The following is a 57,671-nucleotide window of genomic DNA, read 5'->3' as shown; positions in this document are numbered from 1 at the left end:
CAAGCGGACAAAAGAAGCTGACAATCCAGCTGGACGGAAACAAATATCAGGTATACACCCTTGATTTTAGCGAGGGTACTTTTAAACAGGAAGAAAGCTATCCTTATACGGAAAACAATTCATCGAGTGAATCGGTAAGCGGGCCGATCACTCCTGCTGATTGATGCTATGAGTCAATTAAACGGAATGATTGTAAGGGGGATTGGCGGCTTTTATTATGTGGAAGCCGCCGGTTCTCTCTATGAATGCAAAGCAAGAGGACTGTTCCGAAAAAAGAAAGTGACTCCCTATGTCGGCGACCATGTCACGATCCGCTTGGAAAACGACGGGACAAGCACAATCGAAGAAATCCTGCCGCGTGCAAACTACCTGATCCGCCCGCCGATCGCCAATATTGATCAGCTTATCTTGGTTGTGTCGGTCTGTGACCCATCTCCCAACACGCTGATTATTGACAAGACGATTGCCGCAGCGGAGGCACGGGGCATTGAGCCGGTTATTGTGCTGTCGAAAACCGATTTGCAGGATGGTGGCTGGCTGATCGACATTTACCGGACGACAGGAATACTACTGCTTACGGTCTCATCCGTTACCGGTGAGGGCGTTGAGGCGGTTCGGGAATTGCTTAAAGGGAAAATTTCTGCCTTTACGGGCAATTCGGGAGTTGGAAAAACCTCCCTTCTGAATCAGATCGACAGCCGTTTTCATCTGGAAACCGGAGAAATCAGCCAAAAGCTGGGGCGCGGCCGGCATACGACAAGGCAGGTGGCTTTGCTGAAGCTGAGCGGTGAAACCTATGTTGCGGATACGCCTGGGTTTTCGTCCATCAGCCTGGAACGGTATGACCTCATTAAAAAAGAAAGGCTTCCCTATTGCTTTCGCGAGTTTATCCCTTATTTAAATCAGTGTAAATTTTCGACCTGCTCGCACACCTGTGAAAAAGGCTGCGCCGTATTGCAGGCCGTGCAAGAGGGCATAATCAGTAAATCCCGTCACGAGAGTTACGTAGCGATGTATCAGGAAGTGAAGGATCTGAAGGAATGGAACCTGAAATAAAGAAATGTATTATAATCGGCTCCTCGCCGGGCAGCCGTATTCCGGCTGATGTGGATTTTAACGATTCTTACGTCATCTGCGCCGACGGTGGACTAGATATTGCAAAGCAAAACAATATCGTTCCGGATTTGCTTATCGGCGATTTCGATTCGCTTCAATCGGATCTGCCGCAAGGAGTTGAGACCATCCGGCTGCAAACGGAAAAGGACGATACGGACATGATGGCGGCGATACGGGAAGCCCTGAGGAGGGGATACAATTCGTTTACCCTTCTCTGCTCCTTAGGCGGGCGCATGGATCATTCCTATGCGAACCTGTGCGCGTTACAGTTTCTTGTTTCACAGGGATACAGGGCGGAAATTGCGGACGATGGCTGCCGCGTTTTTCTTCTGAGCGACGGCAGGATGACTTTGAGCGATTTAAAGGGCTGTACGGTATCCGTATTTCCGTTTGGGTCCGCTTTTTGCACAGTCAGCTATGTAGGGATGAAATATCCGCTGCGTGACGCCTGCATCTCTTCCGTAAACCCGATTGGCATCAGTAATGTGATTCTTACGAACCGTGCACAGATTATTGTACATAGCGGAAACGCCCTTATTTTTTTACTTTCATAAATGAACCAATTTGCCCCTCACGGAATATACTGGGATATAAGAACAGGAAAAGAATTATGCAGTGATGGTTGGTGACGGCAGTGAGGTGCAATTGCAGAAAAAATAGATGCCCCCCAGGACAATTAGCGGTTGCATTCGGGCTCGGTTTGGCTGTCTCTGGTTTTTGCCCAACGGGATTAATCCTGTTTATAGTAGCGACCATACTGGTCATATTAGGGATCACACTTTTAAGGTGTGGAACATAATGGGAGGTCTTTATTATGAAAGTAGTCGTTGTCAGGAGCTCCAAATTCTGGGGATTTGTACTTAGGAAGGTATTCCATATTAAAAAGGAAGAATAAACAATGCATACCGGCTGCAGCAGCAGCCGGTATTTTTTTGCGCAGTTGGTATAAATCGTACAAGATTAGAATAACAATTAGGTAGAAACAGGAAAAGGAGAGAGCCCTATGGAATATATGCTTAGCCGTGAGGCATTGGCGGCCAATGAAATCATTTATGACGGCTGCCAGGAGCAGCCGGTAGATCTCGACATTAACCTGCCGGATTACTGCCCCGATATACAGCGCATATTAAAATGCCAGGTCTATCCCCGCATTGCTTCCCGCAATATTACGGGCGACCGGTTGGAACTCGACGGAAATTACACGCTCACAATCCTCTATCTGGATTCCGGCGGCATGGCCGTTCGCTGCTATGAAAGCAATCAATCTTTCTCTACTGTTATTAATTTGAAGCAAAATGCCGATAACGCACAGATATATGCGTTTACCCGTGTAGAATATATCAATTGCCGTGCAACCAGCCCACGCCGGCTCGATATTCATGGATCCTTTTCCGTATGTGCGCGGGTAACCGCCCAAACGGAAAACGAAGTGATTTCGAATATCGACGGCGAAGGGGTAGAACAACAAAAAAACAAAATAACCTTGAATAAGGTGGCGGGATTCAGGCAGCAGCAATTCAATGTCGATGAAGTTTTAGAGCTTGGACAGGGCAAACCAGCCGCCGACAGCATTGTACGCGCGGATGCCTTTGCAACGGTGCAGGATTACAGTGCCGTTGGAAATAAACTGATGATCAAGGGCGAGGTCTGTATTAAATTCGTGTACTCCTCCATAGACGACGAAATGGCGTTGGAAGTTATGGAATATGCAATCCCGTTCAGCGAATTGTTGGACTGTGACGGAATCAGCGAAAACTGTGCCTATAACGTCCAACTTACCGTAACGGGATTGGATACGCAGATCAAAAACGATTATTCCGGCGACCAAACCTATTTTGAAGTGAACGCGAAAGTGCTTGCGAGCGCCACAGCTTTTGAAAACAAAGAGGTAACGCTTGTAACCGACGCTTATTCCAAGCTGTGTGAAATGAACATCAGCAGCAAGCAGAAATCCCTTGATAATTTGATTGAATTCATCAACGACACCTATATCCATAAAACAACGGTTGCGCTGGACGATACACCTGTTTCGAAAGTCATTGATATCTGGAATGAAATGAATACGGTTTCCGCCGACTATGTCAACGGGGAAATTCAGTACAAAGGCAAATTAAATGTTTGCATATTGGCGCGAAACGCGGAAAACAAGCCAGTCTATTTTGAACGCATGCTTGATTTTGATTACATCCGTCCCTATCCGGGGGCGGACGGCACCAAATGCAGCGCGACCATGACAGTAGCCGGTATCAGCTACCGTATTACGGGCAGCGGAATCGACATAAAAGCCGAGCTGAAACTAAATACGGGAGTATACAGCCAATTGAATATCAAAGTGATAACGGACGTTACACCCGATGAAACCAAACCCAGGGTGCAAGACAAATCCGCGGTGCTCAGTATATACTACGCGGACGCGGGCGAAAACCTTTGGAACATTGCACGGGAATACGGTACCTCCGTTGATGCGATTAAGCTGGAAAATGAGCTTACTGGTGATTTCGTTGAGAACAGGGGGATGCTGTTGATCCCAATGTGAGTTTTACAAAAGGAAAACCGCTAATAAAAAATTCTCTGCCTGAGGGGGAGGTAAAATGGAAGAACGCAATATTTATAGTGATATTTCCCAGCGTACAAACGGCGATATTTATGTAGGAGTGGTTGGACCGGTACGCACCGGAAAATCCACTTTTATAAAAAAATTCATGGATGCCGTCGTCATTCCCAATATGGAATCCACTTACAGCCGTGACCGGGCGATCGATGAAATGCCTCAGTCTGCCGCGGGCCGCACAATTATGACAACGGAGCCGAAATTTATTCCGGAACAGGCTGTAACCGTAAAAATCGACGACAGCGCGACGTTTTCGGTTCGCATGATTGACTGCGTCGGCTACATCGTTCCAAGCGCGCTTGGCTATATTGAGGACGACATGCCACGGATGGTTATGACACCCTGGTATCAGGAGCCGATTCCCTTTAATATGGCTGCAGAGCTAGGCACGAAAAAAGTAATAACCGAGCATTCGACCATTGGTCTGGTGGTTACGACGGACGGTAGCATAAGCGATATTCCCCGCGAAGAATATGAAGAAGCGGAGGAAAGGGTAGTCAACGAGCTCAAGGAGATCAATAAGCCGTTTATCGTCCTGCTGAATTGTACGGAACCGCGATCCAATTACGCCGCGAACCTGTCTGCGCAGCTTCAGGAAAAATACGGCGTTCCCGTCCTTCCGATCAATTGTCTGGAATTAGAGGAAGAGGAAATTCGCAATATTCTTTCCAAGATTTTATTCGAGTTCCCGGTGAAATCTATTAAGGTGGAAATGCCGCGCTGGATTTCCAACCTTGAAAAAAATCATTGGCTCCGTTTCGCCGTTTACGGTGCACTACAGGAGTCCGCCTCGAAAATTTCCAGAATCCGCGAAATCAATTCGATTGTTGATGACATCAAAAAATGTGAATTTGTCAACGGCGCCAATACCGTATCCATTGATTTAGGAACCGGATGCGCCCGGATGGCCGTATCCTTGAATCAAAATCTTTTTTATAAAATTCTGGGTGAAAAAACAGGAATTGACATTGAAGATGAAGGCAGCCTGATGGAAAATATGCTGAATCTTTCGAAAATGAAGGCACAGTTCGACAAAATCAAGGACGCCTATCAGGATGTACAGGAAAACGGGTACGGCATTGTTATGCCGGATATGGAGGAGCTTTCGCTCGAGGAGCCGGAAATCATCAAGCAGGGCGGGAAATATGGCATCCGGTTAAAGGCGGCCGCGCCGTCCGTACATATGTTGAAGACAAGAATTACAGCGGAACTGACGCCAATTGTCGGATCCGAACAGCAGTCGCAGGAGCTGATTACCTATCTGCTGAAAGAATTCGAAGAGAATCCTTCCAAGATATGGGAATCCAATATTTTCGGAAAAAGCCTGCACGAGCTGGTGAACGAAGGGTTGCATAATAAATTGTACCGCATGCCTAACGACGCGCGCGATAAAGTACGCGAAACCATCGAGCGTATTATTAATGAAGGCTGCAACGGTTTGATATGCATTATTCTATAAAATAGATTAAATGATTCGGTTAAAATAACCGGATCATTTTTTTATTGATAAATCTGGTGTAACCCTTTATAATAAAGGTATATCTGAACTCTGAAAGTAAGGAAGTGTATTCATGTTTAAGATTGTCGAAAAGCGCATATTGAATGATTCCATGACTTTGATGGCAGTAGAGGCGCCATACATTGCAAAAAAGGCTAAAGCTGGCCAGTTCATTATATTGCGCGTAAATGAATTTGGGGAGAGGATCCCATTAACCGTGGCGGATTACGACCGGGAAAAGGGAACTGTCACGATCATTTACCAAAAGGTTGGAAAGACTACGCTGATGCTTGACCAGTTAAACGAAGGCGACGCGATTCTTGACTTTATCGGGCCTCTGGGAAAAGCAACTGAGTTGGAAGGCTATAAAAATGTAGCCGTAGTCGGCGGGGGTGCCGGCTGCGCAATCGCTTATCCGCAGGCAAAGGCCCTGCACGGCATGGGCGCGAAAGTGGACATGATCGCCGGTTTCCGCAGCAAGGATATTATCATCCTGGAAGAGGAAATGAAAGCAGTAAGCGACCGTCTGATTATTACCACGGATGACGGTTCCAACGGAAACAAGGGCTTTGTTACCGATGCTCTCCGTAAATGCATTGAGGAAGGCGCGAAATACGATCTGGTAATCGCCATCGGGCCGCTTGTCATGATGCGTGCGATTTGCAATCTTACAAAGGAATACAATATCAAAACCTTAATCAGCATGAACCCTATTATGATCGACGGCACCGGTATGTGCGGCGGTTGCCGGCTGACCGTCGGAGGCAAAACCAAATTTGCCTGTGTGGACGGACCGGATTTTGACGGTCACGAGGTCGATTTTGACGAAGCAATTAAAAGATCGAAAACATATTTCGATTTGGAAAAAGAAGCAACACGCGAATACAACTGTCGTTTAATGGAGGGTGCGAAAAATGCCTAATATGTCACCGGTAAAGACTCCGATGCCGGAGCAGGAACCGAATGTACGCAATAAAAACTTTGAAGAGGTTGCCCTTGGCTATACGGATGAAATGGCGGCTGAGGAAGCAAAAAGATGCTTAAATTGCAAAAATAAGCCCTGCGTAAGCGGATGCCCCGTGGGCGTTCGAATCCCCGAATTTATCCAGCGCGTTGCCGAAGGCGACATGGAAGGCGCTTATCAGATCATTAAGACAACAAATTCCCTTCCGGCGGTTTGCGGGCGCGTTTGCCCGCAGGAGTCCCAATGTGAGCAGAAATGCGTGCGCGGCATTAAGGGCGAACCGGTCGGCATCGGCCGTCTGGAACGCTATGTAGCCGACTGGCATATGAAGCATGGCGCTCCGGAGGAGTTTGATGTAAAGCCCAATGGCCACAAGGTTGCCGTAATCGGCGCCGGCCCTGCCGGATTGACTTGTGCCGGCGACTTGGCTGCCATGGGGTATTCTGTAACGGTGTACGAAGCGCTTCATACTGCCGGCGGCGTACTGATGTACGGAATTCCGCAGTTCCGTCTTCCGAAGGAAATTGTCCAGAAGGAAATCGATGCCCTGAAGGAAAAGGGCGTTAAAATTAAAACCGACATGGTAATGGGCAAGGTGCTTTCTGTGGACGAATTGTTCGAAATGGGCTTTGAGGCGGTTTTCATTGGAACCGGCGCGGGTCTGCCGAACTTTATGAACATTCCCGGCGAAGGCCTGATCGGTACTTATTCCGCCAATGAATTTTTAACCAGGGTAAACCTGATGAAGGCTTACCTGGATGAATACGATACCCCGATTATCCGCCCGAAGAATGTCGCGGTTGTCGGCGGCGGCAACGTTGCAATGGACGCCGCAAGAACAGCGAAGCGCTTGGGCGCGGAAAACGTGTACATTATTTACCGCCGCGCTGAGGAACAGATGCCCGCGCGAAAAGAAGAGATTCATCACGCGAAGGAAGAAGGAATTATCTTCAAACTTTTGTGCAATCCCATTGCCATCCATGGTGACGATGACGGCAGGGTAAAGGCGATTGAATGCGTTGAAATGGAGCTTGGCGAGCCGGATGCTTCCGGAAGACGCAGACCCATTGCCAAGGAAGGATCGAATTTTGAAATCCCGGTTGATAGTGTGGTCATGGCGATCGGCAATTCACCGAACCCGCTGATCCGTTCAACCACGGAGGGCCTGGAAGCAAACAGTCATGGATGCATTGTTGTAGACGACACAACAATGGCGACCACCCGCGAAGGCGTTTATGCCGCGGGCGACGCCGTCAGCGGCGCCGCAACGGTTATTTTGGCTATGGGCGGCGGAAAAGAGGCTGCGCGCTCCATTGACAAATATATCCAGTCAAAGCACTCTAAATAAATCATTTAAAACCGCCGCCAGCCGCGGCGGTTTTTTGTTTGTTCCGTCATCTTCCGCCTTCCTCCTTCATATGATTATGGAGGACAAAATCATAAAGGAGGAAGAATATTGGGTGAATATCATCAAAAAAGTTCCGCAAATAGACAGGAAAGGCTTACGAAAAAAGAAAGAATTATCAGCACTCGCCTTTTAACCATCATCCAGATCACCGTATGCTCCATCATTTTGCTGACGGTAGTATTCGTACGGCTGATCGGCGGAAATGCGTATATGGTTGTAAAAAGCTGGTATCAGCAAACTCTTAATAATTCGATCGTAGCCGAAGAGGATATTGAAAACGTGAAACATACCGTCGTGGAGTTTTTCCCGCCGGTTACCAGCTTGCTTCCGAAATCCGGCACAGAGTCCGCAAGTAGTGAACAGCCTAAGGGCGGCACAGCTTCCCAGCAGGCCTCGCAGGCAAATTCCGATTCCCCGAAAGCCGGATGATTTCCTTTACAATTCACAACTGCCGTATTTCCATCGGGTTCCTGTTTCTGGCCGTATTTACCGCATTTCTGCTGTGCGATGCCAGCAATACGGCAGTATTCTGGATATTCGCGGCGGCGGTTCACGAAGCAGGCCATATTCTCGTAATGCATGCATTCGGCGCCGCGCCCGTAGAAATGAAATTTACGCCCTTTGGAATTGATATTGTCAAACCACCGCTGCTTTCCAGCGGTTACGGGCGTGACGCGCTGATATCTCTTGCCGGCCCGTGGGCAAATCTTGCCTGTGTGATGCTCTTATATATCTTCAGGAAAAGCCATGTGGCTTTTCTTTTCGCCAATCTGGTTTTGGCAGCCTTCAATCTGCTGCCAATCGAACCGCTGGACGGGGGGCAGGCGCTTTATTCGCTTCTTTGCGCGAAATACTGCTCGGATCAGGCGTTGAAAATCGTTTCTGTTGTATCTTTCATTGTTGTAACGCCTCTTGCAATTGTCAGTTTTTTAGTCCTCTTCCATTCCTATGGCAACTATTCCTTGCTGGCCGTATCCATTTACTTAATCTTCCTCCTGGTATTCAAGAAGGGAAGGTATGAATGATTTGCAATATTTGTTTCCGAGCGGTATAATAATAAAACATATGCTGCACGGAGGTTGCGATGATTACAAAGAAGATCGAAAAAATGCTTGCGAATGTTCAGAAGCCCGGCCGTTACGTCGGCGGGGAATTGAATAGTATTGTAAAAAATCCGGATCAGGTGGATGTTCGTTTTGCTTTCTGCTTTCCGGATGTTTACGAAGTCGGTATGTCGCATTTAGGAATGAAAATTTTATACAGCCAATTAAACACCCTGCCGTACGTCTGGTGTGAGCGGGTTTTTGCGCCGTGGATGGATATGGAAGAGCAGATGCGGAAAAACAATGTTCCGCTTTACGCTTTGGAAAGCGGGGACAGCATTGCCGGCTTTGATTTCATCGCTTTTACGCTCCAATATGAACTTAGCTTTACGAATGTATTAAATATGCTTGATTTGGCGGGAATCCCGCTGAAAGCAAGCGACCGGCATGGACTTTCCCCGCTCGTGGTGGCCGGGGGTCCCTGCACATGCAATTCCGAACCCCTCGCCGACTTTTTTGATTTATTCTTTATTGGCGAAGGGGAAGAGATGGATTGTGAAGTTATAGAGCTTTACAGGAGATATAAAAAAGAAAACCGCTCCAAAGAAGAATTCCTGATTGCCGCCGCGCAGATTCCAGGCGTGTATGTTCCTTCCCTGTATGATGTAACCTATAACGACAACGGCACCATAAAAGCCATTCTTCCTAAATGCGGCGCTCCGGAAAAAATTAGAAAACGCGTTATGATCGATATGGACAAGTCTTATTTCCCGGACAAATTTGTCGTTCCCTATATTGGAATTGTCCACGACCGGGCGGTGGCGGAAGTTTTGCGCGGCTGTATCCGGGGGTGCCGGTTCTGTCAAGCAGGATTCCTTTACAGACCCTTCCGCGAAAAATCGGTCGCCGTCATTGATAAACAATGCCACGACCTTTGCGACAATACAGGATACGATGAAATTTCTCTGTCCTCGCTTAGTACAAGCGATTACTCGCGAATCAATGAATTGCTGAACCAGCTTTTAACGTGGACAAAGGAAGAAAAAACTGGCGTGTCCCTTCCTTCCTTACGTGTTGACAATTTTTCGACGGAGCTGATGTCAAAGATCAAGTCGGTGCGCCGGAGCGGCCTTACCTTTGCGCCGGAGGCAGGCACTCAGCGCCTTCGGGATGTTATTAATAAAAATGTAACAGAGGAAGAACTCCTTAAAACGGTAAAAACCGCCTTTAAGGGCGGATGGACCACGATCAAATTGTATTTTATGATCGGTCTGCCGACGGAAACCATGGACGATGTCGCGGGCATTGCGGAACTGGGACAGAAGGTTGTGGATGCCTTTTATGAAAACCCGGACAAGCCGAAGGGGAAAAGCGTGAAGGTAACCGTCAGCGCTTCTTCCTTTGTTCCAAAGCCGTTTACACCCTTCCAATGGGAACCACAGGACACGATCGAAACGCTGCACCGGAAACAGCGCCATCTGGTCTCTTCTGTAAGAACTCGCAAAGTGGAGCCGAACTATCACGACGCGGATGTCAGTTTTTTGGAAGCTGTTTTTGCGCGCGGAGACCGCCGCCTTTGCAACGTCCTGCTGGAAGCGCATAAAATCGGTTGCAAAATGGACGGCTGGCAGGATTGTTTTTCCCTTGCGAAATGGCTGGAAGCGTTCCGGAAATGCGGGATTGATCCGGCATTTTATGCAAACCGTAGAAGAAGCTTTGACGAGGTTCTGCCATGGGACCATATTGACTGCGGGGTAAAAAAATCTTTTCTGATTGAGGAGTGCAAGAGAGCGTATGCCAATCAGACGACGCCCAATTGCCGGGAACAATGTTCCTCCTGCGGCGCAGCTTGCTTTAAAGGAGGAATCTGTGTTGAAAAACGTCCGAATCTGGTTTAAGAAGATTGGAACCGCCCGTTTCATTTCACATCTGGATTTAAACCGCTGTATGCTGCGGGCAATCCATAAGGCGAAAATACCGCTGTGGTATACGCAGGGATTTAATCCTCACGCATTTATTACTTTTGCATTGCCGCTTTCCCTTGGGATTGCGGGGGAACGGGAGAGTATGGATATCCGACTGGAGGATACGGAACTGACCCGGGAGGAACTTATCAGCCGGCTAAACGCAGCCCTTCCGGACGATATTCCCGTATTTGATGCAACCGAACCGGTTATGAAGCCGGGCGAAATCGCCTATGCTTCCTTTATTATGGAACTGGAAACAGAGAATATTTGTGCGGAAGAAGCGGTTTCCCGAATAAAAGGGATGCTGGAACAGGAAAATATCATCGTGCCGAAGCATACAAAAAGCGGAATCGTGGACCTTGACATTAAGCCTTTTCTGAGAAAGACGGAGATCGCACCGAAAACGGGGCTTATTGAAATCCAGACCGTGCTTCCGGCCGGAAGCAACATGAATGTGAACCCCTTGCTGATTTGCGACGCGATCAAGACCTATTTAAAGCTGGACTTCTATGCGGATATAAAGAGAACCAACCTTTATAACGCTGATTTTCAAATCTTTGTATAACTGTAAAAAAGTTATTGCGCTTTTTGGCGTATTGTGGTATGATATATAGGCATTTGGATACCGCCAGTACTTCATTGGTGGGGTTCAATGCCCGGTTTTACCGCGACATTGAAGCGGGCAGTCCTCTGCTGTCTACAGCATGAATGTCTGAATTATAAGGAGGATTTATTCCATGGATGCATTGAAATTAATTGCACAGGATTCCGTAAAAAAGGAAATTCCTGAATTTGAAGTTGGCGATACCGTAAAGGTAAACGTAAACATCAGAGAAGGCGAGAGAGAAAGAATTCAGGTTTTTGAGGGTACCGTTACCGCTCGCAAGGGCAGCGGCGTTTCCGAAACCTTCACGGTAAGACGCGTTTCTTACGGCGTTGGTGTCGAAAGAGTATTCCCGGTTCATTCTCCAAATGTTAAGGGTGTAGAAATTGTCCGCAAGGGCCGTGTACGCAGAGCGAAGCTCTACTATCTGCGCGACAGAGTCGGCAAGGCGGCAAAAGTAAAAGAGCAGATCAGATAATCCGTTTGATCATGATTTTAAGGGACATGTATGTGTCCCTTTTTTGCTTTCCCCTTGATCTTACTTGAAAGAGGTGGCGTTTTTGAATCCGAATATAACCTCGGAATTACCTGCCGAACCGTCTAAAAACAACTTCACTTTAAGCTGCTACGAATGGGTGGAGGCGCTGATTCCGGCGCTGGTTATCATTATCGTTATCTTTACCTTTCTCTTCCGGGTCATCACCGTTAACGGTCCCTCCATGATGCCGAATCTGAAAAACGGTTATAAAGTTCTGGTTTCTTGCACCGACAGGAAGCTTACCCGCGGCGATATTGTGGTGGTGGACAGACGCGCTACCTCCCGTGACGAAACCCTTATCAAAAGGGTGATTGCCACCGAAGGGCAAACCGTCGATATTGATTTTAATACAGGAGTCGTGTCGGTAAACGGCGTTCCGCTGGACGAATCCGCTTACATAGAAAACGGTATCACGAAAAATCAATACGATATTTCCTTCCCGCAGACCGTTCCTCCGGGGCATGTTTTTGTGCTGGGGGATAACCGCAAGATTTCCGACGACAGCCGTTCCAGCGATGTTGGCATGATTGACCAGCGATATATTATCGGAAAAGTGGAGTTTATATTAATGAAAACAGAAAAGCCTTTTTGATAAAGGAGATGTTTCTCCGTTGAACCAACAATCCATACGGCTTTACATAAAACCGGTGACCCGAAAATCACAAAGCCGTTTTACGGTAAACTGCTATGAATGGATAGAAGCGTTTATTACTTCCCTGATTGCAGTAGTCATTCTATTTACCTTCTTTTTCAGGGTTGTAAATGTAAACGGGCCTTCTATGCTTCCAACCTTGCAATCCAACGACAGGGTGGTTCTTTCCAGCTGCTTTTACAAACCCCGCCAAGGGGATGTTGTTGTTATTTCCCATACGCAGAAGTTACGGGAACCCATTATCAAACGCGTGATTGCCCTTGAAAATCAAAAAGTAGATATTGATTTTGAAAAGGGGATCGTGTCGGTGGACGGCGTTCCTCTCGATGAATCCGCCTACATTCAGAACGGCATTACGGATCAGCCTACGGATTTTAAATTTCCGCTGACCGTCCCTGCGGGGCATATTTTTGTGCTGGGGGACAACCGTGCCGTATCCAACGATAGCCGCTTCAGCGACGTAGGTATGGTTGACGTAAGGAATATTCTGGGAAAAGCGGAAATGGTCGTATTTCCCTTCAACAGAGTTGGAAGGATAAAATAAAAGTAAGTTCAGTTTAAGGATGAAGAAATGAGCGAAGCACAAACAATACAATGGTTTCCCGGTCATATGACCAGGACAAAAAGACAAATTGAAAAAAGCTTGAAGCTGGTTGACGCGGTTGCGGAAATTGTGGACGCAAGAATACCCGTCAGCAGCCGCAACCCGGATTTAAACAAGCTGATACAAAATAAACCGCGTGTTATTTTATTGAATAAGAGCGATATGGCTGATCCGGTTCAAACGGCGCGTTGGATCGATTATTACAAACAAAACAATATACGCGCAATCGCCATTGACTGCCGCAGCGGCAAGGGTATAAACGGGTTTATCCCGCTTGTGAAAGATGTATTGCGCGACCGCATAGCCACATGGGAAGCGAAGGGCATGGTAGGCAGGCAGATCCGAGTGATGGTTGTCGGCATCCCGAATGTCGGGAAGTCCTCGCTGATTAACCGCCTTTCAAAAAACAGCAAGGCCAATGTTGAGGACAGGCCGGGTGTCACAAGGGCAAATCAGTGGTTCTCAATCGCCAAGGGGTTTGACCTTCTGGATACCCCCGGCGTACTCTGGCCAAAATTTGACGATAAAACCGTCGGGGAGCATCTTGCTTTTACGGGAGCCGTAAAGGACGAGGTAGTCGATACGGAATATTTGGCGGGACGTCTGCTGGAGGTGCTGCGGGACAGTTATCCGAACGACGTAAAGCGGCGGTATAAATTGGGAGAAATCGATATTTCCGGGCAAAAGGGATACGAATTGCTGGAATTGATAGGCAAAAAGCGCGGAATGCTGATTTCCGGCGGCGAAGTGGATACAGAACGGGCGTCCATTATGATTTTGGATGAATTCCGAAGCGCCAAGCTCGGCCGAATCTCATTGGAACAGGTTGGAAAATAAAATGGATTGGTTTGCTTATGAAAAAATGGCACGGGAAAAAGGCTATTCTACCGTTTGCGGCATCGATGAGGCAGGCCGCGGACCTTTAGCCGGTCCCGTATTTGCCGCCGCTGTGATTCTGCCCTATGGGACAAGCATTGAAGGCTTGAATGATTCCAAAAAACTCAGCGAAGCAAAAAGAGAAACCCTGTTTGAGATCATTAAAGAAAAAGCGGTAAGTTATTCCGTTGGGTTTGCTACGGAAGCGGAAATTGACGAAATCAATATTTTGCAGGCAACCTTTCTTGCAATGAAGCGTGCCTGCGACGGATTAGACGTTCGCCCGGATTTGGCTTTGGTGGACGGAAATCGAATGCCCTGTCTCAGTGTAAAGGCGCATACGATTGTAAAGGGGGATTCGCTTTCCGCGAGCATTGCCGCCGCCTCCATTCTGGCCAAGGTCAGCCGTGACCGCCTGATGGTGGAAATCAACCGGATTTATCCGCAGTATCAGTTCGCGAAACATAAAGGCTACGGGACGGCATTACATATTGCACGGTTAAAAGAATACGGGCCGTGTCCGGTGCACCGGAAAACATTTTTGAAAAAAATTTTAGGAGATACTGGTTCATGAACAATGCTTCCGGAAAAACCGGTGAAGACTTTGCGGCTCGCTATTTAGAGGATATGGGATTCCAAATTACAGCGAGGAATTACCATTCCCGTTTCGGAGAAATCGATATTATCGCGGAAAACAAAGAATTTATCGTGTTTGTGGAAGTGAAGACCCGGAATAAAAATTACGAAGTCAGCCCTCTGGAAGCGGTTTCTCTTGGGAAACAAAAAAAGATAGGGAAAACGGCGATTTTGTATCTGCAATCGAATCCGTCTGATTTGCAGCCCCGCTTTGATGTGATCGGAATGACGACGGATGCCGGCAACAGGATCCTTTCCATTGAACATATTGAAAACGCATTCATGATAAAGGAATTTTAAAGGTGATTTCCTTTAAAAATTTTTCAATTTTTTACGGAAATGCGTACGTTTTTTATGTTTCCCTTTGCAGTCATTTATGGTATGATAAAGTCATAAAGTTAATAAAGAAGGGGGAAAAACCTTTGCATTATAAATCCACACGAAACAGCAGCATCTGCGTTTCGGTATCACAGGCGATTGCGCAGGGAATCAGTACGGAAGGCGGTCTTTTTGTTCCGGAAGATTTTCCGCATTATTCCCATACAGATTTGCTGGAGCTTGCCAGATGCAGTTATACGGAACGTGCGGAGCGAATTTTATCCGCGTTTCTTTCTGATTTTACGGCGGAAGAAATTCATGAGTGCGTTACGGCCGCCTATACCAATGGGAAATTCGAAAAAGATATTCCTGCTCCGGTTACTTCGTTAAAGAACGGCATACAAATGTTGGAACTTTGGCACGGTCCCACCTGCGCCTTTAAAGATATGGCGCTGCAGCTGCTGCCACATCTTTTGACGAAATCCCTGCAGAAAATCCATTCTTCCAAAACCGCTCTGATTCTTGTCGCAACCTCCGGGGATACGGGAAAAGCGGCGCTGGAAGGCTTTAAAGATGTGGACGGCACCCTGATTCAGGTTTTTTATCCGCAAAACGGCGTAAGCCCCATGCAGAAGCGCCAGATGTGTACGCAGGAAGGAAATAACGTGGCCGTCTGTGCAATTGAGGGAAATTTTGACGATGCCCAGACCGGCGTGAAAAAAATCTTTACCGATCCGGAAATCAAGCGGCTTTTGGAACAGAATAAGCTGATGTTTTCCAGCGCGAACTCCATTAACTGGGGCAGGCTCCTGCCGCAGATCGTATATTATTTTTCCGCGTACTGCGATTTGCTCGCCAATGGAAAATTGCAATGTGCGGGAGAAAAGATCAACATAGTGGTTCCGACCGGCAACTTTGGAAATATCCTTGCCGCGTACTACGCTAAAAAAATGGGGTTACCGGTTCACAAGCTGATCTGCGCGTCCAACTCCAATAATGTGCTGACCGAATTTATCAACACGGGCGTTTACAACCGTAAACGGGAGTTCTATACTACCATTTCCCCTTCCATGGATATTCTGGTGTCGAGCAATCTGGAACGACTGCTTTACGATCTCACCGGAAAAGACTGCGACCGGGTAGCGGGCTGGATGAACGAGCTTGCGTCAAACGGCAGGTATCAGGTTGGGGAAGATGTTCTACACTCGCTTCACGAACTGTTTTTCGCAGGTTATTGCAACGATGAGGAAACCCAAAAAGTCATTAAGCAGCTTTACGAATCCGAACATTACCTTTGTGACACGCATACTGCCGTTGCAGTAAATGTTTATGAGCAATATGTAAAAGCCAGCAAGGATACGGAAACCCCTTCCGTAATTGTTTCTACCGCCAGTCCATATAAATTTGCAGACAGCGTATTAAGCGCCGTATCGGAGCAATACCGAGAGGATGCGTCCGAATTCGACAAAATTCAAGAGCTGTCCAACCTAACCGGTGTGGCTGTCCCGCCGCAGATTGCCGAGCTTCAGACGAAGGCGGTTCGCTTCCGCACAATTTGTTCAAGGGAAAACATGAAGGAAATCGTTTTAAAAACAGCAAAAATTGAGCCTCAGGCCTAAGAGAGGGAACCATGTCACTATTTGCTATCGCCGATTTGCATCTGTCATTGGGCTGCGACAAACCGATGGACGTTTTTTCGGGCTGGCAGAATTACACGGAGCGGCTTGAAAAAAACTGGCGCGCCGTCGTCGGTCGGGACGACACCGTCGTTATTGCCGGAGATATTTCGTGGGCAATGAATTTGGAGGAAGCGGTGAATGATTTCTCGTTTATCCATTCTTTGCCCGGCAAAAAATTAATATTAAAAGGGAACCATGACTATTGGTGGTCAACCAGAAAGAAAATAGTAGAATTTTTGGAACGAAACGGGCTGGATACCATCCAAATCATCCACAACAATGCGGTTGTAGTCGGTGATATTGCGGTTTGCGGCACCCGCGGATGGCTGTACAATGCGGAAACGGACGAAGATGTAAAGATTGTGAACCGCGAGGTAGGCCGTCTGAACGCTTCCATCGACGACGCAGAAAGACAAGGCGCCAAACCGGTGGTGTTTTTGCATTACCCTCCCGTTTATGACGGGGCGGTATGTAAAGAGATCCTTGATGTTTTGAAGGAGCGCGGCATTCAAAAATGCTATTTTGGGCATATCCATGGAAGTCAGGCGGCGCGCCGGGCGATTACCGGCGAGTATGAAGGGATTAAAATGGTTCTAATTTCCTGTGATTACCTGAATTTTATGCCAGTTTTAGTATAATGAACAAATTTTGAATATTTTATCTTATATATAGAATATTTATTATTCATGTGCTATAATATTTTAGATAATTTGCAATTTGCAGGAGGAAGTAAAAATGAGTTTAAAGTCGTCTAATAAGGTTGCGACGAATCGTTATCAACTTGAGGTAGGAGTAGACGCTACGATATTTGAAAAAGCGCTTGAACAGGCATATCGTAGAGAAAATAAAAAAATTTCCATTCCCGGTTTCCGCAAGGGCAAGGCACCCCGTGCGTTTGTAGAAAAATATTACGGCGAACAGGTTTTCTATGAAGACGCGATCAATGCTGTTTATCCTGATGCGCTTGAGCAGGCGATTAAGGAAGCACAGCTTGAGATGGTTGAAGATAAAATTGATTTTGATCTGGTTTCCGCTGGTAAGGACGGCGTTGTTTTCAAAGCAACCATCACAACCAAGCCGGAAGTAGAGATTGACAATTATAAGGGAATCGCCGTTACAAAGAAGCCGGTTGTTGTAACCGACGAGGATATTGACGCGGAGATTAAAAAGGTTCAGGAGCGCAACTCCAGAATGATTACCGTTGAGGACCGTGAGGCTCAGAACGGCGATATTGTTGTGATTGATTTTGACGGCTATGTAGACGGCGTTGCTTTCGATGGCGGCAAAGCGGACAATTACAGCCTTACGCTCGGCTCCGGCCAGTTCATTCCGGGTTTCGAGGAGCAGGTTGTAGGCCACAAAACCGGCGACGAATTTGATGTGAACGTAAAGTTTCCGGAGGATTACCATGCTGAAAATCTGGCGGGCAAGGATGCTGTTTTCAAAATCAAGCTGCATGAAATCAAGATGAAAGAGCTTCCTGAAGTAGACGACGACTTTGTAAAGGATGTCAGCGATTTTGACACCCTCGATAAATACAAGGAAGATATCAGGAAAAGGCTGACAGACGCGAAAGAAAGAAGCGCGAAAGACGATGTGGAAAATCAGCTCATCGACAAGCTGGTGGAAAACGTAAAAGCTGAAATTCCGCAGGCTATGTACGAAAACCGCATTAATGAAGATATTCGTGAATTCAGTTACCGCTTACAGTCACAGGGCCTGAACCTTGAAACATATTTGAAATATACAGGTATGGACAAGGACGCATTCCGCAAACAATTCCTGCCTCAGGCGGAACGCCAGGTAAAAGTACGCCTTGCACTCGAGCAAATTGCAAAATTAGAAAACATTCATCCAACAGATGAAGAAATCGAAGAAGAATTCGCAAAGCTTGCAAAGAGCTATGATATTGACGCTGAAAAAGTAAAAGCCTTTATTCCGAAGGAAGAGCTTGTTAAAGATATTGCGGTTCAAAAAGCAATTGATCTTGTACGCGACAGCGCCATAATTTCGGAAGGTACGGAAAAAGCTGAATAAGAAAAGCCAATCCTGCCAATGCTCATTTTATTGTAAGTTTATTGGAGGTACGCGACAATGAGTTTAGTCCCCTATGTCATTGAACAGACAAACCGCGGAGAACGTTCGTATGATATCTTTTCCCGTTTGCTGAATGACAGAATTGTAATGCTTACTGAAGAAGTGAATAACACCACCGCAAGCCTGGTGGTTGCACAGCTTTTATATCTGGAGGGGCAGGACCCGTCCAAAGATATCAGCTTATACATTAACAGCCCCGGCGGATCCGTTACGGCCGGTATGGCGATTTATGATACCATGCAATATATAAAATGCGACGTGTCCACCATTTGCATGGGCATGGCCGCCAGCATGGGAGCGTTTTTACTCGCTGCCGGCGCAAAAGGGAAACGGTTTGCCCTCCCGAACAGCGATATTATGATTCATCAGCCAAGCGGCGGAGCGCAGGGTCAGGCAACCGACATCATGATTCACGCGGATCATATTATTGCCACGAAAAAGAAGCTGAACCAGATTCTTGCTGAGAAAACGGGCCAGCCTCTTGAGGTAATCCAAAGGGATACCGAGCGGGACAATTTTATGACAGCGGAAGCCGCCGTTGAATACGGCTTGGTTGACAAGGTTATTTACAATCGATAATTGAGGTTGGTGATAAATAAATGTCCAGTAACGACGATAACAAGGACAGAGGAGTAAGCTGCTCATTCTGCGGTAAACCACAGAGTGAAGCGCGCCGCTTGATTGCGGGTCCCGGTGTCTATATTTGTGATGAGTGCATTGAACTTTGCATGTCAATTCTTGACGATGAAAAAAACTTATCCAACCGAAAATCGACCTATGGGGAATCCACAGCCGAGTTGCCGAAACCTTCTGAAATAAAAAAGCAGCTTGATGAATATGTCATTGGACAGGAAAATGCGAAGATCGCGCTTTCTGTTGCCGTATACAACCATTATAAGCGTATTTATTATGGAAAAGATGATGTCGAACTGACAAAAAGCAATGTTCTGTTGCTTGGTCCGACCGGTGTCGGCAAAACGCTTTTAGCACAGACGCTGGCGAAAATATTGGATGTACCGTTTGCAATTGCGGACGCTACGACTCTGACGGAAGCCGGTTATGTGGGCGAAGACGTGGAAAATATCCTTCTCCGTTTGATACAGGCGGCTGATTTCGATATTGAAAAAGCCGAACGAGGGATTATCTACATCGACGAGATTGATAAAATTGCCAGAAAGTCCGAAAATCCGTCGATTACACGTGATGTAAGCGGCGAGGGCGTTCAGCAGGCTCTTTTGAAAATTCTGGAAGGTACTATTTCCAATGTTCCTCCACAGGGCGGAAGAAAGCATCCGCAGCAGGAATTTTTACAAATCGATACCTCCAATATCCTGTTTATCTGCGGCGGTGCTTTCGACGGGTTAAATAAAATCGTTGAAAAGCGCACGGCATCTTCTGCCATGGGATTCGGCGCACAGGTGCGGAGCAAAGCCGAGTTGGATTCTACCGCATGGATGCAAAGCGTTGTTCCGCATGATCTTGTGAAATATGGTCTGATTCCCGAACTGGTTGGCCGTTTGCCAGTCATTGCGGCTCTTAATGGACTGGATGAGGACGCGTTGGTTCGTATTCTAACGGAACCGAAAAACTGTTTAATAAATCAATACAAAAAACTGTTCCAACTGGATAAAGTCGAGCTTGATTTCAAGCCGGAAGCATTGAAGGCCATAGCTAAAAAGACAATTGAACGCCGTACAGGCGCGCGAGGCCTTCGGTCTATCATGGAAGATTTATTAACAGACCTTATGTATAAAGTTCCGTCTGACTACACTGTAGAAAAAGTTACTATAACTGCGGATACGGTGGAGAAGGGTGCGGAACCGGAAATAGTGTACAATCCCGACCGCAAGCCTGTAAAAATAAAGATAACAACTCCAAGAAAGCGCGGCCGAAAAGATACCGCGTCGTAATATAAGTATCTTGGCTGTTGCACGTGGTAGACTTGTTATCACTTGCAGCAGCCATTTCTGCTGAAGGAGCAACACATGCTATGAATAATAACCTTGAACTCGAGAAAATTGAAAAAATTACAATTCCGGTGCTCGCGTTAAGAGGACTGGTTATATTCCCGGGGATGCTGCTGCAATTTGATGTCGGCAGAAAAAAATCCATATTGGCGTTGTCGAAAGCAATGGAGGAAGACCAGCAGATTTTTCTGGTTGCTCAAAAAAGCCTGAACGACAACGAGCCGACTGGAGAGGAAATTTACAAAATTGGTATTGTCGCAAAAATCAAGCAGGTCATTCGTCATACCGATGAAGGAATCCGGCTTTTTGCAGAAGGAATGTACCGGGCAAAAATACAATCTGTTGTGAACGAAAATCCCTTTATTCTTGTGGAAGTTTCTCCAACGGAAAACATAACCTATAAGGAAACCCACAAGACAGAGGCGTTAATCCGCTACACACAGTCCCTGTTTGAGGAATATATTCAAAATTATGTCCGTATCCCACCGGATATTATTATCGGTGTTGTTCAGAAGAAGGACTGCGGCGAACTTGCGGATTACATTACCGCGAATATCAGCTTGGATTATGAAAGAAAACAGCAGATTTTAGAGGAACTTCATCCGGTTAAACGGCTGGAAAAGCTGAATGAAATTTTAAAGAACGAAATTCAGATCCTCTCCATTGAAAGCCAGATCAGCGAGAAAGCCAAAGAACAGATTGATGAAAACCAGCGCGAATATTTCCTGCGGGAGCAAATGCGTGCCATCTCCAACGAGCTTGGCGAGGATGATAACCCGCAGGGAGAAGCAGATGAACTCCGGGAACGGATCGCCAAAATGAAGCTTCCCAAACTTCAAAATGATAAACTCATGAAGGAATGCGACCGCCTTGCAAAAATGCCGTATGGTTCCCACGAGGCGAGCGTTATCATAAGTTATGTGGAAACCTGCCTGGAGCTTCCATGGAATACCAGCAGCCGCGAACGTATCGACTTAAAGTGGGCACAAAGAACGCTTGACCGTGATCATTATGGTCTGACCAAGGTCAAAGAACGAATTATCGAAATTTTAGCGGTGAAAAAACTTTCGCCCGATATTAAGGGTCAGATTATCTGTTTAGTCGGCCCTCCGGGTGTCGGTAAAACATCCATTGCCCGTTCCATTGCAAAAGCAATCGGCCGCAATTATGTGCGCGTATCCCTCGGCGGCGTCCGGGACGAATCCGACATCATGGGCCACCGTAAAACATATGTGGGCTCTATGCCGGGCCGGATTATTGCTGCGCTGAAGCAGGCCGGTACCAATAACCCGCTGATCCTTCTGGATGAGATTGATAAGCTGGGCAACGATTTCCGCGGGGACCCTGCGTCCGCTTTGCTGGAGGTTCTGGATTCGGAGCAAAATTCTTCCTTCTTCGATCATTACATCGATATGCCCTTTGATTTGAGTAAGGTTATGTTTATTACAACCGCAAATGATTACACCGCCATACCGGAGCCTTTGCTCGACCGTATGGATGTGATCACATTAGGCAGTTATACCCACGAAGAAAAATATCATATCGCCTCAAAGCATTTGATCCCGAAACAATTGAAAAAGCACGGAATGAATGCAAAAATGCTGCGAATTACTCCGAAGGCGATTCACGAACTGATTGACGGTTATACAAGGGAAGCGGGTGTCCGGAATCTGGAGCGCCAGATTGCTGCTATCTGCAGGAAATGCGCCAAAAAAATTGTTGAAGACAGCAGTTCGAAAATAACGATAACTCCTGACAAATTAGAAGAATTGTTGGGACCGAAAAAATTTAAAAAGGATGTATTAACAAAATCCGATATGGTCGGCCTTGTCAATGGCCTTGCATGGACCAGCGTCGGCGGCGAATTACTGCCGATCGAGGTTGCCATAATGGATGGCACGGGCAAAATTGAGCTCACGGGTTCGCTTGGCGATGTAATGAAGGAGTCCGCGAGAACGGCTATCAGCTGTATCCGGACGCGGGCGGCTTCCCTCGGAATCAGCAACGACTTCTATAGTAAATATGATATTCATATCCATGCACCGGAGGGTGCGATTCCCAAAGACGGTCCGTCCGCCGGAACGGCAATGGCGACAGCAATTACGTCGGCATTGACGAATATTCCGGTACGGCATGATGTTGCAATGACCGGGGAAATCACTTTGCTTGGTAGAGTCCTTCCTATCGGCGGCCTTAAGGAAAAAACCATGGCGGCTTACCGTTCGGGGATCAAAACGGTTATTATCCCGGCAGATAATATATCCGATCTGGCGGAAATTGACTCGGCAGTAAAGGATTCGGTTGATTTCCTGCCGGTGGAAAAAATTGATCAGGTTTTGGAAGCCGCTCTGTGTAAACTTCCCGAGCCAAAGCAGAACGTAGAGACGGATACCGAGATTCCTATGCAAAAAATAAAAAATCAATCGGGCGTTTTGTCGTCCGGCATTCCTCAGTAACGGGGTGACAATGTGAATTTTGGAAAAGCGGAATTTGAATCGGCGGCTGGATTATTAAACCAGCTGCCATCTTCCACCCTACCGGAAATTGTATTTTCCGGCCGTTCAAATGTTGGAAAATCTTCCTTGATTAATAAAGTTCTCAATCGTAAATCTCTTGCCAGAACCAGCGCAAAGCCGGGGAAAACCGGAACGATTAATTTTTATAGGACTCCAGAATGCCGACTGGTTGATCTGCCCGGATACGGATATGCCCGCGTTTCGCAATCTGAAAAAATTCGTTGGGCCGAGTTGGTTGAGGGCTATTTTCACGCGCAGCGAAAAATTGCGCTTGTGCTGCAAATTATTGATATGCGCCATAAGCCGACAGACGACGATATACATATGATCGATTTTTTGCGGGATTCCGGTTTTCCTTTTCTGATTGTCGCAACCAAAAGCGATAAGCTGAATAAAACAGAACGGGAAACGCAGCTCCAATTGCTCGATGAAATTTTTAATCAACAACTGGAATTTATTCCGTTTTCAGCGGTTAACGGCGAAGGGGTTGAAGAAATTCGAGCCAGAATTACCGCTGCCTGCAGCGAATATGAACTATAAGAAGAAAAAGCATCTTTTTTCTAGTAAAATTAAAATACTTAACAATTTTTACAGAATAAGCATAAAAAATTTATGAAAATTTAATTTCTTTATTTTACTATTAAAAGATGATGGTTACTTTACTTTTACGCTTTCGTGTGCTAAAATCATGTCTTACTAAAAGATTAAGAGGTGAAACTGTTTGAATTCTAAAATTAAGGATGATAGTGTTGACTTTCTATTTAAAGCAATTCTTACTTTAAAAACAGTAGACGAATGTTATAATTTTTTCGAAGATTTATGTACGGTTCCGGAAATTAAAGCAATGTCCCAGCGCCTTCTGGTTGCCCATATGCTGAGCACAAAAAAAGTATATAGCGATATTGTCGCGCAAACCGGTGCTTCAACCGCCACGATCAGCCGTGTAAACCGTTCCCTGAATTATGGATGCGACGGGTATGCGCTTGTCTTTAATCGGCTGGAAAACGGTACGGAGTCAGAATGAGTTATTCTGCCTTTGCCCGTTATTATGACAACCTTACGCAAAATGTTGGCTATTCGGAAAGGGCGGACTATATTTGTGCTTTGCTGAAAAGGTTTAAACATGATGCCGGGCTAACGCTTGATTTAGCCTGCGGCACGGGCAGTCTTACCATTGAGCTTGCCAAACGCAAGATAGACGTGTATGGGATTGACGCCTCTGCCTCCATGCTTTCTGTTGCGCAGCAAAAGGCGGCGGAAAATGGTTTACAACTTCTGTTCCTTTGCCAGAAAATGCAAAATATCGACCTGTACGGCACCGTAGATACGGTAATCTGTATGCTTGACAGTATTAATCATTTAACATCGGAACGCGACGTACAGAAAACTTTTTCGCGCGTATCGCTCTTTTTAAACCCGGGCGGGTATTTTCTGTTTGATATCAATACATTGTATAAACATCAATACGTACTGGGAAATCATACCTTTGTTTACGATACGGACGAGGTTTACTGCGTCTGGCAAAACAGCTTTGACGAAAAAACAGGCCGCGTAGGTATCATGCTGGACTTTTTCGAACGGGACGGCTGCACATACCGAAGGGCTTCCGAACATTTTTACGAACGAGCCTACGATATACAAAAGATTCTTTCCATGCTGACACAGGCAGGATTGGAAACCGTTGGTTTATTTGACGACCTCAGTTTTGAAAAGCCGGGTGATCAGGCGGAACGGATAGTCGTTGTGGCAAAAAAAGTTTAAAAGGATTTGTTTATATGGATCGAATTATCAGATGTCTCACTTCCGACGGAGGAATTATGGCGGCGGCAATTGATTCGACTTACCTTGTTGCTACCGCCCAGCAAATTCACAAAACCAGCGCGGTTGCTACAGCCGCACTGGGAAGGCTGCTTACCGGGACTTCCATTATGGGTTCCATGTTAAAAAAGGAAAACGCTACGGTAACGCTCAAAATAAATGGAAAAGGCCCGCTCGGAAGTGTTGTCGCTGTTGCTGACAGCAAAGGAAACTGCCGTGGATACGTTGACCATCCCGAAGTGGAGTTGCCGCTGAAAGCAAATGGAAAGCTGGATGTCGGCGGAGCTGTAGGGAATAACGGTATTTTGGGTGTTATCCGTGATTACGGGGAGGGCAGGCCTTATATCGGACAGGTAGAGATTCAATCAGGGGAAATTGCAGAAGATATTACAAATTACTATGCGGTCAGCGAACAAATCCCTACTGTCTGCGCATTGGGCGTTTTGATTGATAAAAAAGACATTCGCCGGATTTTAGCCGGCGGAATGCTGATTCAGGTGCTGCCCGGAGCAAATCCGGAAGATATCGACAGACTGGAAAAGAACGTTCAGGATCTGGAACCCGTTACTTCCATGCTGGCAAAGGGAATGGGCATTGAAGAAATGTGCAGAACGGCTTTACATGGTTTTGAAATGGAGATTCTTGACGAGTTCCCGGTCAGTTACGTCTGTAACTGTAGTTTGGAACGGGTGGAACGTGCGATTTCCACATTGCCTGCTGAGGAAATTCTTTCTCTCGCAGGGGAGGATGGGACTGCAGAAGTAAAGTGCCAATATTGCGGTCATGCGTATCCGTTAACGGAGCAGGATTTAAACCGCATTGCCGCTCAGAAAACAAAAAAATGAAAAAATTGCAGGCAAAGTGTTGACAATTGCTACAAGATATAGTATTATATAACACGTCGCTGATAACTGCGACACAGAATGGGAGCATAGCTCAGCTGGTTAGAGCACCTGCCTTACAAGCAGGGGGTCATAGGTTCGAGTCCTATTGCTCCCACCATAGGATGGCTCGGTAGTTCAGCTGGTTAGAACGCTAGCCTGTCACGCTAGAGGTCGTCGGTTCGATCCCGATCCGAGTCGCCATTTGCCTCTGTAGCTCAGTTGGTAGAGCAGGGGACTGAAAATCCCCGTGTCGGTGGTTCGATTCCGCCCGGAGGCACCAAACACGCGAACGTAGCTCATCTGGTAGAGCGCCACCTTGCCAAGGTGGAGGTAGCGAGTTCGAGCCTCGTCGTTCGCTCCAAAAATTGGCGTCATAGCCAAGTGGTAAGGCATGGGTCTGCAAAACCCTGATTCCCCAGTTCGAATCTGGGTGACGCCTCCAGAATTATTAAATAATCACCAATGATTGCAATAAAGTGTCATTGGTGATTATTTTTGCATATTCTCGTATGAACGCAGTACTGCTAAAAATCGCCTATTCGCGATGATGATTCGCCTTTCGGGTACAGTCGGAGGGGATACTATTTTACTTTATTTTTGTGAAGTAGAACCTTGAAAGATTTTAAATATAATGTTATACTGCTAACAATAAGGTGGTGATATGAATTGAATGACCACGAATTACTTATAAAAATTTACGAAGATATGCAGGGCGTGAAAACGCAAGTTCATTCTGTCGATATACGGCTTACCGGTATGGAAGGACGACTCTCCAGCATGGAGGGGCAGCTTTCCAATGTGCAAGAACGGCTTTCCAATGTGGAAGGACGGCTTACCGGCGTAGAAGGGCGACTTTCCGGTATGGAGGAGCGGCTTACCGGTGTGGAAGGACAACTTTCCGGTATGGAAGAACGGCTTACCGGCGTGGAAGGGAGACTTTCTGGTGTGGAGGAGCGGCTCTCCAATGTGGAAGAACAGCTTGCAGAGGTTCAAGAAGATACAAAAATTACCCGCACCGCAGTAAATACGATTCTCGACTGGGCGGAAGATCCCAGTATTCAGACAACACCACTCTTTAAAAAAGCAAAATAAATTTTCAGTCCGCCTTTTCTGGATTTGTGTCAGAAAAGGCGGACTTTTTAGGCCCGGCAACTTATTTCATACATATCCAAAATCATCCCTTGCATATAGATGTCGCATGGGGTGATTGTCTTGAAATCGTCCAAAAATTATTTTGTCCCGATCGCTATTTTAATTTTAAGCTGCCTCGTATTTTTATTATTATCCTACATCTCTTATGATAAAATAGATAAAATGGCGTCTGCGCTAGCTGAAAAGCGAAATCCGACTATTGTCATTGACGCGGGACATGGAGGGGAAGATGGAGGGGCCGTCGGCAAATCAAAAACGTTGGAAAAGGACATCAACCTGAAGATCGCACTGCAATTGGAACAGCTTTTCAAAGCCTCCGGTTTCCATGTTGTTATGACAAGAACAACCGACGAATCGATCTGTGACGAAAATTTAGATACGGTGAGGGAGCGGAAGGTAAGCGACATTCATAACCGACTGAAAATCATTGAAGCGCAACGAAACTGTATTTTTTTAAGCATCCACCAGAATCATTTTACCAGCAGCCGCTATAGTGGCGCGCAGATTTTTTATTCGCAAAAAAATGAGGGAAGCAAAGAGCTTGCGGAAAGTATAAAAAGCCGCATTGTCGAACTGTTGCAACCGGAAAATAAGCGCGAAACAAAACCGGCCACAAGCTCAATCTATCTGTTATGGAATTCAAAGGTAACTGCCGTAATGGTTGAATGTGGGTTTCTTTCCAATGAATCGGAGGCGGAAAAACTCAACAATCCGGTTTACCAAAAGCAAATGGCCTTTGCCATCTACAGCGGCTTCCTTGATTACTATCATTCAAAGCTGTAACAGCTTGTAATTGGTATTCGCATCGTCTATAATTTTAGATATAGAATCAGAAAAACGAGGATTAAAATATGGCGAAATCAAAAAGTATCTATATTTGTTCAGAATGCGGTTTTGAGTCGGCAAAATGGTATGGCAAATGCCCCGGCTGTGGCCAGTGGAACAGCATGAATGAGGAATTCCGGGAACCCGCCGCTTCAAAAAACGCCGGAACATCTGTGGTACACAGCCTAAACAAGCCCATTTCCATTAATGAAATCAGTACCACAGATGAAGAGCGTTACCACACCGGGTTGAGCGAGTTGGACAGAGTACTCGGCGGTGGAATTGTAAAGGGTTCGCTGATTCTCATCAGCGGTGAGCCGGGAATCGGAAAATCGACGATCCTTTTACAGATCTGCGAATACCTTGGTCGCTCGTTAAAAATACTGTATGTATCCGGCGAAGAGTCAAGCAGACAAATTAAGCTTCGTGCCGCCCGTTTGGGCGTAAAAAGCGAAAACCTTTATATTTTAACCGAGACGGATGTACAATGTGTTATCGAACAAATGCGGACGCACAAACCGGATTTAGTGATGATTGACTCCATTCAGACAATGAACTATATCGATTTGAACTCGTCTCCCGGCAGCGTTACACAGGTGCGCGAATGCACAAACGCTTACATGCGCGCCGCAAAGTCTTTGGAAATCCCTACTATCCTTGTCGGCCATGTCAATAAGGACGGCGCGATCGCCGGGCCTAAGGTGCTTGAGCACATTGTGGATGCTGTTCTTTATTTTGAAGGTGACCGTCAGATGTCCTACCGGATTCTGCGTGCTGTCAAAAACCGTTACGGTTCAACGAATGAAATCGGCGTTTTCGATATGGACGACCAAGGGCTGCATCAGGTGGACAACCCTTCGCTCGCCCTTCTTTCGGGGAGACCTAAACATGTATCCGGAACCTGCGTTACCAGTATTCTGGAAGGATCCCGACCGATTCTTGCGGAAATACAGGGGCTGGCCACAACTACGGGGTTTGGCAATCCAAGGAGAATGTCTACCGGCTTTGACTACAATCGGATGTCATTGCTTCTCGCTGTTTTAGAAAAACGCGCAGGTTTCTATTTTTCGAATTTGGACGCGTATATCAACGTGGTTGGCGGATTAAGGCTGGATGAACCTGCGGCTGATCTTGCGGTAGCCATGGCGCTGGTTTCCAGCTTAAAGGATGTTCCGATCAGCGACAACGCGATTGTATTCGGTGAAATTGGCCTTGCAGGAGAAATCCGCTCCGTAACCCACGCGGAAGCGCGGATCAACGAAGCGGAACGGCTCGGTTTTACCAAATGCATTTTGCCTTACCACAGCCTGAAACAACTGCATTCCCAGCCAAAAAGCATCCGGCTGATCGGGGTTAAAAACGTGAGGGAGGCGTTTGAGGCTTCATCGGATTTGTAACCGAGTTTCGCGGAGTGACCTTAATGCAGTGCACACAGCCGTCCCCGGTATAATTTGTGATCGCAGATGGCATTTCAAGGCTGCAATAGCCGTCATGCTGATAAAGGCAATCTTCATCACATTGTATGATGCTCATATATGTTCACCTCAGCAATATTTTGGGGAACATGAGCGAAAATTATTCACAGGATTCCGAGAATTGATACTAATATTTTCTTCCCCGATTTCACAAAATAAGTTGGAACGGGGGGAAATCAATGAAAAGAAATGTAATGTTAATTGCCTTTACAACATTAACCCTTGCCGCTATCTTCACTTGGGGCGAAATTTCCCGTAATTCCGCCATTCCAGTAAGTGTTGTAAAGGTATATCCACTTACAGTTGATGATTCCGTAATCTGTAGCGGCAGGGTAGAAAGGGTTTCCGAACACCATGTCTTTTCACCATCCGCAGCATATGTCAGCCGGATTTTTGTAAAAACCGGGGACGTCGTTTCCGCTGGACAACCGTTAATGGAAGTCCAGACTTTGGACAGCGATCTCTGCGGAGTTGAAGACGAATTGCAGTCTGAAACAGACTTTTCCGGTGGGTTTCAGCAAAATATCAAAACAAAGACCGTTACATCGCCCTATGCTGGAGAAATCCTATCGCTAAACGCTTTAGAACAAAGCTATATTCAGACCGGCCAGCCGGTTGCGATTATTTCAGACAACCCCGCTCAGCTCCAGATCCGGCTTTCCGTAAATGAATCCCAGATATCCGATATAAAGACAGGGCAGAAGGCAATTATTACCGGCGTCGGTTTTAAAAATACCGCTTATACCGGCGTTGTCAAAGAAATTTCTTCCGATGCAAAGCAGGTCCTTTCAAAAAGCGGCGAAGAAACCGTTGTAGAAGTAATTGTAAGCGTAGACAAAGCGGGCGGTGAAATTAAACCCGGCTACACCGCAAAGGCAAAGATTATTACTTCTGAAAACGAAGGGGTTCTTATTGCCCCATACGAAGCTGTCAGAGCGGATAAAGACGGGAATGAGTATGTTTTCAAGTTAAACGGGAAAAAGGCCGTAAAAACGCCTGTAAAAACAAACAGAGAGTTTGACAAAGGCTTTGAAATAACAAGCGGCATCTCAAAAAATGATGAAATTATAAATAACCCGGATTCCGTTTCCAACGGCTCTTATGTAGTACCAGTCAAAAGAGGGACGGTGAATTCGGGTGATTGATTATGTTAAATCCGCGTTCCGGAACCTTCAAAGGAAACGCGTCCGGACTTCCTTAACCATATTCGGGATCGCAATTGGTGTTTCCTCCGTAATTATTGTCGGAAATATCAGTCGATGCGGCACAACGGCGCTCAGCACGGAATTGGAAAGCCTAGGCTTGAGCGGCCTGACAATATCGGCATCCCAGGACGCCGGTTCCGTTTCCCTAAATGAAACCGATTTGAATATTATTAAACGCTGTGACCAGGTTGAGCAGGCGACACCCATCCTGGTAGAAAGTACAGAGGTAACGGCAAGAAAAATCCGTACGAAAGCGATTTTGTGGGGAATCGACACAAAAGCAAATCAGATTATTTCCATTCATCTGCTTTACGGACGGATGTTTAATAACGAAGATATCCGGGATGGCGCAAATGTGTGCCTTGTGGACGAAGCTTTTTCAAAAAGTACGTATTTCAGAAGCAATATTATCGGGAAAACAGTCACCATTCTGTGCGGGGGAGCGGAAGAGAATTATAAGGTAATCGGTATTATAAAGACTGGCAGCGGTCTGCTGCAAAATATTATCGGAAATTACATTCCAACTTTTGTGTACGTACCTTATACCACCGTTCAAAAGGCTTCGGGCAAGGATTATTTTGACCAAATTGCGGTAAAGATTAAATCCGGCGGAAACGTTGACCGCATAGGGCAAGCGATTGTTGATAAACTGGATCGAAACAAGTGTTCAACGGGTGCGTTTGTTTCCAATAATCTGGCAAAACAAAAGGACAGCCTGACGAATATGCTGGATATCATCACTTTAATTCTTACAGCGGTCGGTTCGATTTCGTTATTTGTGGCCAGCCTGAGCATTATGACGGTCATGCTGGTATCTGTCAACGAGAGGACGCGGGAAATCGGCATAAAAAAAGCAATTGGCGCAAAACGCAGCTCTATTATGCTGGAATTTATGTTCGAGGCAGTCCTGATTTCCTTCATCGGCTGTATCTTCGGTTTAGCCGCAGGTTATCTTATATCCTATGCCGGTGCAAATTATTTCGGCATGGCGCTGAATATACGGGGGGATGCGGTTTTGCCGGTGTTAGCGTTTTCCATTCTTTCCGGAACGATTTTCGGGATTTATCCGGCTTATAAGGCGTCGAATATGAAGCCGGTTGACGCGCTCAGACAGGAATAGAGGAAAAAAGATATGCGTTTTATCCATTCTCCGAATTTACCTGAAGCGGACGTGGCGCTGGCGGCCATGTCCGGTACATATCCGAAAATAATCGATGCGCTTCGCAAACGGAATATTACTGTTTTACCGGTAAGGCCATGTAAAAATTTGAGTTTACCGGTTTGCACCCATGCAGATATGCTCTGCCATCCTTTAGGAGATACCGCCATCGTTGTCGCGAAGGGAGAGGAATATCTAAAAACAGCATTGGAGCATTACGGATTTTATCCCGTATATTCCCATTCGAATCTTGAAAAAAACTACCCCAAAGACGTAGCTTTAAATGCCGCCCGCATCGGCGCAAAATTAATCGCAAATTCAAAGACATTGGATGCTGTGATCGTGGATTATTGCGGCAAAAAGCAAATTGCAATCCTTTCTGCAAAACAAGGATACGCAAAATGTTCTTCGGTTATTGTTAGTGAAAATGCAATCATTACAGAAGATGCCTCCATAGCGGCTTCGGCGGCCCACGCAAACATGGAGGTCCTGAAAATCAGACCCGGTTTTGTTGCGCTACCGGGGTATGAATACGGCTTCCTTGGCGGCGCATGCGGTATGATTGGGAAAAACAGGCTTGCGTTTGCCGGCACTATTGAAGCGCATCCCGATTATTTGAAGATCAAAGCATTTTGTAACCATAAGAATGTGCAGTTAATCTCTCTTACAAAAGATCCTTTAACCGATGTCGGCGGGATTCTTCCGTTAAAAACATTCGGATAGCGCATAAAGTTTACCACATTTTCTGCCAAAGAATCGTTAGAATAGAATGTCTTTGCAGGGGTAAAATTAATTTTATAGTGATCTTTTTGAAAGGATGGGAATAGAATTCTTTCATAATCAATAATTTGAATAGATGGATGATAGTATGATTGAGAATGGAAGAGTGTTAACGGGATGTGATACCTGTGACTATAGTAGATACGATGCCGAATTGAATTGCAGAATCTGCGGGGCCGGATTAGAACAGACCACGGACGGATGCCCCAAATATAAAATGAGTTATCCATGCTTTTGCCAAAACCACGCACAGTATGATAAATATACAGGGCTTGCTAAAAATTTAAAGTTCGGACTGTAAAAAGGAAGAAATGGAGTAGGAGTTCTTGACATTCCTAAAAAAAAACAATACAATTATACAAAATGAATATTTTGTATAATTAGGGTGGGTGCAAAAATGGAGTTGACTGAATTATGAAGCCCGAACTTTTAGCGGAAGCTCCGCCGATCATCAAGGAATTTTTAGGATATATGGGAACGATCAGAGGAAAATCTCCGAAAACGGTCGAAGAATATTATTTTGATCTGCGTACTTTTTTCCGCTATATCAAGCAAAAGCGGAATCTGGTACCGCCCAATACCAAATTCGAAGAAATCCGTATTTCTGACGTAGACCTTGCTTTAATTAAGACCATTACGCTGACCAATGTTTACGAATACATGAACTTTCTGGCAACAGAGCGAAATAACCTAGCTTCAACCAGATCGAGGAAAGTATCCAGTCTCCGGACTTTTTTTAAATATCTAACAAATAAGACCGGAAAACTGGATACCAACCCGGTCCAAGAACTGGAAACGCCGAAAGCGAAAAAATCCCTCCCAAAATACCTTACGCTGGAACAATGCCTGGAACTGCTTTCTAAAGTGGACGGGTCAACAAAAGAACGGGATTACTGTATTCTAGTGCTTTTTTTAAATTGCGGAATGCGTCTTTCGGAGCTTGTCAGCCTGAATTTAAACGATGTAAACCATAATAAAAAAACAATACGCATCGTCGGAAAGGGAAATAAAGAACGGATTGTCTATCTGAACGAAGCCTGTATTGACGCCATTAACCGTTATATTACAGTACGCCCGAAAGATGCGCTGATTGACAAGAACGCACTATTTATCAGTAAGCAAAGGAAACGGATCAGCCCGAAAACCGTCCAGTATCTTGTAAAAAAATATCTTTCTGAAATTGAACTGGAGGATTATTCCGTACATAAGCTCAGACACACGGCCGCCACATTGATGTACCAGCACGGGCACGTCGATATTCGCGTTTTAAAGGACATTTTGGGCCACGAAAATTTAGGCACTACCGAAATCTATACGCATCTTTCCAACGAACAGATGGCGAATGCGTCGGAGGCAAATCCCCTTTCGCATGTTAAACAGCGAGAGCCGCTGAAAATCCAGATAAAGAACAAAAAAGGACCGGTATAACCGATCCTTTTTTAATGTTCTACCCCAGTTTTGCCCTGGGATGGCAACTGTTATAAACTTTTTTAAAATGGTCGTTTAACAAATGCACATATACCTGTGTCGATGAAATATCCGCATGTCCAAGCATTAGCTGAATATCCTTCAGTTCGGCGCCGTTTTCCAGCAAATGCAGCGCAAAAGAATGGCGGAGCGTATGCGGTGTAATTTCCTTTACAATCCCCGCGCTTTCCGCGTAGCCCTTTACAATTTTCCAGAAGCCCTGGCGTGTAAGCCTGCGCCCGTTCAAATTGGTGAACAGGGCATGTCCCCCATCCGGCGTGATAATCAGGCTTCTGACATTCTGTATATATTCCGCAACGGCATTTACTGCCGCAGGATATACCGGAATCAATCTTTCGTTTTTCCCGCTGCAGCATTTCAGTAATCCGTTATGTAAGTTCATATCCTCTAAATTCAAATCAACCAGCTCGGAAACCCGGATTCCGGTTGCGTACAGCAGTTCCAGCATGGCCTTGTCGCGGCAGCCCTTTGGTTCGTATCGATCCGGCTGCGCCAAAAGCAGCTCGATTTCCTTGCCGCTCAATATTTGCGGCAGTTTTTTGACCGGTTTTGCCACGTGTATCGCTTTCGCGGGATTACTCGTCATCTTATTGTTGATCATCAAAAACTGAAAAAAGCTACGGATGGAAGCAACATTACGCGTGATTGTGGCGTTTGATTTCTTTGTTTCAATCAGCCTTTTCACATAGGCGTTCATCCATTCCGTATCTACTTTGCATGGGTCGCTCAGCCCGTTTTCCTCCAGAAAAGATAAAAAATGTTCCACATCGCGAATATAAGAATCCAGTGTGTTTGCAGACACCGCTTTTTTATTGATTAGATAATCGCTGTAATCTGCACAGTAGTCGTTCATCTTGTTCTATCCCCTCTATTTAAAAGAAAACATACCCGCAAAACATCCCGAAAACAGGACGTCAAAAACAGCTGCCGAAAATGCCACCGTCAAAATCGCGCCGAAACGCAAGACATAGGGCTTCATTTTTGGCGGGCCGATTGCCTTTTTTCCGGCCCCGGCGCTGCATGAAGCGATCACGCGGGAAAATCGGGCTCCTTCCTTCGCCGCAAGCAAAATCGCAATGCAGCAGACAAACGCTCCCGGTAAAATAACTGATAAATTGAAAAGCACTCCTTTTCCTCCGTAAGCCGCATATAAATAGCCCGATGTCAAGCCCAGCCCGAATCCGCGGAAGAAAAGGACCGCAGGAATAAAAAGCATGCCCCACATGGAAAGGCCGCAAAGAAAACAAACAAATATAAAAAGGAATGAGGAAGCAAAAGACGCTGAAAAAACAGTAGACATTGGTTGTCCGGCCCTTGATTGAAAATTACTGTAAAATAGAAAATCCAGTTTTTTCAGTGTAATCATATCCGCGTTTCTGGCAAAAACTGCGCCGAATGCCATACCGCAGATTAAAAATACAGAAAAGAATACCAATTCCCGGTTCTCGCGTAAAGAATCCATAAAAATTCTGCCGTTTGCAGCAGCATTTTGTTTCAGTCTATCTGCGTTTACAGCCATACTCATGCACCCCCTTAAAAAGTGTATGAGTACAAACTGTCTTATATGATTATTTCCCCAGCTCTTCGGCTCTTTTTGTACAGGCTTTCATTGCCTCGTCCACGATTCCTTCAAAATGATGCGCATAAAACACATCCAGCGCTTTTAAAGTGGTGCCCCCCGGCGACGATACCATCTTTATCAGCGATTCCGGCGTTAGACCCGGCTGGCGCAGCATTTCCGCACTCCCTTCAAATGTCTGGCAGATCAGCTCCAACGCTGTTGCGGCATCAATCCCCTGCTTCACCGCGCTGTCCATCATCGCTTTGGCAAACAGGTAAACATAGGCAGGACTGCTGCTGTTTACGGAAATGACTGCGTTCATTTGCTTTTCATCCAATACGGTTACGGTACCGCACGCGGCAAAAAGAGACTGCACCAACTGAAAGTCCTCATCGGCAACATTGGCTGTTTTGCACATGGCCGTAGCGCCTTTTCCGACCAGGAGCGGCGTGTTCGGCATCGTCCGGATGACCGGACAGTTGCAGCCAAGCTCTCTTGTAATGTAACTCGTGGAAATACCCGCAGCGATCGAAACAAATAAAATCCGGTCATTTACAAAAGGTTTCAGATCCGCTAAGACTTCAGAAAAATTCTGAGGTTTTACCGCCAGAAAAAGAATGCTGCAGTTTTTCACCAGCTCGTCAAGGGAAGGCACACTCTGAATTCCTGCTTTTTTCTTTAAAGCCTCGCTCTTTTCCGTGTTGATATCATAAACGTAAATCTTTTGCGCAGGGAACGTTTTTGTACCGACGATTCCGTTTATGATTGCCCCGGCCATATTGCCGGCGCCAATAAATCCCAATCCTTTTTCTTCCAATTCAAACACCGCCTTGTAAATAATACTATAAACCATTTCCAGCCGCTTCGCAATATAAAAATATTCATTTCATTCAGCTTTATACAAATGAATATTTTTTATGTAAATTATATTATGTAAACCAAGTGAATAAAAATACAAGCCTATGCATTGTGATAGGAACATGTATTTTATGGTTTGATCAGGCTTCCGCTAATGCCGCCTGAATCATAATCGAGCACTCCAGCCGCTTTTTCTCAAGCTCGCAAGAGATTTTGTGCGCCTTATGAATATCCCCTTCGTATTGCTGGTTATTTGCATTGCATCCGCCGCTGCAATAGAATTTCGCCCAGCAGTTTTTACATTCCGGTTTAGAATAGATATTGGCAAGCGCAAACGTATGCTTTATGGCTTCGTCGAATGTACCGTCCAACACATTGCCCATTTTAAAGCTGTCATCCCCAACGAACTGATGGCAGGGGAAAATGTCCCCTTCGGGCGTAACGGCTATGTATTCGTTGCCGCAGCTGCAGCCGCGCAGGCGTTTAACGGCGCATGGGCCCTGGTTCAGGTCAATCATGAAATGGAAGAAATGAAAGTCCTTCCCTGCTTTTTTCCGCTCTATAATTACTTTGGATAAGCGCTCATATTCTTCGAAAACGCGCGGCAGATCCTCTTCTTTTATGGAATAGTCAAGCTTTTCGTCGGAAACAACCGGCTCAATGGAAATCTGTTCAAAGCCAAGCTCCGCCATATGGAGCACATCTTCAGTAAAATCAAGATTGTGCTTTGTAAATGTGCCGCGTGCGTAATAGTCCTTGTCCCCGCGCGAAGCAACCAGCTTTTGGAATTTGGGTACAATTGTATCGTAGCTTCCCGAACCGTCTGCACGTACGCGCAGCAAGTCGTTCACACTCTTCCTGCCGTCAATCGACAGCACGCAGTTCGACATCTCTTTATTAATATAATCAATTTTATCATCTGTTAAAAGAATTCCGTTGGTTGTAATCGTAAAGCGGAAGTTTTTATTATGTTCCTTCTCAATTCCACGGGCATAGGCTACGATCTGCTTAACGACTTCGAAATTCATCAGCGGTTCGCCGCCGAAAAAATCCACCTCCAGATTATGCCTGCCCTCTGATTTTTCAATCAGGAAATCGATTGCTTTTTTACCGACCTCAAAGGGCATCAGCATTCGTCCCCGGCCAAAGTCGCCCTTAGCCGCAAAGCAGTACTCGCACCGAAGATTACAGTCATGCGCAACATTCAGACACATGGACTTCAGCGGGGCGTCTTTCATCATCCCCGCAAATTTTTCGTACTCATCCGGAGAAAAAAGCTGCCCCAGGCGGTACAGCTCCTTCAGCTCGTCATACGCTTCTTCGACAGTTTTCCGATCATATTTTCTGCACAGAGCGTCCAGCATATCCTGCGGCGCTTGATCCGGAACATCGTCCTGTAAATAATCTAGCATGGCAAAAGGTACCTCGTCAAAAAGGTGCACCGCGCCGCTGTTGGTATCCAGCACAATGTTGAATCCATTTAGGGAATACTTGTGAATCATGATATACTCCGTTTAACACAAAATTTAAGGGACAGATTTCTGTCCCTTAGTGGTGATCTCGTTATTTGTTATCTATCGGCATTCTCGCACTTTTGATTTGCAACTGTGCAGGAAGTTTTGCAAGCCGACTGGCAGGACGCCTGGCACTCACCGCAGCCGCCCTTTGCTGCACTCTCTTTCAAATTGGCTTTATTCAAAGTCTTAATCTGCTTCATTCTTAAAAACCTCCGTTTCCTCTGTAAACTTTTTCAAAAACCTTAGCTATTATATCACACGATAATTCATAAGAAAAGGGTTTATTTTACTTTCGATTTTTTGTTAACCCCAAGTAAGCCGCCAATTGCGCCGGAAAGAATCATTACGATCATCCGCATGCCCGCCGTAAAGGAAACCGGTTCGTTCGACGCGACCAGTCCGGCGATCAGATACAGAATAAAAAGCAGCAGCCCGGACAGGGCGCCGTAAGCCAAACCCCGTTTACGGGAAACCTTCGCGGTCAAAAATCCGGCCGCAAAAGCCGCCAATACGGAAAGTGCGATCATCATGGGAGAAATCACATTATGGGAAAAGTTCCCCGCCGATACAAACCCTAACGCGGCAAGACCCAACAGGATCGCGCTGAGCAAAGCTCCGGTTACGGAACCGATCACAATGGCCTTTATCGCTTCCAGAATCGGATTTCCTGCTGTATGCTTTTTACCCTTCATATCCTGCGCCCCCTCCATAATCTAGTAATAGATATTCAGGGCGCGGCGAAGATATACTAATTATTCCGCTTCTTCACGCGCATTATCAATGCTGCCGATTGCCCAGCGGCGGATACGCATTTTCGCGCGGTCGGAACCGGTTTCGATGATAAGACTGTCATCTTCTTTAATTCCTACGACGCGGCCGACAATGCCGCCGATGGTTGTAATCTCGTCCCCGACCTGCACACTTTTGCGCATTTTATCTTCATTCTTCTTTTTCTTGGACTGCGGCCGTATTAAGAAGAAGTAAAAACCGGCAAAAATTGCAATATACAGGATAACAATAATCCAGTTGCTTGATTCTGATGCGTTCATTGAACACTACACCTCCATGTTAATGTTTTGATTATACCAATATTTCAGACATGTTGCAAGGTTTTTTAGATTCTGGTGTCCAATTTGCGTATATTGTTGTTATAGAATTCCTGAAAATTCCCCTCGTCCAAGGATTTTCGGATTCGTTCCAGAAGCGTATTGTAAAAATAGATGTTGTGCGTCACACAAAGCCGCATAGCAAGCATTTCGCCGCTCTTGAACAGATGGTGGATATACGCGCGGGAAAAATCACGGCAAGTCGGACAGTCACAGGATTCATCCAGCGGCGCTTCGTCCAGCGTATACTTCGCGTTAAACAGGTTGCGGCAACCTTCCCATGTGAAAACATGACCGTGGCGCGCGTTGCGGGACGGCATTACGCAGTCGAAAATATCAACCCCCCGCTTAACTGCTTCCAAGATATTCTCGGGGGTGCCGACGCCCATTAAGTAGCGGGGCTTGTCCTTCGGCATTTCCGGTTCCACCGCTTCAATGATGCAGTACATTTCTTCGGTGCTCTCCCCTACCGCAAGCCCGCCGATGGCGTAGCCGTCAAGGTCAAGCTCCCGAATCTGACGCATATTTTCAATACGCAGGTCCTCATACGTGCTCCCCTGGTTAATTCCCCACAGCATTTGCTTTCGGTTGATGGTATCGGGCAGCGAATTCAGCCTGTCCATCTCCGCCTTGCAGCGGTAGAGCCACCGGACCGTCCTTTGGCAGGATTTCCGCGCATAGTCGTATTCCGCGGGATTTTCTACGCATTCATCAAAGGCCATCGCAATTGTGGAAGCAAGATTTGACTGAATCCGCATGCTTTCTTCCGGGCCCATAAAAATCCTGTGGCCGTCGATATGCGAGGCGAACGTAACGCCTTCTTCCTGAATATTCCGCAGTTTGGCAAGCGAAAAGACCTGAAACCCTCCGCTGTCGGTAAGGATGGGGCCGTCCCATCGGGTAAAACGGTGCAGGCCGCCGAGTTTTTTTACCGTTTCATCGCCGGGCCTCAGGTGCAGATGGTAGGTATTGCAAAGCTGTACCTGACATTTCAATTCTTTTAAATCCAATGCGGAAAGGCCGCCTTTGATCGCGCCGCAGGTTGCCACATTCATAAACGCTGGTGTCTGTACGGTGCCGTGCGGGGTAACCAATTCTCCCCTGCGGGCTGTTCCTTCATTCCGGATTAATTTATACATTCCATATCCGCCTTTCAATAGATAAACATTGCGTCGCCAAAGCTGAAAAACCGGTATTTTTCTTGCACGGCAACTTTATATGCGTTCATGATATGGTCGTACCCCGCAAAAGCGGAGACAAGCATGATCAGTGTACTTTCCGGAAGATGGAAATTGGTGATCAGGCCGTCAAGTACTTTATATTGGTATCCGGGGTAAATAAAAATATCTGTCCAGCCAGAGCTTTCCTTAATGCAGCCTTCCTTTGTCCCAACCGTTTCCAAAGTGCGGCAACTCGTGGTTCCAACCGCAATCACCCGGCCGCCGTTCTTTTTTGTTGCATTAATGCAGTCTGCCGTTTCCTTGGGCAGGTAGTAATGCTCGGAATGCATTTTATGATCAACAACCCTTTCAGCGGTTACGGGACGAAAGGTGCCAAGGCCGACATGCAGGGTTACAAAGGCAACCTTTACGCCTTTCTGCTTCACCCTTTCCAGCAATTCAGGCGTAAAATGCAGCCCGGCGGTCGGCGCGGCAGCAGAACCGATTTCTTTGGAATAAACCGTCTGGTAGCGTTCGTTGTTTTCCAAAGGCTTTGTAATATAGTGAGGAAGCGGCATTTGCCCGATTTTATCAAGGATTTCATAGAAATTCCCGTCATAAATAAAACGGGCAAGACGGTTCCCGTCTTCAATGATTTCCAGCACTTCTGCTTTTAAAAGGTCGTCGCCGAAAGAAAAGCGAGTTCCCGGTTTGGCCCGTTTTCCGGGACCGCAGAGGACTTCCCATACGTCCCCTTCCCGGTGTGTTAAAAGCAAAAATTCCACTTTTGCGCCTGTGTCCTCTTTTACTCCGTAAAGCCTCGCGGGTAAAACACGGGAATCATTTAAAACAAGGCAGTCGCCGGGATTCAAACAGTCGATAATATCGTAAAAATGTTTATGGGATATTTCACCCGTCTTCCTATTTAAGGTTAAAAGGCGGGAGGAATCGCGCGGTTCCAAAGGCGTCTGGGCGATCAGTTCCTTCGGAAGATCATAATAAAAATCTTTTGTCTGTAAATTTTGCAAATCCAATTCCATTTTTTAATCTCCTACTTATTATATTACAAATGTTTATTATAAATAAATTGACAAGTAATAGCAAGTCATGCTATTATTAATTAAATTATTGTTATAAGATAGAGGCGCGAATTTAAAGAGTAGCGGGACGGAAGCTGCCAGAGCTGTTGATTTTCCGTGAAAGGTAAACTCGCCGAAGGGGATTTCAGGGCAGAAATTCACCTGGTTGCTATTGTGAATAACATTGCAACTGTCATCATGTTTTTGTGATGGAGCGCTATCGACAAGACCGGATTGTATGTTATGAATTTAGGCCGGTAAAAGTCGAATAGTTACATTATATTTTACTTGATGACCGGTTTTCAACCGGTTTTTTTAATATCATTCTATTTTTTCTAAGTTTTATCATATAATTACAGGAGGAACACCAATGAAACAGTATAGGGTAGGTATAATAGGTGCGACCGGCATGGTTGGTCAAAGATTTGCGACTTTACTTGAGAAGCATCCGTGGTTTACGGTTACCGCTCTCGCGGCCAGCTCGCGTTCTGCCGGTAAAACATATAAAGAAGCAGTCGGCGATCATTGGTTGATGGCAACCCCCATGCCGAAGTCCATGGAAAACATGGTGATTTTGAACGCGGAGGAAGACGTGGAAAAGGTTGCGTCCTTAGTTGACTTTGTCTTCTGTGCCGTCAATATGAAAAAAGAGGAAATCAAAGCGCTGGAGGAAGCTTACGCAAAAGCAGAGTGCCCGGTTATGTCGAACAACAGCGCACACCGCATGACGCCCGACGTACCGATGATTATCCCCGAAATTAACGCCGACCACATAGCTGTTATTGACGCTCAGCGCAAAAGGCTGGGAACAAAACGCGGCTTCATCGCCGTAAAATCAAACTGCTCGTTGCAAAGCTATGTTCCTGCAATCCACCCATTAATGGATCGAAATGTTACCAAAGTACTTGCCTGTACCTATCAAGCGATTTCCGGTGCAGGAAAAACCTTCCAGACATGGCCGGAAAGCGTGGATAACGTGATTCCCTTTATCGGCGGTGAAGAAGGAAAATCTGAAAATGAGCCGCTCAAAATCTGGGGCCACGTGGAAAACGGCGTAATTGTAAACGCCTCTTCCCCCTGCATTACCTCACAGTGCCTGCGCGTGCCGGTTTCCGACGGACACACGGCTGCGGTGTTTGTTTCCTTCGACAAAAAGCTGGAAATGGAAGAAATTATTTCAAGATGGGAAAATTACAAGGGTGTTCCGCAAGAGCTTCAGCTTCCAAGCGCGCCAAAGCAGTTCCTACATTATTTCCGCGAGGAAGACCGTCCGCAATCCAAGCTTGACCGCAACCTGGAAAATGGCATGGCTGTTTCCATCGGGCGGCTGCGTCCGGACACGCAATACGACATCAAGTTCGTATGCCTCTCCCATAATACGCTGCGTGGAGCGGCGGGTGGCGCTGTTTTAATGGCAGAGCTTCTTTGCGCAAAGGGCTATCTTGATTAAACAATCCTTGCAAATATTAACAATCCTTGCGAATTTGGAGGTTATTTCATGAAAAAACTGATATTTGAGGGATCCGGTGTCGCGCTGGTCACGCCAATGAAGGACGACGGTTCCGTAGATTACGAAGTATTGGATGAATTGATTGAATTTCACATTGCAAACGGAACGGACGCAATCATTGCTTGCGGTACAACAGGAGAATGTGCGGTTCTAAGCCATGACGAGCATTGCGATGTTGTAAAGTTCATTATCGATAAGGTAAATAAAAGGATTCCGGTTATCGCAAGCTCCGGCAGCAATGATACCCGTTATGCGCTTGAGCTTTCCCGCTCTATGCAGGAGCTTGGCGCGGATGGGCTTCTGATGGTTACTCCTTATTACAACAAAACGTCTCAGGCCGGGCTTGTAAAGCATTACACTTATATTGCAGACCGGGTTGATCTTCCGATCATTGTTTACAACGTTCCGTCGCGCACCGGTTGCAATATCAAACCGGAAACCTATCTGGAGCTTTCCAAGCATCCTAATATCAACGCGACCAAAGAGGCCAACGGGGACATTTCCTCCGTCGCGCGCACAATTGCCCTTTGCGAGGACAATTTGCATGTTTACTCCGGAAACGACGACCAGACATTGCCGATGCTGGCTTTAGGTGGTAAGGGGGTCATTTCCGTGCTGGCAAATATCCTTCCCGGCGTTATGCACAAACTGTGCGCCGACTATTTCGCGGGCAATATTGCTTCCAGCCGCGACGCTTTTCTGAAGAATATCGAACTGATGCAGGCCATGTTTATGGATGTGAACCCGATTCCGGTAAAGGCGGCTATGAAGATACTCGGATTTAAGAGCGGCGACTGCCGTTTGCCGTTAACAGTTATGAGCGATGAGGCGCTTTTGAAACTGACCGCGATCATGAAAAAATATAATTTGGTAAAATAAAACACCTGTTCGGAGGAACGTTAAAATGACAAGGATAATTGTCGGCGGATGCAATGGGAAAATGGGCCGCGAAGTCGCTTCCTGCGCGGCCCAGCGAGATGATTGCGAAATCGTCGGCGGAATAGATATAAATACAGAAGTAAAACATGATTTTCCGGTATTCGCAAAACCAGCGGATATTAACGTGGATGTGGACGTAATTATTGATTTTTCAAATCCGGCGCTCCTGTCCTCTCTTCTCCAATTTGCACAGATTCACAAAACGCCGCTCGTCCTGTGTACAACCGGCTATAACAACGCACAGGTGGAAGCGCTGAAACGTGTGTCCGCAGAGGTTCCTGTATTCTATTCAGGCAATATGTCGCTCGGAGTGAATTTGCTCATTGAACTTTCCAAAATGGCAGCGAAAGCTTTGGGCGGCCGGTTTGATATTGAAATCGTTGAAAAACACCATAACCAGAAAATCGACGCCCCGAGCGGTACCGCGTTAATGATTGCCGATGGGATTTCCTCCGTTTTAAAAGAAAACACGCATTATATGTACGACCGGCATTCACAGCGCAAAAAGAGGGATCCCTCGGAAATCGGGATTCATTCCATCCGCGGAGGAACGATTGTCGGTGAACACGAAGTGATTTTTGCCGGGGATCAGGAGATTATCACACTATCGCATTCGGCCCAATCCAAGGGCATTTTTGCGGCGGGCGCGGTCAACGCAGCCGTTTATTTGGTCGGTAAGCCCGCAGGACTTTATAATATGTCTGATTTACTGAAAAAGGAGGGTTCCTCATGAATTTAGAGCCGGTTATTACCACCGTCAATGACATTACACTAGTCACCCTGCAGAATTGCCCGTCGGAATTTTCCTTTATAGCGGATTTGTTCCAAAAAATTTCGGACTGCGGCGTAAATGTGGATATGATTTCGCTTGCCCCGACACAAGGAGCGTTCACATCCATTTCCTTTACGATTTCCGATAATGACTTGGATAAAATCCTGTCTTTTACATCCAATTTGCGCGATACTTCCAATATTAAAACGATTGTAAGCAGCGGTAACTGTAAAATATCCGTTTATGATCAGAAAATGAAGGAAACCCCCGGCGTGGCCGCGAAGGTGTTCGATGCCGCCGCAAAAATCGATACGGATATTCGCTTGATTACAACGTCTGAGGTGGATATTTCCCTGCTGATTACCGCAGCAGATTTTGACCAGACTCTTCATGAAATCGAAAAGGTCATGCATATTACTAAATAAAAACAGCCTGCAAAATGCAGGCTGTTTTTATTAGGAAAAGTAAACACCCAACGGGAACAAGTAGACGGCAAACAGAACGGCAAACAGGAGCAGTATAAACGCAAAAGCCCCCGAAAGCTCCAGAAACTGTATCCGGCGGTAGCTGCCGTTTTTCAGAAAACGGTACCAAACAATGCATAAGAGGGTTCCCGCTGCGGACAGGAGCAAACCGGTCTTAAAACCAGTCGGAAGATAGGAAAGAACAATCTGGTTCTCCCCTTTTTGCAGCTTCACAGCCATCCAAGAACCCAACACACGCTGAATTTCCGTATTTTTATGATTTACCTCCGCAGTAAAACCGGCATCGTCGGTAATCGGCAGAAAAAGCCAGGAATGATCGTCGTTTGCGGTTGCAGTTCCGACAATTTGATTCCCGTATTGCTTCAGTTGTGCCGCCGTGGTTCTGCCGACCGCCTGTTTTAACACATCGTCCTTTAATCCGGAAAGGCCAAAGGACTTCGCGTCAACTTCTTTTAATACTTCGATTACCACTTCCACCATTTCATCTTGGAAGGTTCCGAGCGCCAAAAGGCCATTGTTCGGCTGACTGGGGTAATTTTCCTCAACCAGCTTCCCGTTTACAAAAACATTGAAGCTAGAATTGATATGCTCAATCAAATTATTGGAAAGCTTGTCGAAGCAGTCAAAATATAAGGTTTGTTTCTCTTTGACCGGAATGCGGTAAATCAGCATGCCGGCCTTACTGTTGTCCTGAAATGTCAGGCTGTATCGATTCTTATTGTATTGATATTCGATGTTCGTTTTGACCGACGGTTGGTAATTTACAAAAAGCTTTTCATTGGTATGAAAAACGGATTGGAAAATTGTTTGCTGAAGGTTCAGCCGGGAAGTGTCCGGCAATTTTTTCAGGGTTTCTATTGAATTGGAATCCATTACAAATCCAACCGGGAGCGTCATCTCATTTTTTACGATTACGTACTTATCATTTTCATACACGATGTCACTCATCCCCTGTAAATCGATAGGTTGAAAAATCGTGTATTTATTTCCTAAAATCGCATCCGTCAGCTTTGTTCCCCCGTTTGAATTTACTTCCATCCAATAAGAGGAGTAGCCCAGCTTTTTCATCGTATACAGGAAGCTTTCGTTTGTCAGCGATGTATAATGGCTTAGTGTATTATACCCTATCCCGCCGACAAGATTAACGTCAAAGTACTTTTTCTCTGTTTTTACGCGGTAAAGTGTGTCATCCTGAATTTTGCCGTCCAGATCAATAACCGGCAGAGCGTTTCTTTCGCTGTGTGCGGCGGAGGCGATATAAACGCTGGAATGAAAAACCGCTTCAAGCAGCACAAGCATGCAAAGCAACACGGAAAAGGCCGTCTTGCTGATCTGCCGGTAACGGTAAAGAAGGAGCAGGACGAGGTATGCGAGCGCCGCCGTAAGGAAAAATGCGAGCAGCAAGCGCAGGCTTTCACTATTCCCCCATAGGGTTCTAGTATAAACCGTGACCGTGTGATAATCCTTGTAAAGGATCAGACATTCCGCGATAAATACGGCCGCGACCGCCAGCATGGCGCCAAACAAGGGAAGCATGCGGCTATGGGAAAAACGGATATCCTCATTGATACCGGATATAACGGCAGCAAGCAGGATCAGACCGAAAAAAACGGTTATATATCCGTAACGCACAGGAAAGGCCTGATAGTTGCCCGTATGCCACATTTTATTGATCGGTTCAATAAAGACAGGAGTCATCATAAGCAGGAAAATATAAAAGGAGAAAGCCGCAGTTTCCGTCTGCTTCTTTACAAACAGAAGATACATTACTACCGCTGAAAACACGGCGCTTGTGCAAAGGATTACCACCAGAGTTGTGTCGAACCGGGTAAAGAAGGTTCCCACGCGGAGGCTGGTAAACAAATTCTCTGTCCTTGCAGATTGAACATACTGCATCAAAGCCGGAAGCCAGACGACAGCCGTAAGCAGCGCAACCAGCAGCGTGGAAATTTCAAACAGCAGCAGGATTTTTCTGCTGCGCTCCCGCGGTGCAAAAAAATAGATATATAGGCCAAAGGCGAGCACGAGAAAAATCGTGACCATATAACTCAAATAAAAATTAACCGTCAGCATGGCGGTATAGGAGAAAATGTAAAGCCCTACCCTTTCCTTCTGGATCAGCCTGTCCAGCCCGATTAAAAGAATCGGGAACAGATACATCATATCGAGCCATACGTGATTCTGGTAATAGAACATTGTATACCCGCAGAATGCATACATGACCGATAAGGCCGTGCTCTGCATCGGCGTGAGGTTTTTAAAACGGTACCTGAAAAAGATTTCCGCAGTAAGCGCGCATGTCATCATTTTCAAGAGGACAAGAATATTGACAAATTGGTAAATGCTTGCCTTGTCGACCAAAGCCACCAAAAATGTGAAAGGGCTGGAAATAAAAAAGAGAAAAACGCACCAGAAGTTCATGCCCCCGCAATTTTGCATGTTCAGGAACATATTTGCTTTGCCGGCTAAAATATCCTTAAAATCCAATAAAAACGGAATTACCTGCTGGTTCATATCGCACCAAGAAAGGGAATTCATTCCAAAGGGATACATCTGGCAAACACAAAATACGGACAGCATTAGAAGCATTACCGCTGCGGGCGCGGCCAGATAGTCGCATTTTCTCTTCATTCTGTGTTTTCCTCCGTACAATCAATACTCTTATTATAAGGAAAAAATTACATAAAATCAATCAAAAGGCCCGCACCTGGTTCCAGGCGCGGACCTGCTTCTTTTTTACTTGGATTCGAAATCAGTCAACCAGATTTACTTTATGAAAGATTTTCTTGCCTTTTTTAATAATAATATATTTCTTTTCAAAATCCTTGGAAGTCAATTTTGCTGTTGTTTCGGAAACTTTTTCATTATCTATAGAAATACCGCCCTGCGTAATCAGGCGTCTCCCCTCTCCCTTTGACGGAGCAAGCTTTGTTTTTACCAGAAGATCCAGAACACCGATTTCGCCATTTGTAAAATCTGCGGCGGTAAGATCGGTGGAAGGCATGTTATCCGTATTCTCACCGGAGCCGAACAGCGCGCGCGCGCCTTCCTGCGCCTTGTTCGCTTCTTCTTCGCCGTGAATCAGCTTGGTAACTTCATAGGCTAAGATTTCCTTCGCTTTATTCAGTTCACCGCCCTGCAGCTTTGCAAGCTCATTGATTTGTGACAGCGGCAGGAAAGTGAGGATTTTCAGGCACTTGATCACATCGGCGTCCCCGATATTGCGCCAGTACTGGTAAAAGTCGAACGGCGATGTCTTTTCTGGATCGAGCCAAACCGCACCCTTTTCCGTTTTGCCCATCTTCTTGCCTTCGCTGGTAGTCAGAAGGGTAAAGGTCATGCCGTAAGCTTCCTTGCCTTCCTTACGGCGGAGAAGCTCCACGCCGCCGATAATGTTGCTCCACTGATCATCCCCGCCGAGCTCCAACTGGCAGTTGTATCTGTGGTTCAATTCCAGGAAATCATAGCTCTGCATAATCATATAGTTCAGTTCAAAGAAAGAGAGACCCCTTTCCATGCGCTGTTTGTAGCATTCTGCGGCAAGCATGCGGTTTACGGAGAAATGCACGCCAATATCGCGTAAGAATTCGATATAATTCAAATTCAACAGCCAGTCTCCGTTGTTTGCCATAATTGCTTTGCCATCGGAAAAATCGATCAGTCGGGACATCTGCTTTTGGAAACATTCGATATTATGGTCGATTTCCTCTTTTGTCAGCATTTTTCGCATATCGGATTTTCCGGACGGGTCGCCGATCATGCCGGTTCCGCCGCCGAACAAGGCAATCGGCGTATGCCCGGCGCGCTGCATATGGGCCATGACCATTATCTGCACGAAATGGCCGACATGAAGGCTGTCCGCCGTCGGGTCAAAACCGATGTAAAAGGTCGTTTTGTGATTGTCAAGAAGATCCCGAATTTTCTCCTCGTCCGTCATTTGGGCAATTAAGCCCCTCTCTCTGAGTTCTTCAAATACTCCCATGTTTTTTCCTCCATTTTTCTTCAGGGGGTAAAAAAACACCCCCTGCTTATTTGCAGAGGGCGGAAATAACCGCGGTACCACCTCAGTTCGCCGCAGCTTCACAGATGCGGCCTCACGGGTACAAATAATACCCACGCGCTTGTAACGTGCGCTATCACGGCCGGACCTAATGGATACCGTTCAGCCCGGCAGCTCCGGGATGTATTTCGTCCGATTGACGCTCCTGCTTACACCACCCGCAGGCTCTCTTTGCCGTTTGGTCGGAGTACTTCTTCCCTTCATCGCTGTTAATATGCATTATATCGAATCAAATTGCTTCTGTCAAGCCTCATTCCTGTTTCTGCGCCATTTCAAGCATTTCTTCGGCATTCTGCAGCAGAAGCGGCGTAATCTGAGAGCCACCCATTATCCGTGCCAATTCCTGCTTTCTGCCTTCAAAATCCAATTCCGTTACATTGGTAAAGGTTTTATTATCCTTCACATGCTTTTTAATGAGATATTGTGTATTTGCCAAAGCGGCGATCTGAGGCAAATGCGTAACACAGATCACCTGACGGTTTCTGGAAACCTCGCGGAGCTTCAGCCCAACCTTTTGGGCGGCACTTCCGCTGACGCCAGTATCCACTTCGTCGAAAATCAGTGTATCAATATCGTCTTTATCGGCCAAAACCGTTTTAATTGCAAGCATAATACGCGACAGTTCGCCGCCGGAGGCAATTTTTGCAATCGGCTTTGCGGGTTCGCCCGGATTTGTCGATATTAAAAACTGCAGCTTGTCGCAGCCAAGAGAATTCAGTTCGCAGCGTTCCTGTTCCACCTTAAAATCAATGTTCGGCATATCAAGGAAGCACAATTCCTTTTTTACTTTCATAACAAAAGCATCCGCAGTCTTTTTACGGCAGGCCGAAATTTCCTCCGCATATTTTTCGGCCTGTGCTTTCCTTTCGTTATATTTCTTTGTCAATTGAGCCGTTCTTTCATCGGAAAGCTGAATATCCTCCATCTGCTTTTTGGAATTTTCAAGGAATGCAAGCATTTCCTCAACGGTACTGCCGTATTTCAACCCCAGCCGGTACAGAACATCCAGTCTTGTTTCTATTCTGTCAAGTTCACCCGGGTCATATTCCAGTCCGTCCGTTAGATTTCGGATTTCGTCGCCGCAGTCTTCCAGCTCATATTGAATATTCGTGATTCTTTCCGTTAGCTCATGGAGTTCCGGATAATATCGTTCCGCTTCGGCCAGAGCGCCCGCCGCGGCGGAAACAGCGGCCAAAGCACCTTCACTATTTTCATCCCCATGCAGAGCGACTTTTGCAGTATTGACCGAGTCCACAATCTTCTCCATATTCAAATATCTGGTCCGCGTCTGGTTCAGCTCCTCCTGCTCCCCGGCGCGCAGGTCGGCGGCTTCCAGTTCCTGTATTTGGTAAGCTAATAAGTCTATTTGCCTTGCTTTCTGCGCTTCATCCATTTGAGTGGAGTCCAGTTTCTTTTTGATTTCATTCATGGCTTCAAAAGCATCCTGATAGCTTTGGATGAGATCTTCCGGCACGCCCATCCGGTCAATATAGTGGATATGTAAATCGGGAGAAAGCAAATCGTAGCTTTCGTGCTGACCATGGATATTGATCAGAAACGGTCCGATTGCCTTTAAAACCGATACGGTTGCCGGGCGGCTGTTTATGCGGCAGACGGCTTTGCCGTCCATATGGAGTTCACGCTGGATCATGACGCTCCCGTCTTCCTCCGGCGCATACCCAAGCTCGTTCATCTGTCGTACTGCCTGTTCCCCTATATTCAAAAAAATCGCGGTGACATTGGCGGAATGAGCGCCGGTACGGATTAATTCGCGCGACGTTCTCACGCCAAGTATAGCGTTAATGGAATCGATCACAATGGATTTGCCCGCGCCGGTTTCACCCGTTAAGACATTCAATCCTTCATGAAAATCAATTCCGGTTTTTTCAATCACTGCAATATTTTCAATATAAAGCTGAGACAACATGCAATCACCCAACCATTTTTTTCAATTCGGCTACCATTTGCTGTGCCTGTTCTTCATTTTTTACAGCAATAAAGATTGTATCATCGCCCGCAAGAGTACCGATAATGTTCGGCAAGTGCATGGAGTCGATTGCCACGCAGACAGCCTGTGCCATACCGGTTAAGCACTTAACAATAACCATGTTACCGGCGAAATTAATCTGTACCGCAGAATCGGACAAAAGGGAATACAGCTTCGTGGGATAGTCCCTTGTATTCTCCTGCCCTACGGAATATTTATATTTCCCATCCGGGGACAATGTTTTAATCAGCCTTAATTCTTTTATATCGCGGGAGACCGTAGCCTGAGTTACTTCAAACCCATTCTCCCGCAGGCGTCGCAACAGTTCTTCCTGCGTATCAATCGTATAGGCATTGATCAGCTCAAGAATCTTTGCGTGTCGTCGTGCTTTCAAATCAAATTCTCCTTTCTGTTAATTTTTTATTAACAACCTCATAGAAATTGTTATCCTTTAATTTTATAATACCTGCCGAACGCTCGGAACGGCAAAAATCAATTTTTTGGTTATCCTCTATCTGAATAAAAGTGTCCCCGTCAATGGTAAGAAAAATCTCGCTGTTATAGTTGGAAGTAGCCGTAACGCTCAATTTTGCATCCGGACCGAAAACAACCGGTCGGGTTAACAGGGAATGAGGGCAAATCGGCGTAAGCAAAATACAGCAGATACTCGGATCGATGATCGGTCCGCCGGCGGAAAGAGAATAGGCGGTCGAGCCGGTAGGCGTCGAGACTATCAACCCGTCCGCACGGTAATTGCAAACATTCTTGCGGTTGAAATGCACGGTAAAATCCAATATTCTGGACAGCGCCCCCCGCGCGATTACCGCGTCATTTAATGCGTAATAGGTTTCTTTATGGCCGTTATTTTCAAGCCGGATTTCCAGAAGCATCCGGTTTTCGATTTCATAATCGCCATCGACCAAATCCTTCAGCCTGTCCAATTCATTCGTTTCCAATTCGGCCACAAATCCGAGCCGTCCAACATTAATGCCTAAAATCGGTTTTCCCGCCACCGCCGCATGTCTGGAACAATGAATAATCGTTCCGTCGCCGCCTACGGCAATCACCACGTCGCAGTCGAACATCATTTTGTCAAAATCATCGTAAAATGTGATCCTTGAATTTGCAAAACAACTTTTCAAATTCGAACGCATAAAGACTTCCGCCCCAAATTTATGAAGCTTATGAACGACCTCCAGTGTGTGGAGCTGAGCGTTATGTTTGCTTAAATTCGGAATGAGGGCTACTTTCAAATTAGTCACCACCACTTAATTGCTTATGCGACTCTTCCACGATCCCTTTTATATCCAATTCGACACTAGCCGGTTCGTCGGATTTTTGTAGAAAGATCAGATATTCAATATTTCCTTCCGGCCCTTTTATCGGTGAATACGTCAGCCCCAATATGGAAAAACCGTTTTCTAATACGAAATGGACGATCTTATCAATCACTTCTGTATGGACGCCTTTATCCCTTACAACGCCTTTTTTGCCGACCTTTCCGCGTCCCGCCTCGAATTGCGGTTTAATCAGGCAGACCGCCTGCGCATTCTCCGCCAGCAAGGCCCTTGCTGGCGGAAGGACGAGACAAAGCGAGATGAAAGAAACATCCACGCTGAAAAAGTCCACTTTATCCGGTACCTGTTCCGTCGTGATATACCGTACATTTGTGCGTTCCAAGTTAACTACCCTGGGATCGGTCCGCAGTTTCCACGCAAGCTGCCCGTAGCCTACGTCAATCGAATATACCTTTTTCGCTCCGTTTTGCAGCATGCAATCGGTAAAGCCTCCGGTAGAAGCCCCGATGTCCATCGCAATTTTCCCCTTCAAATCAATTGGGAAAACAGACAGCGCCTTTTCCAGCTTCCAGCCGCCCCGGCTGACGTAAGGCATCTTTTCTCCGCGGATTTCCACTTTCGTATCGATTGGCAACATTGTGCCCGGCTTGTCGAATTTTTGGTTATTTACATATACATTGCCCAACATAATCATGGCTTTTGCTTTTTCCCTGCTTTCAGCAAGTCCAAGGTCCAAAAGCAGACAGTCAAGCCTTTTTTTCTCTATCAATTTTTGCACTCCGTTAGAATCATATTTACCATGCCCTTGTCGTCAAGCCCAAGCGCGTTAAGCGACTGTAGCATAGTTGCATGCGGGACAAAATTGGTAATTGCCCGCAGAAAATATTTACCTTTATATCCAAATTTATTCAGCAGGTAGCTGAAATGCTCCCCAATTCCTCCATGCTGAATTCCTTCTTCGAAGAAAAAGACCATTTCTGCGTCTGCAGCACTTGCAACTGCGCCCGGGTCAACCGGTATAATCCGGTTCAGCTTAATAATTCGAACCGAAATCCCATGCTGTTTTAAATCGGAAATTGCTTTACATACAAAGGAAAACAATCTTCCATAGGTCACAATAACCGTTTTCGCATCCTTCTCTCCGTAAGTATCGAAGGACATTCCCGTACTTTCAAAGTCGTACGGCTTAAAAAAGGGTTTTCCTCTTGGATAGCGTACAGCAGAAATCCCTTCGCAATGATAGATTGCCAGATCAAGACTCTGGTACATTTCGTCATAATACGCAGGAGAAAACACCGTTATATTCGGAATTGTGTTTAAAAAGGCTACGTCAAAAATTCCCTGATGCGTTTCCCCGTCCTCGCCCACTATGCCCGCACGGTCAATGGCAAAAGTGAGCTTCACCTTTTGTATGGCGGCGTCGTGGATAATCTGGTCATAGCTGCGCTGCAAAAAGGTGGAATATACAGCAAAAACCGGGTGCATGCCCCCGGATGCGAGCCCGCCCGCAAAAGTCACCGCATGTTCTTCGGCAATCCCTGTGTCAAAAAAGCGTTCGGGAAACTGTTTTGCAAATCCAGTTAGCCCCGTCCCCATCTGCATGGCGGCCGTTATGGCACAAATGCGGCTGTCGTTTGCCGCCAAGGTGCAGAGATGGTTTCCGAATATACTGGAAAAGTTTTCGCCGGTGAATTGGGATTTCCCCGTTTTAATATCAAAACTTGCAATCCCGTGAAATGCTCCCGGATTTTGCTCCGCATAGGAATAACCTTTTCCTTTATGCGTCAGCACGTGCAAAAGCACCGGATGATCAATATTCTTTGCATTTTCCAGAACATCGATTAATTTTCCCAGATCATGTCCGTCAAAGGGGCCGTAATAGTAAAATCCCATGTCCTCAAAGATGGTGTTGTTATATAAAATCTGTTTTAATGCCATCTTCGTTTTGGAGAGAAAACGATGAATCGGTTTACCTAAATGTGGAAGACTGTCGACAGCATTCTCCACATTGCCCTTTACCCGAAAATATCCCGGTTTTGTGCGAATATGAGCCAAGTAGCGGGCAATGGAACCAACATTCCGGGATATAGACATCTTATTATCGTTTAAAATAACAATTAAATTCTTTTTAAAGCGCCCGGCATTGTTTAAGCCTTCATAGGCAAGGCCACCGGTCAGCGCGCCATCACCGATAACGGCGATCACATGACCGGGTTCGCCGGTCAGCATTTTTGCATTGGCAATGCCGAGTGCCGCAGAAATAGAAGTACTGCTGTGCCCCGCATTAAATGCATCATAAGGGCTTTCCTGGCGGTTGGGATACCCGGAAAGACCACCCTTTGTCCGGATTGTTGAAATGGCTTTTCGCCTGCCGGTCAGGATTTTATGCGTATAGGATTGATGCCCAACATCCCAAACAATTTTATCATATTCAGAATAAAACACCCGGTGCAACGCAACGGTCAATTCCACAACGCCCAGATTGGAAGCCAGATGCCCCCCGTTGTTGGAAACTGTTTTTATAATTTTTTCACGTATTTCCTTGCAGAGTTCATTTAGCTCGCTGATTGAAAAGTTTTGCAAATCTTTCGGAAAATTTATTTTTTCTAAAAGGTTGTCCATTCTAAAACCTCTTTGGACAGCACCCAAAAGCACGCTTATTTTAGCCAGTTTTGACTTTTGGCTGCTGTTACCGTGTTTTGAAGAAGCATTGCAATCGTCATCGGACCTACGCCACCTGGAACCGGTGTTATGTAGGAAGCCACTTTCTCTACATTTTCGTAATCAACGTCGCCACACAGTTTGCCGTTTTCATCACGGTCCATGCCGACGTCGATCACCGCAGCGCCGCGCTTTACCATATCTGCGGTTACAAACTTCGGTTTTCCAACCGCCGCGACAAGAATATCTGCGTTCCTGCAAATCTCCTTCAGATTTTTTGTTTTGCTGTGACAAATTGTCACCGTACCGTTATTATGAAGCAAAAGCATGGCCATCGGTTTACCGACAATATTGCTACGGCCGATTACAACGCAGTTCTTCCCTGCAATTTCAATATTCTCCGAGCGCAGAAGCTCAATAACACCCGCAGGGGTACAGGGCAGAAAATGATAATTTCCGATCATAATCCTGCCAACATTGGACGGGTGAAACGCGTCAACATCCTTGTCCGGATGAATCGCCTCCACTACTGCTTTCTCATCCAGACCATTCGGAAGGGGGGACTGAACCAGAATCCCGTGAATGTCTTTTTTCACATTCAGCTTTGCAACCAGCTCCATCAGTTCATCCTGTGAAGTGGCAGCGGGAAGCGCATATTCCTCGGAATAAATTCCAACCTGTGCACAAGCCTTTTTCTTGTTGTTGACATAAGTCCTTGATGCGGGATCATCCCCGACAATTACGACCGCAAGCCCGGGTGTAACGCCCTGTTTTTTCAGCTCTGCCACTTCAAAGGCTACCTTTGCGCGGACTTTTTCCGCAACTGCTTTTCCGTCAATCCGAATAGCCATTCTCTGCCCTCCGTTCTTCTATTTCGTATTCGTTTCCGAAGCTTCCGGAGCTTCTTTTCCTTCGTTATCCGAACCTTCCGCCGTTTCTTCCGCGAAAGGTTCCCCACCAACCGATTCATCTGAATCGGAAGGGGTTTCCGCATCTTCTGTATCCTTTTCTGCCAACTCGTCCGCGCCGCTTTCCATGCATTCCGCCGGAACTTCATCCACAATGGCGTTCAGCTCCATTACCTTTGCAGAACCGCACCCGAGAAGCGAAGTGCGGTTGCGGAAAATAATCAGCAGCACAACGCCCGCAAGAACCGTCACGGCTGCAACAACCTGCGATACTCTTAAAGGCACAACCGGCGTAATCAGGCTGTCGGTCCTCAGGCCTTCAATAAAGAAGCGGCCAACGCCATACCAGATTAAATACAGGAGAAATACCTGCCCGTCATATTTTCTAAGCTTGCGGCTGAAAATATGTAGCAGCACAAAACCAAGAATACACCACAGGGATTCATAAAGAAAACACGGATGCACTGGATTATTGGTCACCGCATATGTTCTTTCGCTGACCATTCCCCACGGAAGTTTCGTTTCAACACCAAAAGCTTCCTGGTTGACAAAGTTTCCCCAGCGCCCGATGGCCTGTCCGATTAAAAAGCCAAGCGAAGCGATATCCAAAACAGCGGGTATGCTGATTTTGCGGAGTTTCGCCATCAGGGCACCGCAGAGCATACCGCCGATAATCCCGCCGTAAATTGCCAACCCGCCTTCCCAAATGTAAAGTGCGCTGACCGGGTTCCTCAAATACTGATCGCTGGTGTCGAATATGACATAATATGCTCTGGCACCGATAATCCCTCCGATAATTCCAAGGATTACCACGTCGATTAGCTTATCCTGATCAATATTGAACTTTTTACAGCTTGCCATTGCATAGGAAAAAGCAAGTAAAAATCCTACCGCAATAATTACGCCATACCATCTAACCGAAAAAGACCCGATCGAAAAGGCAATCGGGTTAATTGTAAAATGGAAGCCTAATCCGGGAAATTGAACATGATACATATACTCCACCATTCTCCACGCGCAAAATTAAGCGTTTCTGCCAATCTCCGCGTGGGAAGTATTGGCAGAATTCCGCTAAGTTTAATCTATCGGTTTAATAATGGAAAGGACAGATGAATCCGCCCGCAACTGTGTATTCAGGCGCGCCTGGACGGAAGCAATATCTGCCTGTGAAACCGAATCAACATAATGAAACAGCTCATGGCCAGTAAAAGCAAGCGAAGCCAACGTATTTGCAATATTATCTACACTATTGAAGGAAGAGATAAGGCGCCCGTAAACTGCTTTCTTCGAACGCTCAAAGGCGACCGGGTCAATTCCCTGCGTGCGGAGCTTTTCCGCTTCTTTTTTAATTTCGTCCGCAACGGCATCCGGGTCTTTGGATTCTCCGGAAAAAATAACGGACGCATAACCAGGGCCTTCAAAATATTCATACGCAAAAGTGGACTGATTGATCAGTTCCGCATCCAGAAGCCTGCGGAAAAGCGGGGAAGAATCGGATGCCATTAATTCAAGCAGGATTTCCGTTTGGGCGATTTCTTCCGCCGAAACACGATTTTTACCAACCTTTTCTTTAAAGCCAAGTTGGAAGATCGTTGTGGAAACGGACAGCTTCTGCTCAATTCTGCTCTGAACAACTTCGTCGGGCTCGTTTTCAAAAATGCGGTCAATAGAAAGATGCTTGGAAGGTTTCAGCATTTTATCGCAAAGTTCAAGAACCTTATTGACCTCCACATTGCCCGCCACGCACAAGACCATATTGTTCAGGTTATAAAAAGTATTGTAGCATTTGTAAAGCAGTTCCGGCGTAATCTGTGCAATGCTTTCAACCGTTCCGGCAATGTCGATTTTTACCGGATGATTATGGTACATCGCACGTAAAAGGTTAAACAT

At 46.2% G+C, this 57,671-nt stretch carries 58 protein-coding genes, 5 tRNA genes, 1 riboswitch and 1 other annotated feature (2 of these 65 cut by a window edge); of the genes, 44 read left to right on the top strand and 19 right to left on the bottom strand.

Annotation, left to right across the window (positions count from 1 at the left end):
• The 40 genes from pknB to CAGA_RS07045 all read left to right on the top strand — a co-directional run.
• Positions 1-164, top strand: the end of a protein-coding gene (gene pknB, locus CAGA_RS07240; protein WP_135659309.1) for a Stk1 family PASTA domain-containing Ser/Thr kinase. 1,846 nt of this gene lie to the left of the window's left edge; only the last 164 of its 2,010 coding nucleotides appear in the window; the start codon falls outside the window, past its left edge; the stop codon is at positions 162-164.
• A gap of 4 nt (positions 165-168) precedes the next feature.
• Positions 169-1,056: a ribosome small subunit-dependent GTPase A gene (gene rsgA, locus CAGA_RS07235; RefSeq protein ID WP_135659307.1), complete on the top strand. Its 888-nt coding sequence runs from the start codon at positions 169-171 to the stop codon at positions 1,054-1,056.
• Positions 1,041-1,670, top strand: coding sequence for a thiamine diphosphokinase (locus tag CAGA_RS07230; protein WP_135659305.1), 630 nt, complete (start codon positions 1,041-1,043; stop codon positions 1,668-1,670). The genes rsgA and CAGA_RS07230 overlap by 16 nt, the downstream gene beginning before the upstream one ends.
• 260 nt (positions 1,671-1,930) lie before the next feature.
• Positions 1,931-2,011 carry a stage V sporulation protein SpoVM gene (gene spoVM, locus CAGA_RS13000; RefSeq protein WP_135659394.1) on the top strand — a complete coding sequence of 27 codons (81 nt, stop codon included), beginning with the start codon at positions 1,931-1,933 and terminating at the stop codon, positions 2,009-2,011.
• 108 nt (positions 2,012-2,119) lie between these two features.
• Positions 2,120-3,652 carry a DUF3794 and LysM peptidoglycan-binding domain-containing protein gene (locus CAGA_RS07220; protein ID WP_135659303.1) on the top strand — a complete coding sequence of 511 codons (1,533 nt, stop codon included), beginning with the start codon at positions 2,120-2,122 and terminating at the stop codon, positions 3,650-3,652.
• Between the two features lie 55 nt (positions 3,653-3,707).
• Positions 3,708-5,186, top strand: a complete 1,479-nt coding sequence (gene spoIVA / locus CAGA_RS07215; RefSeq protein ID WP_135659301.1) for a stage IV sporulation protein A — start codon at positions 3,708-3,710, stop codon at positions 5,184-5,186.
• A 112-nt stretch (positions 5,187-5,298) separates the two neighbouring features.
• Positions 5,299-6,147, top strand: coding sequence for a sulfide/dihydroorotate dehydrogenase-like FAD/NAD-binding protein (locus CAGA_RS07210; protein WP_135659299.1), 849 nt, complete (start codon positions 5,299-5,301; stop codon positions 6,145-6,147).
• Positions 6,140-7,537, top strand: coding sequence for an NADPH-dependent glutamate synthase (gene gltA / locus CAGA_RS07205; RefSeq protein WP_135659297.1), 1,398 nt, complete (start codon positions 6,140-6,142; stop codon positions 7,535-7,537). The genes CAGA_RS07210 and gltA overlap by 8 nt, the downstream gene beginning before the upstream one ends.
• Positions 7,538-7,645: 108 nt before the next feature.
• Entirely contained in the window at positions 7,646-8,026 is a 381-nt protein-coding gene (locus CAGA_RS07200; protein ID WP_135659295.1) for a hypothetical protein, read from the top strand.
• Complete coding sequence (locus CAGA_RS07195; RefSeq protein ID WP_135659294.1) at positions 8,023-8,622, top strand: metalloprotease; 600 nt, start codon at positions 8,023-8,025, stop codon at positions 8,620-8,622. The genes CAGA_RS07200 and CAGA_RS07195 overlap by 4 nt, the downstream gene beginning before the upstream one ends.
• Positions 8,623-8,681: 59 nt before the next feature.
• Entirely contained in the window at positions 8,682-10,538 is a 1,857-nt protein-coding gene (locus CAGA_RS07190; protein WP_135659292.1) for a TIGR03960 family B12-binding radical SAM protein, read from the top strand.
• Positions 10,513-11,172: a TIGR03936 family radical SAM-associated protein gene (locus CAGA_RS07185; RefSeq protein ID WP_167875181.1), complete on the top strand. Its 660-nt coding sequence runs from the start codon at positions 10,513-10,515 to the stop codon at positions 11,170-11,172. The genes CAGA_RS07190 and CAGA_RS07185 overlap by 26 nt, the downstream gene beginning before the upstream one ends.
• Positions 11,173-11,344: 172 nt before the next feature.
• A complete protein-coding gene (gene rplS / locus CAGA_RS07180; protein ID WP_135659288.1) occupies positions 11,345-11,689 on the top strand; it encodes a 50S ribosomal protein L19 in 345 nt (114 codons plus the stop codon).
• A gap of 82 nt (positions 11,690-11,771) precedes the next feature.
• Entirely contained in the window at positions 11,772-12,341 is a 570-nt protein-coding gene (lepB, locus tag CAGA_RS07175) for a signal peptidase I (protein ID WP_243112975.1), read from the top strand.
• Positions 12,342-12,360: 19 nt separating this feature from the next.
• The gene (lepB, locus tag CAGA_RS07170; protein ID WP_135659286.1) at positions 12,361-12,945 is read left to right on the top strand and encodes a signal peptidase I; all 585 of its coding nucleotides are present in this window, start codon (positions 12,361-12,363) and stop codon (positions 12,943-12,945) included.
• Positions 12,946-12,972: 27 nt separating this feature from the next.
• On the top strand, positions 12,973-13,842 hold the full coding sequence (ylqF, locus tag CAGA_RS07165) for a ribosome biogenesis GTPase YlqF (protein WP_135659285.1): 870 nt from the start codon (positions 12,973-12,975) through the stop codon (positions 13,840-13,842).
• A gap of 1 nt (position 13,843) precedes the next feature.
• Complete coding sequence (locus tag CAGA_RS07160) at positions 13,844-14,455, top strand: ribonuclease HII (RefSeq protein ID WP_135659283.1); 612 nt, start codon at positions 13,844-13,846, stop codon at positions 14,453-14,455.
• Positions 14,452-14,817: a YraN family protein gene (locus CAGA_RS07155; RefSeq protein WP_135659281.1), complete on the top strand. Its 366-nt coding sequence runs from the start codon at positions 14,452-14,454 to the stop codon at positions 14,815-14,817. The genes CAGA_RS07160 and CAGA_RS07155 overlap by 4 nt, the downstream gene beginning before the upstream one ends.
• A gap of 122 nt (positions 14,818-14,939) precedes the next feature.
• A complete protein-coding gene (thrC, locus tag CAGA_RS07150; protein ID WP_135659279.1) occupies positions 14,940-16,454 on the top strand; it encodes a threonine synthase in 1,515 nt (504 codons plus the stop codon).
• Positions 16,455-16,465: 11 nt separating this feature from the next.
• Entirely contained in the window at positions 16,466-17,152 is a 687-nt protein-coding gene (locus CAGA_RS07145) for a metallophosphoesterase (RefSeq protein ID WP_135659277.1), read from the top strand.
• A gap of 97 nt (positions 17,153-17,249) precedes the next feature.
• Entirely contained in the window at positions 17,250-18,551 is a 1,302-nt protein-coding gene (tig, locus tag CAGA_RS07140) for a trigger factor (RefSeq protein WP_135659275.1), read from the top strand.
• Between the two features lie 57 nt (positions 18,552-18,608).
• On the top strand, positions 18,609-19,190 hold the full coding sequence (clpP, locus tag CAGA_RS07135) for an ATP-dependent Clp endopeptidase proteolytic subunit ClpP (protein ID WP_135659273.1): 582 nt from the start codon (positions 18,609-18,611) through the stop codon (positions 19,188-19,190).
• 20 nt (positions 19,191-19,210) lie between these two features.
• Positions 19,211-20,521, top strand: a complete 1,311-nt coding sequence (gene clpX, locus CAGA_RS07130; RefSeq protein WP_135659271.1) for an ATP-dependent Clp protease ATP-binding subunit ClpX — start codon at positions 19,211-19,213, stop codon at positions 20,519-20,521.
• Between the two features lie 80 nt (positions 20,522-20,601).
• Positions 20,602-23,034 carry an endopeptidase La gene (gene lon / locus CAGA_RS07125; RefSeq protein WP_135659269.1) on the top strand — a complete coding sequence of 811 codons (2,433 nt, stop codon included), beginning with the start codon at positions 20,602-20,604 and terminating at the stop codon, positions 23,032-23,034.
• A gap of 12 nt (positions 23,035-23,046) precedes the next feature.
• Complete coding sequence (yihA, locus tag CAGA_RS07120; RefSeq protein ID WP_135659267.1) at positions 23,047-23,634, top strand: ribosome biogenesis GTP-binding protein YihA/YsxC; 588 nt, start codon at positions 23,047-23,049, stop codon at positions 23,632-23,634.
• Between the two features lie 181 nt (positions 23,635-23,815).
• The gene (locus CAGA_RS07115) at positions 23,816-24,118 is read left to right on the top strand and encodes a YerC/YecD family TrpR-related protein (RefSeq protein ID WP_135659265.1); all 303 of its coding nucleotides are present in this window, start codon (positions 23,816-23,818) and stop codon (positions 24,116-24,118) included.
• The gene (locus CAGA_RS07110; protein WP_135659263.1) at positions 24,115-24,855 is read left to right on the top strand and encodes a class I SAM-dependent DNA methyltransferase; all 741 of its coding nucleotides are present in this window, start codon (positions 24,115-24,117) and stop codon (positions 24,853-24,855) included. Before CAGA_RS07115 ends, CAGA_RS07110 begins: the two co-directional genes overlap by 4 nt.
• A gap of 14 nt (positions 24,856-24,869) precedes the next feature.
• Positions 24,870-25,757: an Hsp33 family molecular chaperone HslO gene (gene hslO / locus CAGA_RS07105; RefSeq protein ID WP_135659261.1), complete on the top strand. Its 888-nt coding sequence runs from the start codon at positions 24,870-24,872 to the stop codon at positions 25,755-25,757.
• Positions 25,758-25,837: 80 nt separating this feature from the next.
• A tRNA-Val gene (locus tag CAGA_RS07100) sits at positions 25,838-25,914 on the top strand.
• Between the two features lie 6 nt (positions 25,915-25,920).
• A tRNA-Asp gene (locus tag CAGA_RS07095) sits at positions 25,921-25,997 on the top strand.
• A 3-nt stretch (positions 25,998-26,000) separates the two neighbouring features.
• A tRNA-Phe gene (locus tag CAGA_RS07090) sits at positions 26,001-26,076 on the top strand.
• A 5-nt stretch (positions 26,077-26,081) separates the two neighbouring features.
• Positions 26,082-26,157, top strand: a tRNA-Gly gene (locus tag CAGA_RS07085).
• A gap of 6 nt (positions 26,158-26,163) precedes the next feature.
• Positions 26,164-26,238, top strand: a tRNA-Cys gene (locus CAGA_RS07080).
• Positions 26,239-26,462: 224 nt separating this feature from the next.
• The gene (locus CAGA_RS07075) at positions 26,463-26,888 is read left to right on the top strand and encodes a hypothetical protein (protein ID WP_135659259.1); all 426 of its coding nucleotides are present in this window, start codon (positions 26,463-26,465) and stop codon (positions 26,886-26,888) included.
• A gap of 120 nt (positions 26,889-27,008) precedes the next feature.
• Positions 27,009-27,731, top strand: a complete 723-nt coding sequence (locus CAGA_RS07070; protein WP_243112974.1) for an N-acetylmuramoyl-L-alanine amidase — start codon at positions 27,009-27,011, stop codon at positions 27,729-27,731.
• A 68-nt stretch (positions 27,732-27,799) separates the two neighbouring features.
• Positions 27,800-29,170: a DNA repair protein RadA gene (gene radA / locus CAGA_RS07065; RefSeq protein ID WP_135659254.1), complete on the top strand. Its 1,371-nt coding sequence runs from the start codon at positions 27,800-27,802 to the stop codon at positions 29,168-29,170.
• 257 nt (positions 29,171-29,427) lie between these two features.
• A complete protein-coding gene (locus tag CAGA_RS07060; RefSeq protein ID WP_135659252.1) occupies positions 29,428-30,393 on the top strand; it encodes an efflux RND transporter periplasmic adaptor subunit in 966 nt (321 codons plus the stop codon).
• Entirely contained in the window at positions 30,386-31,573 is a 1,188-nt protein-coding gene (locus CAGA_RS07055) for an ABC transporter permease (RefSeq protein WP_135659250.1), read from the top strand. Before CAGA_RS07060 ends, CAGA_RS07055 begins: the two co-directional genes overlap by 8 nt.
• Before the next feature lie 12 nt (positions 31,574-31,585).
• A complete protein-coding gene (locus CAGA_RS07050; protein ID WP_135659247.1) occupies positions 31,586-32,335 on the top strand; it encodes a DUF6873 family GME fold protein in 750 nt (249 codons plus the stop codon).
• Positions 32,336-32,806: 471 nt separating this feature from the next.
• A complete protein-coding gene (locus CAGA_RS07045; RefSeq protein WP_135659245.1) occupies positions 32,807-33,820 on the top strand; it encodes a tyrosine recombinase XerC in 1,014 nt (337 codons plus the stop codon).
• Positions 33,821-33,839: 19 nt separating this feature from the next.
• Here the strand turns inward: CAGA_RS07045 and CAGA_RS07040 are convergent, their stop codons facing one another.
• From CAGA_RS07040 to queA, 9 genes are all read right to left on the bottom strand, one after another.
• Entirely contained in the window at positions 33,840-34,733 is an 894-nt protein-coding gene (locus CAGA_RS07040; RefSeq protein WP_135659243.1) for a site-specific tyrosine recombinase, read from the bottom strand.
• 15 nt (positions 34,734-34,748) lie between these two features.
• Positions 34,749-35,399 carry a stage II sporulation protein M gene (locus CAGA_RS07035; protein ID WP_243112973.1) on the bottom strand — a complete coding sequence of 217 codons (651 nt, stop codon included), beginning with the start codon at positions 35,397-35,399 and terminating at the stop codon, positions 34,749-34,751.
• A 49-nt stretch (positions 35,400-35,448) separates the two neighbouring features.
• Positions 35,449-36,294: a pyrroline-5-carboxylate reductase gene (proC, locus tag CAGA_RS07030; protein WP_135659241.1), complete on the bottom strand. Its 846-nt coding sequence runs from the start codon at positions 36,292-36,294 to the stop codon at positions 35,449-35,451.
• 145 nt (positions 36,295-36,439) lie between these two features.
• Positions 36,440-37,801, bottom strand: coding sequence for a thioether cross-link-forming SCIFF peptide maturase (scfB, locus tag CAGA_RS07025; RefSeq protein ID WP_135659239.1), 1,362 nt, complete (start codon positions 37,799-37,801; stop codon positions 36,440-36,442).
• 68 nt (positions 37,802-37,869) lie between these two features.
• Positions 37,870-38,016, bottom strand: a complete 147-nt coding sequence (gene scfA, locus CAGA_RS07020) for a six-cysteine ranthipeptide SCIFF (protein WP_135659237.1) — start codon at positions 38,014-38,016, stop codon at positions 37,870-37,872.
• An 81-nt stretch (positions 38,017-38,097) separates the two neighbouring features.
• The gene (locus CAGA_RS07015; RefSeq protein WP_167875180.1) at positions 38,098-38,508 is read right to left on the bottom strand and encodes a TIGR04086 family membrane protein; all 411 of its coding nucleotides are present in this window, start codon (positions 38,506-38,508) and stop codon (positions 38,098-38,100) included.
• Positions 38,509-38,568: 60 nt separating this feature from the next.
• Positions 38,569-38,865 (bottom strand): preprotein translocase subunit YajC, encoded by a 297-nt coding sequence (gene yajC, locus CAGA_RS07010; protein ID WP_135659233.1) that lies wholly within the window; start codon positions 38,863-38,865, stop codon positions 38,569-38,571.
• A gap of 65 nt (positions 38,866-38,930) precedes the next feature.
• Positions 38,931-40,061, bottom strand: a complete 1,131-nt coding sequence (gene tgt / locus CAGA_RS07005) for a tRNA guanosine(34) transglycosylase Tgt (RefSeq protein ID WP_135659231.1) — start codon at positions 40,059-40,061, stop codon at positions 38,931-38,933.
• 14 nt (positions 40,062-40,075) lie between these two features.
• Positions 40,076-41,122 carry a tRNA preQ1(34) S-adenosylmethionine ribosyltransferase-isomerase QueA gene (queA, locus tag CAGA_RS07000; protein WP_135659229.1) on the bottom strand — a complete coding sequence of 349 codons (1,047 nt, stop codon included), beginning with the start codon at positions 41,120-41,122 and terminating at the stop codon, positions 40,076-40,078.
• Between the two features lie 91 nt (positions 41,123-41,213).
• Positions 41,214-41,389: riboswitch (Lysine riboswitch) on the top strand.
• A gap of 142 nt (positions 41,390-41,531) precedes the next feature.
• Between queA and asd the strand changes: the two genes are divergently transcribed.
• From asd to CAGA_RS06980, 4 genes are read left to right on the top strand one after another with little or no spacing between them, the layout of a single operon-like run.
• Positions 41,532-42,611, top strand: a complete 1,080-nt coding sequence (gene asd, locus CAGA_RS06995; RefSeq protein ID WP_135659227.1) for an aspartate-semialdehyde dehydrogenase — start codon at positions 41,532-41,534, stop codon at positions 42,609-42,611.
• 48 nt (positions 42,612-42,659) lie between these two features.
• Positions 42,660-43,550: a 4-hydroxy-tetrahydrodipicolinate synthase gene (gene dapA / locus CAGA_RS06990; protein ID WP_135659225.1), complete on the top strand. Its 891-nt coding sequence runs from the start codon at positions 42,660-42,662 to the stop codon at positions 43,548-43,550.
• Positions 43,551-43,575: 25 nt separating this feature from the next.
• Positions 43,576-44,343 carry a 4-hydroxy-tetrahydrodipicolinate reductase gene (gene dapB / locus CAGA_RS06985; RefSeq protein WP_135659223.1) on the top strand — a complete coding sequence of 256 codons (768 nt, stop codon included), beginning with the start codon at positions 43,576-43,578 and terminating at the stop codon, positions 44,341-44,343.
• Entirely contained in the window at positions 44,340-44,807 is a 468-nt protein-coding gene (locus CAGA_RS06980; protein WP_135659221.1) for an ACT domain-containing protein, read from the top strand. The genes dapB and CAGA_RS06980 overlap by 4 nt, the downstream gene beginning before the upstream one ends.
• A gap of 30 nt (positions 44,808-44,837) precedes the next feature.
• On the opposite strand, the gene CAGA_RS06975 is transcribed toward CAGA_RS06980, so the two are convergent.
• The 10 genes from CAGA_RS06975 to yfmH all read right to left on the bottom strand — a co-directional run.
• Positions 44,838-47,498 (bottom strand): YfhO family protein, encoded by a 2,661-nt coding sequence (locus CAGA_RS06975; RefSeq protein WP_135659220.1) that lies wholly within the window; start codon positions 47,496-47,498, stop codon positions 44,838-44,840.
• A 121-nt stretch (positions 47,499-47,619) separates the two neighbouring features.
• Positions 47,620-48,849 carry a tyrosine--tRNA ligase gene (gene tyrS, locus CAGA_RS06970; RefSeq protein ID WP_135659218.1) on the bottom strand — a complete coding sequence of 410 codons (1,230 nt, stop codon included), beginning with the start codon at positions 48,847-48,849 and terminating at the stop codon, positions 47,620-47,622.
• 52 nt (positions 48,850-48,901) lie between these two features.
• Positions 48,902-49,140 (bottom strand) — a binding site (T-box leader).
• Between the two features lie 37 nt (positions 49,141-49,177).
• A complete protein-coding gene (gene recN, locus CAGA_RS06965) occupies positions 49,178-50,854 on the bottom strand; it encodes a DNA repair protein RecN (RefSeq protein ID WP_135659216.1) in 1,677 nt (558 codons plus the stop codon).
• A gap of 4 nt (positions 50,855-50,858) precedes the next feature.
• A complete protein-coding gene (locus CAGA_RS06960) occupies positions 50,859-51,308 on the bottom strand; it encodes an arginine repressor (protein WP_135659214.1) in 450 nt (149 codons plus the stop codon).
• A 1-nt stretch (position 51,309) separates the two neighbouring features.
• Positions 51,310-52,176 (bottom strand): NAD(+)/NADH kinase, encoded by an 867-nt coding sequence (locus CAGA_RS06955; RefSeq protein ID WP_413814394.1) that lies wholly within the window; start codon positions 52,174-52,176, stop codon positions 51,310-51,312.
• Entirely contained in the window at positions 52,169-52,981 is an 813-nt protein-coding gene (locus CAGA_RS06950) for a TlyA family RNA methyltransferase (RefSeq protein WP_135659209.1), read from the bottom strand. The genes CAGA_RS06955 and CAGA_RS06950 overlap by 8 nt, the downstream gene beginning before the upstream one ends.
• Positions 52,978-54,834: a 1-deoxy-D-xylulose-5-phosphate synthase gene (dxs, locus tag CAGA_RS06945; protein WP_135659206.1), complete on the bottom strand. Its 1,857-nt coding sequence runs from the start codon at positions 54,832-54,834 to the stop codon at positions 52,978-52,980. The genes CAGA_RS06950 and dxs overlap by 4 nt, the downstream gene beginning before the upstream one ends.
• Before the next feature lie 35 nt (positions 54,835-54,869).
• Positions 54,870-55,724 carry a bifunctional methylenetetrahydrofolate dehydrogenase/methenyltetrahydrofolate cyclohydrolase FolD gene (gene folD, locus CAGA_RS06940; RefSeq protein ID WP_135659204.1) on the bottom strand — a complete coding sequence of 285 codons (855 nt, stop codon included), beginning with the start codon at positions 55,722-55,724 and terminating at the stop codon, positions 54,870-54,872.
• Between the two features lie 18 nt (positions 55,725-55,742).
• Positions 55,743-56,777 carry a prolipoprotein diacylglyceryl transferase gene (lgt, locus tag CAGA_RS06935; RefSeq protein WP_135659201.1) on the bottom strand — a complete coding sequence of 345 codons (1,035 nt, stop codon included), beginning with the start codon at positions 56,775-56,777 and terminating at the stop codon, positions 55,743-55,745.
• Positions 56,778-56,858: 81 nt separating this feature from the next.
• A protein-coding gene (yfmH, locus tag CAGA_RS06930; RefSeq protein ID WP_135659198.1) for an EF-P 5-aminopentanol modification-associated protein YfmH crosses the window boundary here: on the bottom strand, positions 56,859-57,671 show its 3' portion. The gene runs 471 nt beyond the window's last position; only the last 813 of its 1,284 coding nucleotides appear in the window; its start codon lies beyond the right edge, outside the window — the gene reads right to left on this strand; the stop codon is at positions 56,859-56,861.

It is taken from the genome of Caproiciproducens galactitolivorans (genome assembly GCF_004768785.1).
In the GTDB taxonomy this organism is placed as follows: Bacteria; Bacillota; Clostridia; order Oscillospirales; family Acutalibacteraceae; genus Caproiciproducens; species Caproiciproducens galactitolivorans.
This window is presented reverse-complemented; position numbering and strand designations above follow the sequence as displayed.

Excerpts from the sequence above, each read along its gene's own strand:
- folD (WP_135659204.1), bottom strand. The coding sequence starts at position 55,724 with ATGGCTATTCGGATTGACGGAAAAGCAGTTGCGGAAAAAGTCCGCGCA.
- clpX (WP_135659271.1), top strand. The coding sequence starts at position 19,211 with ATGTCCAGTAACGACGATAACAAGGACAGAGGAGTAAGCTGCTCATTC.
- CAGA_RS07045 (WP_135659245.1), top strand. The coding sequence starts at position 32,807 with ATGAAGCCCGAACTTTTAGCGGAAGCTCCGCCGATCATCAAGGAATTT.
- asd (WP_135659227.1), top strand. The coding sequence starts at position 41,532 with ATGAAACAGTATAGGGTAGGTATAATAGGTGCGACCGGCATGGTTGGT.
- CAGA_RS07220 (WP_135659303.1), top strand. The coding sequence starts at position 2,120 with ATGGAATATATGCTTAGCCGTGAGGCATTGGCGGCCAATGAAATCATT.
- recN (WP_135659216.1), bottom strand. The coding sequence starts at position 50,854 with ATGTTGTCTCAGCTTTATATTGAAAATATTGCAGTGATTGAAAAAACC.
- scfA (WP_135659237.1), bottom strand. The coding sequence starts at position 38,016 with ATGAAGCAGATTAAGACTTTGAATAAAGCCAATTTGAAAGAGAGTGCA.
- spoIVA (WP_135659301.1), top strand. The coding sequence starts at position 3,708 with ATGGAAGAACGCAATATTTATAGTGATATTTCCCAGCGTACAAACGGC.
- rsgA (WP_135659307.1), top strand. The coding sequence starts at position 169 with ATGAGTCAATTAAACGGAATGATTGTAAGGGGGATTGGCGGCTTTTAT.
- proC (WP_135659241.1), bottom strand. The coding sequence starts at position 36,294 with ATGGTTTATAGTATTATTTACAAGGCGGTGTTTGAATTGGAAGAAAAA.
- CAGA_RS07190 (WP_135659292.1), top strand. The coding sequence starts at position 8,682 with ATGATTACAAAGAAGATCGAAAAAATGCTTGCGAATGTTCAGAAGCCC.
- spoVM (WP_135659394.1), top strand. The coding sequence starts at position 1,931 with ATGAAAGTAGTCGTTGTCAGGAGCTCCAAATTCTGGGGATTTGTACTT.
- CAGA_RS07195 (WP_135659294.1), top strand. The coding sequence starts at position 8,023 with ATGATTTCCTTTACAATTCACAACTGCCGTATTTCCATCGGGTTCCTG.
- gltA (WP_135659297.1), top strand. The coding sequence starts at position 6,140 with ATGCCTAATATGTCACCGGTAAAGACTCCGATGCCGGAGCAGGAACCG.
- CAGA_RS07040 (WP_135659243.1), bottom strand. The coding sequence starts at position 34,733 with ATGAACGACTACTGTGCAGATTACAGCGATTATCTAATCAATAAAAAA.
- CAGA_RS07060 (WP_135659252.1), top strand. The coding sequence starts at position 29,428 with ATGAAAAGAAATGTAATGTTAATTGCCTTTACAACATTAACCCTTGCC.
- tyrS (WP_135659218.1), bottom strand. The coding sequence starts at position 48,849 with ATGGGAGTATTTGAAGAACTCAGAGAGAGGGGCTTAATTGCCCAAATG.
- CAGA_RS07050 (WP_135659247.1), top strand. The coding sequence starts at position 31,586 with ATGCGTTTTATCCATTCTCCGAATTTACCTGAAGCGGACGTGGCGCTG.
- scfB (WP_135659239.1), bottom strand. The coding sequence starts at position 37,801 with ATGATTCACAAGTATTCCCTAAATGGATTCAACATTGTGCTGGATACC.
- CAGA_RS07145 (WP_135659277.1), top strand. The coding sequence starts at position 16,466 with ATGTCACTATTTGCTATCGCCGATTTGCATCTGTCATTGGGCTGCGAC.
- radA (WP_135659254.1), top strand. The coding sequence starts at position 27,800 with ATGGCGAAATCAAAAAGTATCTATATTTGTTCAGAATGCGGTTTTGAG.
- lon (WP_135659269.1), top strand. The coding sequence starts at position 20,602 with ATGAATAATAACCTTGAACTCGAGAAAATTGAAAAAATTACAATTCCG.
- CAGA_RS07155 (WP_135659281.1), top strand. The coding sequence starts at position 14,452 with ATGAACAATGCTTCCGGAAAAACCGGTGAAGACTTTGCGGCTCGCTAT.
- lgt (WP_135659201.1), bottom strand. The coding sequence starts at position 56,777 with ATGTATCATGTTCAATTTCCCGGATTAGGCTTCCATTTTACAATTAAC.
- dapB (WP_135659223.1), top strand. The coding sequence starts at position 43,576 with ATGACAAGGATAATTGTCGGCGGATGCAATGGGAAAATGGGCCGCGAA.
- tgt (WP_135659231.1), bottom strand. The coding sequence starts at position 40,061 with ATGTATAAATTAATCCGGAATGAAGGAACAGCCCGCAGGGGAGAATTG.
- CAGA_RS07110 (WP_135659263.1), top strand. The coding sequence starts at position 24,115 with ATGAGTTATTCTGCCTTTGCCCGTTATTATGACAACCTTACGCAAAAT.
- ylqF (WP_135659285.1), top strand. The coding sequence starts at position 12,973 with ATGAGCGAAGCACAAACAATACAATGGTTTCCCGGTCATATGACCAGG.
- CAGA_RS07230 (WP_135659305.1), top strand. The coding sequence starts at position 1,041 with ATGGAACCTGAAATAAAGAAATGTATTATAATCGGCTCCTCGCCGGGC.
- rplS (WP_135659288.1), top strand. The coding sequence starts at position 11,345 with ATGGATGCATTGAAATTAATTGCACAGGATTCCGTAAAAAAGGAAATT.
- hslO (WP_135659261.1), top strand. The coding sequence starts at position 24,870 with ATGGATCGAATTATCAGATGTCTCACTTCCGACGGAGGAATTATGGCG.
- dxs (WP_135659206.1), bottom strand. The coding sequence starts at position 54,834 with ATGGACAACCTTTTAGAAAAAATAAATTTTCCGAAAGATTTGCAAAAC.
- tig (WP_135659275.1), top strand. The coding sequence starts at position 17,250 with ATGAGTTTAAAGTCGTCTAATAAGGTTGCGACGAATCGTTATCAACTT.
- CAGA_RS07160 (WP_135659283.1), top strand. The coding sequence starts at position 13,844 with ATGGATTGGTTTGCTTATGAAAAAATGGCACGGGAAAAAGGCTATTCT.
- clpP (WP_135659273.1), top strand. The coding sequence starts at position 18,609 with ATGAGTTTAGTCCCCTATGTCATTGAACAGACAAACCGCGGAGAACGT.
- dapA (WP_135659225.1), top strand. The coding sequence starts at position 42,660 with ATGAAAAAACTGATATTTGAGGGATCCGGTGTCGCGCTGGTCACGCCA.
- CAGA_RS07015 (WP_167875180.1), bottom strand. The coding sequence starts at position 38,508 with ATGAAGGGTAAAAAGCATACAGCAGGAAATCCGATTCTGGAAGCGATA.
- CAGA_RS06980 (WP_135659221.1), top strand. The coding sequence starts at position 44,340 with ATGAATTTAGAGCCGGTTATTACCACCGTCAATGACATTACACTAGTC.
- CAGA_RS07210 (WP_135659299.1), top strand. The coding sequence starts at position 5,299 with ATGTTTAAGATTGTCGAAAAGCGCATATTGAATGATTCCATGACTTTG.
- yajC (WP_135659233.1), bottom strand. The coding sequence starts at position 38,865 with ATGAACGCATCAGAATCAAGCAACTGGATTATTGTTATCCTGTATATT.
- CAGA_RS06975 (WP_135659220.1), bottom strand. The coding sequence starts at position 47,498 with ATGAAGAGAAAATGCGACTATCTGGCCGCGCCCGCAGCGGTAATGCTT.
- CAGA_RS07035 (WP_243112973.1), bottom strand. The coding sequence starts at position 35,399 with ATGGCTGTAAACGCAGATAGACTGAAACAAAATGCTGCTGCAAACGGC.
- queA (WP_135659229.1), bottom strand. The coding sequence starts at position 41,122 with ATGGAATTGGATTTGCAAAATTTACAGACAAAAGATTTTTATTATGAT.